Below are 55219 nucleotides of genomic sequence, written 5' to 3'. Positions count from 1 at the left end.
TGCGGTCCCGTTTTCTGTCCTCGGCGCGCTCGTGCCAGTCGTCGATGGCCGCCTCGACGTCGTCCTCGCGGGCGACGGCGAGTTCGTCGACCTCCTGCATGGCCACGTCGTCCGCGGGGCCGACCGGAATCTCGCTCTCGAAGAGGATCTCGTCGGCGATTTCGGAGAGCCCGCCGTCTTTGAGGACGACGCGGGGATCGAACCCCGCGAGCAGTTCGGCCGTCGAGCGGCCCGCGCCGCTGGCGTCGCGGATGTAGACCACGTCGCCGCCCGCGATGCCGTACTGCTCGTCGGCCTCGCGGATCGCGCCCTTTGTGAACTTCTCAACGACCTTGACCGGGACCAGCCCCTCCTTCTCCGCGGAGACATCGCTGAAATTCGAGTGGTCGAGCTTCCAGAGAGCCTTCATGCGCTCGACCTTCTGCTCGAGCCCTTCGACCTCGTCGCGGGCCTCGTCGCGCTCGCGTTCGAGTCGGTTCGCCTTCCGCTCGAGGCGGCTCACCTCGCGGTCCTTGCGGACCTGCGTGCGTTCCTCGCGCCGGGCGAGCGAGAGTTCGGACTCGAGTTCGTCGATCCGGTCGTCGCGGTCCTCGACGCGGCCCTCGAGCCGTTCGACGTGTGACTGGAGGCGTTCGACCTGTCGCTCGAGGTCCTTGATCCGTTTTTCTTCCTCAGTCAGTTCGCGGGGCTCGTGGTCGGTCGACTCCTCGTCGCCACCGGTATCGTCGTCGTTCAGGTCGGTGAGGACGGCCTCGACGCTCTCCTCGTCGGCGACGACGCGGGCGGTGACCTCGCCGCGGTCGATCCCCGGCGGGAGTTTGTCGGCGATTCGGGCGAACTGGTCCTCGTGGGCGTCGAGGGCGTACAGCGCGGCGGCCATCGCATCGCGCTGGTGGTCGTTCTCGTAGGGGTGCTCGCGCGTGCGATGTTGTTTCTCGTCGACCGGGAGGTCGGTGTCTGGGGCCCAGCCCGCGGCGTCGAAGCTCCGCCGGAACTTCTCGACGGTTTCGGGCATCGGCGTCACGTCGGCCGCGACGATGACGGGGCGGCCGCGCTCGACGATCCACTCGATTACCTCGGCAGTGTCGCTGGTGCGGGAACTCCAGACATCCAAGACCTCGCCCTCGAGGCCGACGATGGCGACGGCGGTCGTCGTCCCGGGGTCGATCCCGACGATGACGTGATCGCGGCGCTTGACCAGCGGCCGGAACTCGATGCCGTCGCGGCGCTGGCGCTCGATTTCGACGCGGACGTCGCCCGATCGATTCCGAGAGACGGGGATGTCGCTCGGCCGGCCGTGGACGGTGAAGACGGCGTTCGCGAAGCCGCCGTATGCCTCCCGAACATTGCGCTCGTACTCGAGGTTGTGCTCCTCGAGTTCGGACTCGACCTCGCGGGCCCGTTTCCGGACCGAGCCGTGGATGCGGCGGGTGTAGCGGTCCTCGCTCCAGCCGCCGCTGCCGGTCGAGCGCCCGCGTGCGACCTTGACTTCGGTCGTGTCGGTAAAGGCCGAGACCTCGTGGCCGACGTTGTGGGCGGCCAGTCGGGCGGCGGCCTCGGCCTCCTGCATCGGGTCCTTTCCGTAGGGGATGTTGTGTCGCTTCGCGACGCGGGAGAGCGGCTCTGGCTGTTCGGCACCGGTGACTTGGACGAGCATGGTCCCGGCGGGTAGCGAGCCGAGGAAGTGGATGAGCTGGTCCTTGTCGGCGGCCAGCTCGTACATGTTGTCCGTCGCGATGATCGCCGGCTCCTCGTCGTCGATCAGTCGCCTGAGCTTTCGGTGGCTGACGACATCCCGTGTGACGTCTTCCCCGTCGTAGACGGCCAGTGCGTACGATGGCGCATCGCCGCGTACGTCACCGCTTTGGATGTCGACGCCGAAGACGACTGCATCGAGCGCACTCGTTCGCGTACTCACAGGGGGCCATAGGAACGAGACGGCTATAAATCCGACGCGGGTTCGCACGCCGCTCGAATCGCGGACCGCCGGCGCTCGAGCGCGATCGCGATCGCAACGACGGTGACTCGTCGATCACCGCTCGTCGCCGTCCGGATACGGGATCTCGAGGTACTGCCCGTCTTGGGGGACGAACGCGTCGTCGGCATCGCCCGCGAAGACCTCGCGAGCCTGCCGTTCGTGGTCCTCGGTGTGCCCGGCGTAGCGCGAGGAGAGGTGCATCAGCGCGAGCCGGTCCGCGCCGGCTCGGTTCGCGATTTCGGCAGCCTGGCGGGCCGTCGAGTGGGCGGTGTCGGTCGCCCGGTTGGCCATGTCGTCGGCGAAGGTGGCGTCGTGGATCAGCAGGTCCGGTTCGTCGGCGGCATCGATCGTCGCCTCGGCGGGGCGGGTGTCGCCGGTATAGACGATCGACCGGCCCGGACGGGGGTCACCGACGACCTGTTCGGGGTCGACGACGGTGCCGTCCTCGAGTTCGACGGATTCGCCCTCGTGGAGCCTCGAGAACTTCGGTCCGACCGGCACGCCTAATTCCTCGGCGCGCTCGCGGTCGAATCGGCCCTTGCGGTCGTCCTCGACGAGCGCGTAGCCGACCGAGCGGGTGTCGTGGTCGGTTTCGAACGTGCGGACCTCGTACTCCTCGGCGCGGTAGGCGACGTCGCCGTCGCCGACCTCACTGATCCGCACCGGAAACGAGGGGCGGTTTCCGAGGGCGTTGACCAGCGATTTGAGCTGCTGGCGCGTGCCGTGGGGGGTGTGGATCGCCAGCGGCTCCTCGCGGTCGTTGAACGCCATCGTCTGGAGCAGCCCCGGAACCCCGAGGACGTGGTCGCCGTGGAGGTGCGTGACGAACAGGTGCGAGACGGAAAACCCGGTCCCGAATCGCATCATCTGACGCTGGGTTCCCTCGCCGGCGTCGAACAGCAACCCCTCGCCCTCGCGGGCGACGAAGACGCTGCTCGGATTCCGCTCGGTCGTCGGAATCGCCCCGGCCGTCCCCAGAAACGTCACGCGCAGTGCCATCGGTAGCCCTTCGGCGGGCCGCGACTAAACCGGCTTCGGATCGCTCGAGCCCGAATTCACGGTCCGGCACCGACCCCAGTCCGTGGGAATCGTCGCTGTCGGCGTCCGAGTCGGTCGTTGGGTTCGAGTTCCTGTCCGTTCGGTTCGACCGACGAACCGATTGTGTGAACTGTGGTACGTGGCGACTATTCACGCAAACCGTCCCGGAACGATCTACCGACCTGCGAACGGACTGTGCGTTTTACGTCGGTCGAGTCCCAACACGAGGACGACGACACCCCCAATGAGTTCGAGACTGACGTTCGGCACGCTCAAGCGGATCGTCGCCATCCTGATCGCGATCGCGGTCGTGCTCGTCGCCGGTATCGTCGTCGGGCAGGCCCCCGCCATCTTCGGCGTCGAGGAGGACCCCGAGGCGTCGATCACGTTCGCGGATCAGCAAGGCGACGGCACCAATGTCACGATTCGGGAGGTTTCGCTCTCGGACGGCGGCTACGTCGTGCTCACCGACGGCGGCGACGAACCGCTCGCGGTCTCCGATCGACTCGAGGCGGGGACCCACGAGAACGTCACCGTCGAGCGCGAGGACGATTCGACCCGGGAACTGGTCGGCCAACTCACGGCCACGGTCCACCGGGACACGTCCGACGACGAGGGCTACGCGTACGAGGCGACCGACGGCGAGGAAGACCAACCCTACCTCGAGAACGGGGTTCCGGTCAGCGACACCGCGACGGTGACGACGACCGAGGAGGACGCGCTCGGCGACTCGTTCCTCGTCGAATCGATCGACGCGCCCGCGACGGCGACGACCAACGAGACGATCCAGGTGAACGCGACGATCCGCAATCCGACCGAGTTCCAGACCCAGCAGTCGGTGACGGTCCGCATCGATGGGGCTGTCTTCGAACGACAGGTCCTGGAACTCGAGGGCGGCGAGTCCCGGACCGTGTCCTTCGAGGTGGACACGAGCGGCGCGCCGCCGGGCAACCGGACGATCGGCGTCTACACCGACGGCGACGGCGCGGTCTCGGCCATCGACCTCGAGTTCCACACTGATCCGAGCGTGTCCGTCGCCGACGCCTCCAACGAGAGCGTGACGGCCGCCGCGGCGATCCCCGAGCAGGGATTCGTCGCCGTCGAGCAAAACGGCACGACGGTCGGGACGAGCGCCGGACTCGAGCCGGGCGAACACGAGAACGTGACCGTCGCACTGTCCGACGACGCGTCGATCGCCGCCGACGACGAACTCACTGCCGCCCTCTACGCGGGCTCGCCGGGCGAGGCCGACGCCGCCTCGCCGATCGAGTTCGAGGGCGAGCCGGTCGAAACGACGTTCACGATCGCGAACGCGAGCGGGGACGCAGACGACTCGGCCGACGGTGGCGACGGCTCCGGTAACGAGTCGACCGGCGACTGATCGCTCGCCTCGAGCGATGCGTAATCGACCGATTCTTACCCGGCCCGCACCTATCGGCTGGCGATGGACGCGCCGCTGTGGACCGAGACCCACGCCCCGGAGCTGGCCGAGTTGCCACAGGACGACGCTCGCGAGTACTTGGAGCGAGCCGTCGAGGAGCCGATCAACCTCCTCCTGCAGGGACCGCCCGGGAGCGGGAAGACGGCCGCAGCGCGCGCACTGGCCCGCGAAGCCCACGCGGACCCGGACAACGACTTCGTCGAGATCAACGTCGCCGACTTCTTCGGCCGGACCAAGACCGAGATCAAGAACGACCCCCGGTTCGAGCACTTCCTCGTCGGGCGCTCGTCGCTGTCGAAACGGGACATGATCAACCACGTCCTCAAGGAGTCCGCGAGCTACGCCCCGGTCTCGGGCGGCTACACGACGATCCTGCTCGACAACGCCGAGGACGTCCGCGAGGACTTCCAGCAGGCCCTGCGCCGGATCATGGAGCAACACCACCGGACGACCCAGTTCATCGTCGCCACCCGCCAGCCCACCAAACTCATCCCGCCGATCCGCTCGCGGTGTTTCCCCGTCTCCTTCCCCTCGCCGAGCAGCGACGAGATCGTCGCCGTCCTCGAGCGCATCGTCGAGCGCGAGGGCGTCGACTACGACGCCGACGGCCTCGAGTTCGTCGCGGGCTACGCGAACGGGAACCTCCGGCAGGCGATCCTGGCGGCCCAGACGACCGTCGAGGACGAGGGCGAACTCACGATGAGCGCGGCCTACGAGACCATCGGCGAAGTCGGGCTGGACGACGAGATCGAGTCGATGTTAGACGACGCCGAGGCCGGCGAGTTCACCGACGCCCGCTCGACCCTTGACGACCTGCTCGTCGACGAGGGGTTAGACGGCAACGAGGTGCTCGAGGAGATCCTCCGGATCGCTCGCAAACGGTATCAGGGCGATCGGCTCGCCGAAATCCACCGGCTGGCGGCCGATATCGACGTCGAGATGCACGAGGGGACGAGCGACCGCGTTCACGTCTCGCACCTGCTGGCGGAACTGGGCCGAGACGCCTGACGGCCGTTTTCGCGACTCCCGGGACGGTGGCGGACGACCCACCGGCCAATCTCTCGCCGACACCGATCGTTATCCCTCTCCTCTGAGAACGCTCGGGTATGCCGACGCTTCTCGAGACCCACATCAAGAACCGGTTTCGCGTCCAGCCGAACCACGCGAACAACAACGACACGCTCCACGGCGGCAATCTGATGAAGTGGCTCGACGAGGTGAGCGCGATGTCGGCAATGCGCTTTGCCGGCGAGACCTGCGTCACCGCCCGCGTGAACGAACTCGACTTCGAGCGGCCGATCCAGATCGGCGATACGGCTCTCGTCGAGGCCTACGTCTACGATGCCGGCCGGACGAGCGTCCACGTCGCGTTGCGTGCGTGGCGCGAGGAACCCCGCAGCGGCGAGACCGAGAAGACCACCGAGTCAACGTTCACGTTCGTCGCGATCGACGAGAACGGTGAGAAGGTCCCGGTCCCCGACCTCTCGATCGAGAGCGAGGAGGGGGAGCGGCTTCGCGATCGCGTCCACGAGATCGAGGGCTGACCCTCCGAAATCTCGCGGTGGCGCACGCTGGGTCGCGGTGAGTCCGCGACGAACCGCGACGCAACATCGTGCGAGGGATGAACGAACGACCGACGGGAGTGAGTGAATCGGCTGGGGAGGGCGTGGCTTTCCTCGTGGCCGCGTACGCAGGACACCCGTCCCGTCGATATGCTCGTGCTCGATACGCGAGGTAGCTACGCCGTTCGCCGCTCGAGGACCATCACGTACCGCGTCAGCGAGCGGTGGACCCGGCGCTCGAACGTCGCCGCGACCTCCCAGCCCGCCGCCCGCGCTTCGCTGTGCCACGAGCGATCCGCGATCACGACCGCTCGCGGCGCGACCCGGTGGGCTTCGGCGAGCGCGCCCGAGACAAGGTCCTCAAGCCGGTGGGTCTCGATCTTCGACTGGCGGCCGTAGGGGGCGTCGAAGACGACGCCGTCGACCGCGTCGTCCGCCAGCGGTAGCTGGGTCGCGTCGCCGCGGCCGACGTGCCACGAGCCCCGCGAAACGCCGGTCGGCGAGGGCTCGTCGCGCTCGAGGAAGTGTCCCAGATTCTCCTGCGCTCCCGCGGCCATCTTCGCCTGCGCGTCGGTGCCGATTACGTCTGCCCCGACCAGCCCTGCCTCCACGAGCACGCCGCCGGTGCCACACATCGGGTCCAGAATCGCCGCGCCCGGCCGAGCGCCCGCGACGTTCGCGACGGCCCGCGCGAGCAGCGGATCCATGCTGCCGGGCTGGAAGAAGGGTTTGTCCGTCGGTGCTCGAGTCCCGAAGTCCCGGACGCTCTCGGCCGCGAGCCAGCCGAGCGCGCAGGCCGAAACGCGCTCGCCTGCGGACTCCTCGCCCTCCGCACGCTCCTCGTGCTCGAGCGCGTCCGTGCCCGAATCGGCCGCGAGCACGCCCTCCGAAAACGCGACCCGCAGGAGGTGGTCCGGATCGTCGAGGTCCACCGCGAACCCGCGGTCGACCAGCACCTGTCCCAGTTCGCGCTCCGCGCGCTCGGTGCTCACGCCGCTCGAGCCGTGGACGTCCGTCGCTCGCACCGCGACGGTTCCCTCCCGGTCGATCGAGGCGGCCTCGAGGACGGCGCGGGCACTCGCGAGGTCTGCGTCGCCGCGGCCGAGGAGGTCGCTCGCGCGCCGGGTGTAGGCGAGGCCGCGGACGCGCTCGGGGACGAGTCCGCCCGCGACGGCGAGCCCGGGTGCGATTCGACGGATACCGGTCGCAGCGCTGGCTGCCTCACAGGCCGCGAACGCGTCGTCTTCACCGCCGAACTCGAGCAGATACACGGTCGAATCATCGCTTCGGACCGGCCATGAGCCTACCGCTTTCCGCGAACCGCCGAGTATACACGATACCAAATATCACACCTACGACCCGCCTACCGCCCGGAAATCGGCCGTCCCGGAAATCGCAGGGATCGTATAAACCGGATATATCAGGTGGCGGTACTAACCTTTATAAACCTTAAATACGTCTTTTTAAGCGACTAATGACGGATCCGAAGGACACCATCAACATCGAAAACGTGGTGGCGTCGACCGGCATCGGACAGGAACTCGACCTCCAGAGCGTCGCCATGGACCTCGAGGGGGCCGACTACGACCCCGAGCAGTTCCCCGGTCTCGTCTACCGTACCCAGAATCCCAAATCCGCCGCCCTGATCTTCCGCTCCGGGAAGATCGTCTGTACCGGCGCGAAAAGCACCGACGACGTTCACGAGAGCCTGCGCATCGTCTTCGACAAGCTCCGTGAGCTCCAGATTCAGGTCAACGAGGACCCCGAGATCGTCGTCCAGAACATCGTCACGTCGGCCGATCTGGGCCGCAACCTCAACCTGAACGCGATCGCCATCGGGCTGGGCCTCGAGAACATCGAGTACGAGCCCGAGCAGTTCCCCGGCCTCGTCTATCGACTCGACGAGCCCGAAGTCGTCGCCCTGCTCTTCGGTTCCGGGAAGCTCGTCATCACCGGCGGGAAAAAGCCCAAAGACGCCGAACACGCGGTCGACAAGATCGTCTCCCGGCTCGAGGACCTCGGCCTGCTCGAGTAACGCCGCCCGTTTTCGGCCGCCGTCGACCGCCTCGAGCGGTGCCCACGCCACCGATTCGCTCACGGACACGTCCTCGCGCCAGACAGCAGGTCCGTCGTGTCCGCGAGACGCTTTTTCCGACCATTCCCCGATCACCCGTCGGTAGTGACTGCTTACCCGTTTGTCCAACGTATTTCTCGGTTCGATCGATCGCGCTCTCGCCGGTTGTCGCATACTCCACCGTCGCTTTCACCGGATTATCGATCGTTCAATCCCGCCCCAGCGGGGCTGACTCGCCTGAATCGATCCAGATTCGTCGAAACGACCGCTCGCGTTTATCCGGCAACCCGTTCCTGACTCTCACGTGCCCATGACGATCCACCCAGATCGAACGACGCCGGTTTCGGATCGGTTTCAGCTCGGGAACGACGCCGCGATCGGCCGCCGCCCGCTCGCACGCGACACGATCCGGGACATCGTCGACAGCGATCGCCGACGCGAAGTGGTTCGCTGCGTCCTCGCCGCCGACGATCCGATCGCGTTGCGAACGCTGGTCGGGCGACTCGCCGACGCCGAGCACGATCCCGCGGTCGGGACGACGATCCACCGACTGCGCCAGCGGATTCACACCTCGCTCTGTGAAACGCACATCCCGCTGCTCGAAGAACACGATATCGTCCGCTTCGATCGGGTGCGGAACCTCGTCGGCCCGGCGGCAAACTGCACCGCGTTCGAATCCCTCCTCGAGTTCGACTCGCTCGAGCGACCGATCGCCGCTCGACTCGAGTAACGCGAGCCGCGATTGCCCGCGACTACTCGACGAGGCGCTCGATCTCGGTCACTAAAATATCGCTCGCGCCGGCGCTTTTGACCTCGGTAATCGTCTCGAAGACGTCTTCCTCGTCGACGACGGCGTGGACCGCGACCTTCGCCTCGTCGGCTTCCTCGTCGGCGATATCCATGATCGTCGGCCCGCCCAGCCCCGGAATGACATCGCGGACGGCCTCGAGTCGATCCTGCGGCACGTTCATCATCAGGTAGCGCTTGCCCTCGGCCTGCTTGACGGAGGCGAGGGCGGTCCGGACCTCGCCGATCTTCGGCTCCTCGAGGACGTCCTCGCGACCGAACAGGCGCACCGAACTCGAGAGGACTTCGTCGACGACGGCCAGCCGGTTCATCTTCAGCGTGGTTCCGGTGCTCGTGATGTCGACGATGGCGTCGGCCATCTCGACGTGGGGAGTCAGCTCCGTCGCGCCCGAGACCTCGACGATGTCGGGGTCGACGCCGGTCTCGGCGAAGAAGTCCGCCGTGATGTTCGGGAACTCGGTCGCGACAGTCTTGCCCGCCAGATCCTCGACGCCGCCGATGTCGCCGTCTTCCGGAGCCGCGAGCACCAGCCGACAGCGCCCGAACTCGAGGTCGAGCAGTTCCGAGACGTTGTCGACGCGAGCCTCCTGGACCTGATCGAAGCCAGTGATCCCGAGGTCGGCCGCGCCGTCGGAGACGTACTCGGGGATATCGGCCGCGCGGGCGAACAGCACGGTTACGTCGGGGTCGACGGTGTCCGCGTAGAGTTTCCGGTCGGCCCCGTTCTCGAGATGGAGCCCCGCCCGCTCGAGGAGGTCGATCGTCGGCTCGTGCAGGCGGCCCTTGTTGGGAACGGCGATTCGCATATGCCGCTCCTTGGACGGCGGCGGGGAATTGTCTTTTCATCCGATCGATCGGCTCGAGCGCGGTCCGTCACGGTCCCTGCAGCCGCCGATACCCCTCGTAGAGCGCGGGCAGCCCCAGGGGGAGCGACAACACTCCGAACCCGACGAGGGCGGTCGGTGCGAGCCCGTGGCGTCGAACCGCGAGCGCCGTCGCTCCGAGCGCGAGCAGCGCCACGGCGTAGGCGGCGTTGCTCCAGAGCGGATCATAGGACGAACAGTACAGCCAACAGACCAGCGTGTACGACGGCGCGTTCCACGTCGCGGGCTCGAGCTTCGGCCAGAAGAACCGGCAGTAGGTTGTCCATCCGACCATCGCGAGCGCCGGGAGGCCGACGAGCCACAGGTCGGCTCCGCGCCGGACCCGCGAGCCCCACCGCCGGTAGCCGGCCAGAAACAGCGCCGGGAAACAGCCGACCCACAGCCAGATCCCGACCGTGTACGTGACCGGCCAGTGTTCGATGCGGGGCTGTTCGATCGGGAGCCGGAGCGACGGCGGCAGCGTCAGCCACGGAAACGACGGGTCGGGGACCGGGTTCGTCACGAGCGCCGCGAGACAGAGCCCCGTCCCGACGACGAGCCCGACGAGGCCGATCGCCGTATACCGCTCGAGCCACCGAGAGACCGCGGGTCGTTCGGGGCCGGTGACCGCCGTGCTAGTGCCGGACATCAGCCCCGTTTACGTGTCCCGATCGAGCGCGTTTCGTCGCTGTTCGTACTCCTCCTCGCTCAGCTCGCCGCGAGCGTACGCCAGCCGCAGTTCCTCGAGCGCCGGGTCGGTGTCGTCCGCACCGGCGATCGCCCGGTAGACGAGATAGCCGCCCCCGACGACGGCGGCGACGAACAGGAGCTGCAACAGGACGGCGACGAGCGGCAGCCAGCCGGGTGCCGTCTCGCCGCTCCACATCTCGTGGCCCCACATGCCGCCCATCATCGGGCCGGCTCCCATCGTTCCGAACCCCATGAACGCCATCGGTAGCACCACGAGGACGCCGATGGCGACGAGGACGATCGCGGCGAGTCGCGTGTCGCGTGTGTCGGTAGCCATGTGATCTCACCGGTGACGGCGCGGTCCGTCTCCAGCTAGGCGTACGGTCTCGTGACTCAATGCGGTTCTCCCTTGGAATCCAACGTTTGGCTACCGGCTCACTTCGACATTCACAGTTCTATCGCCGGCCAGTGGCGTGATCGGGCCGCGATTCGTCGCTGATATAGTGGGGTACCCACCGCCCGGTCGGGGCCCGACGCGAGACGGCCGTGACAGAACGGTGCCCATACGCCGATAAATGCCGCTTAACGCCCGCAACACCGGGTGCTGCGTGTCGCCGTACGGTCCGGTGTCGTCTACCGCCCCGCAGTTCGGTGGCCGCTTTCGATCCCGTCGTTCCGGATGGCGGACGCCATCGATTTCCCAAGGGAAATCGCAATAGGCGATTCCTCCGACGTACTACATATGGAACCGCCACTCGCCGAGGGCGTCCTCGAGTCGCTCCGGATCGGCGTCGGATTCCTCTGGACGGCGGCGTGGGCGATCGTCATGGGACTGACGATCACCAGCCTCGTACAGGTGTACGTCTCGAAAGAGCGGATGGCGCGCGTTCTCGGGGAAGACGACTTCTCGAGCCTCGCGACGGCGACGGCCTTTGGCGCGGCCAGCAGCGGCTGTAGCTTCGGTGCCGTCGCCATCGGGAAGGGACTGTTCGCAAAGGGCGCGCACGCGGTGAACGTCCTCGCGTTCATGTTCGCCTCGACGAACCTCATCGTCGAACTCGGACTGATGATCCTGCTCTTTCTGGGCTGGGAGTTCCTCGTCGCGGAACTGCTCGGTGGCCTCGTCCTCATCGCGGTCATGGCGGTCATCGTCCGGCTGACGCTCCCCGAACCGTTGTTCGACGAGGTCCGCGCGGAACTCGAGCGCGAGGATCGCGAGAGCGGCGGGATAACGGACCCGACCTGCGGGATGGAGGGGACGGACGAACACGCGATCGTGACCGACGGCGGCGAGACGCTGCGGTTCTGTTCCGAGGGCTGTCTCGAGACCTATCGGCAGCAGACAGCAAGCAGCGGCGAGTGGTCCGACGAACTCCGGTCGTGGGGCGGCTGGTACAAGGTTGCGAACCAGTACCGGAAGGAGTGGTCGATGATCTGGAAAGACGTCGTCGCGGGGTTTCTCATCGCGGGCTTCGTCATCGTGTTCGTCCCCCAGTCGGTCTGGAACGCGCTGTTCCTCGGAGGTGACGGCCTGCTCGTGACTGCTGAGAACGCGGTCATGGGTGTCGCGATCGCCGTCCTCAGCTTCGTCGGGAGCATGGGCAACGTTCCCTTCGCGGTCGCCCTCTGGGGCGGTGGGATCAGCTTCGCCGGCGTCATCGCGTTCGTCTACGCCGATCTCATCACGGTGCCGGTGTTGAACGTCTACCGGAAGTACTACGGCTGGAAAGTCATGCTGTACATCCTCGGCGTCTTCTTCGTGACGATGGCGTTTACCGGCTTTCTCATGGAACTGCTGTTCGACGCGCTCGGCATCGTCCCGAACCTGGCCGGCGGCGAGACGGCGACCGAGCAGCGGTACTTCGAACTGAACTACACCTTCTATCTCAACCTCGTCGCCTTCGCCGTCTCCGGGTTCCTCCTGTTCGTGTACCGTCGCGGGCTCGGTGCCCCCGGACAGTACCGCGACCCGGTCTGCGGGATGCGAACGGACGACGACGGCCCGAGCGCCGCACACGACGGCGAGACCTACTACTTCTGTTCGACCGCCTGCAAGCGGACGTTCGAGGACGCGCCGGCCGACTTCGCGGCGCACCCGCCGCGGGTTTCGGACGCCGAGTCGTCGCACGATCACCACTGACCGCCCTCAGTGGCCGAAAAAACGGGGTCCGGTCGGTACCGGACGGTTGGAAGCGACTATCGCAGTCCGGCCGCCCGCGACTCGAGATCGAGCTACGCGGACGCGTCGTAGCCCGCCTCGTCGACCGCGCTGACGAGCGTCTGCGGGTCCGCGTCCCCCTCGACGGTCGCCCGCTCGCTCTCCCGATCGGCATCAGCCGACTCGACGCCGTCGACGCCCTCGAGCGCCTCTTCGACGGTCTGTTCGCAGTGTTCACACGACATGCCTTCGACGGTGAGCGTCTGACTCATACAAGTGTATAGGGGCAGCTCTCCTTTGTGCCTTATCCCTTCCGGCGCTAACCTGCTGGCGAATATAGCTTCGAATTCCAAAGTCACTGCCGCCACGCTCTTTGGTGGCCGGGACGAACGAAGCGTATGCGCGACCTCGACGAAACCGACATGGCGATCCTGCGACTGCTGGGCGAGAACGCCCGGCGGCCGTTCAGCGAGATCGCCGCCGAAGTCGACCTCTCCGGTCCCGCGGTCTCGGACCGCGTCGCCCGCCTCGAGGACGCCGGGATCATCAACCGGTTCACCCTCGACGTCGACCAGTCACAGCTCCGAGCGGGGGTGCCGGTGTTCGTACAGGTGACCGCGCCCCCGGACGCGGTCGAGGACTGCCGGACGGCGGCCGCCGAGGCCGACGCCGTCGAGCACGTGTTTCTCACCGCCGACGGCGAAATCTGGTTCTACGCCCGCGCACAGGTCAACGGCGTCCGCGAGTGGCTCGCGGGACTGCTCCCCGACGCCGACGGCATCGACTACGACGTGACGCTGGTCGACGACGCCGAGTGGACGCCCTCGCTCGAGGGCACGCAGTTCGCGCTCACCTGCGCGGAGTGTGACAATACGGTCGACAGTGAGGGGGAATCGAGCCGGATCGACGGCGAGGTGTATCACTTCTGCTGTCAGTCCTGTCAGGGTCGGTTCGAGGACCGCTACGACCGGCTCGAGAAAGGGGTCTGACTTTCGATCCGAAGCTACGCACCGCGCTGGGCTTTGGATTCCGACCAGTAAAGGGGGTAAGGCGTGGTCCCCTAGAACCCAGTAATGAGTACCCGGACCGCACACCTGGACATCCGGGGCATGAGCTGTGCGAACTGTTCGCAGACAATCAGCGAGGCCCTGGAGTCCCGAGACGGCGTGGCGGAAGCGAACGCCAATTACGCGACCGACGACGGGAGTGTCGACTACGATCCCGAGACGATCTCGCTGGCCGAGATCTACGAGACGATCGACGAGGCCGGCTACGAGGCCGACCGCGCGAGCCGTTCGATCGGGATCACCGACATGAGCTGCGCGAACTGCGCCGAAACCAACGAGGCGGCCCTCGAGGACGTCCCCGGCGTCATCGACGCGGAGGTCAACTACGCCACCGACGAGGCGACCGTCGCGTACAACCCGGCAGACGTCTCGCTCGAGGCCCTCTACGCGGCCATCGAGGACGCCGGCTACACGCCCGTCCGCGACGAAGGCGGCGATGAGGAGTCGGATCAGGATCGGCGCGACGCCGCCCGCCAAGCTGAGATCCGCAAACAGCGCCGGCTGACGATCTTCGGCGCGGTGTTGTCGGCTCCGTTCCTGTTCTTCCTTGCCGACAAGTTCCTGCTTGGCGGGACCTATGTTCCCGAGACTGTCTTCGGCGTCTCCTTCGGCTGGGTCGAGTTCCTGCTCGCGACGCCGGTCTACGTCCTGCTGGGCCGGGAGTTCCTCGTCAACTCCTACACGGCGCTGGTACGCAATCGCACCGCCAACATGGATGTGTTGATCGCGCTTGGCTCGTCGACGGCGTATTTCTACAGCCTCGTGGTCTTACTGGGCCTGCTGGCGGGCAACCTCTACTTCGACACCGCCGCGATGATCCTCGTGTTCATCACGCTGGGCAACTACCTCGAGGCCCGCTCGAAGGGCCAGGCCAGCGACGCTCTGCGGAAACTCCTCGAGATGGAAGCCGAGACGGCGACGCTGGTCGACGAGGACGGCACCGAGCGAGAGGTCGAACTCGAGGATGTCGATGTCGGCGACCGGATGAAGGTTCGGCCCGGCGAGAAGGTGCCGACCGACGGCGTCGTCGTGGACGGCCAGTCGGCGGTCGACGAGTCGATGGTGACCGGCGAGTCAGTGCCCGTCGAGAAGGAAGAGGGCGACGAGGTGATCGGCTCGACGATCAACGAGAACGGCGTGCTGGTCGTCGAGGCGACCAAGGTTGGCTCGGACACGGCCCTGCAGGGGATCGTCCAGACCGTCAAGGAGGCCCAGTCTCGCCAGCCCGACATTCAGAACCTCGCGGACCGGATCTCGGCGTACTTCGTCCCCGCCGTCATCCTCAACGCGATCTTCTGGGGGCTGGTCTGGTTCCTGTTCCCGACGACGCTCGCCGGCGTCGTTGACGCCGTGCCGGTGCTGGACCTGGTCGGCGGCGGTCCGAACGCGCTCTCGACGTTCGAGTTCGCGGTCGTCGTCTTCGCCTCCGCGGTGCTGATCGCCTGCCCCTGCGCGCTCGGGCTGGCGACGCCCGCCGCGACGATGGTCGGCTCCACGCTTGGCGCACAGAACGGCGTCCTGTTCAAGGGCGGTGACATCTTAGAGCGCGCGCGAGACGTCGATACCGTCGTCTTCGACAAGACCGGGACGCTGACCACCGGCGAGATGACGCTGACCGACGTGGTCGCGCTCGAGGACGGCGGACCCGAACCCGACGGCGGCGAACCGGCGACAGACGGTGGTGCGGTGGCGACAAGGGAACGCCTCGAGGAGAGCGAGGTGCTCCGACTGGCCGCCAGCGCCGAGCGCAACAGCGAACACCCGCTCGCACAGGCCATCGTCGAGGGGGCCGAGGAACGCGGCCTCGAGCTAGCCGATCCCGAGGCGTTCGAGAACGTCCCCGGACAGGGCGTCCGGGCGACCCTCGAGGGCCGCGAGGTGCTGGTCGGCAACCGGCGGCTCCTCGAGGGCGAGGGCGTCGATCCCGCGCCCGTCGCCGACGAGATGGAACGGCTCGAAAGCGAGGGGAAGACGGCGATGCTGGTCGCGGTCGACGGCGCGGTCGCGGGCGTGGTCGCGGACGCCGACACGGTCAAGGAGAGTTCGGCCGACGCGGTCGGCGACCTGCGCGAGCGCGGGCTGGATGTCATGCTGATCACCGGCGACAACGAGCGGACGGCCCGCGCCGTCGCCGAGCGAGTGGGGATCGATCCCGACAACGTCCGTGCCGGCGTGCTGCCGGAGGACAAGGCCGACGCCGTCGAGGACATCCAGTCGACGGGCCGCAAGGCGATGATGGTCGGCGACGGGGTCAACGACGCGCCCGCGCTCGCCGTCGCCCACGTCGGCACCGCCATCGGCTCTGGGACGGACGTGGCCATCGAGGCCGCGGACGTGACCCTGATGCGGGACGATCCGCTCGACGTGGTGAAGGCGATTCGAATCTCGGAGGCCACGCTGGCGAAGATCAAGCAGAACCTCGTCTGGGCGCTGGGCTACAACACCGCGATGATCCCGCTGGCCTCGCTGGGCCTGCTCCAGCCCGTGCTCGCGGCCGGCGCGATGGCGCTGTCGTCGGTGTCGGTCCTCTCGAACAGCCTGCTGTTCCGCCGGTACACGCCGGATCGGGACTACGAACTGCTCGGCCGGCTCCGGCGCTGATCGGTCCTCGAGCGGCTGGAACCGGCCGAAACAGTGGCTCCCGCAGCAGTCTCAGGGCGTGCTCAGTCCCTCGAGGCGCTCGGCGAACAGGGCCTCGAGCAGGGCGGGCGTGACGAACGCCTCGACGAATGCGGCGACGACTAACAGGAGCCAGCCGGCAAGGACGAGGAGGGCGGTCCGGTAGAGGTAGGGTTTGGTAAAGACCGCGTCGCGGGTGCCCCGAATCCGCTGGCCGAACCGGTAGAGCAGCCGGAAGCCGATGCCGGCGGCAATGAAGAGGGCCGGGAGTTCGAAGACCCCGTGGGGGAGCAGGCCGACGAGGATGTAATCGAGTCCCACATTGTTCGCGACGGCAGCGCCGACGTTGCCGACGATGATCCCGTTGAACACCATCGCCCACGCGGTGAGGAGCCCGAGCGACAGCGCGCCGCCGATCGACAGGAAGTACGCCTGCGAGTTGTTCACCAGGAGGAATCGCGCTAACTCGAGTCCGCCGAACGCGTCGATGTCCTCGGGGAAGAGGCTCTCGCCGAGCAGGTCCGCGATGATCTCGAGCAGGTTGTAGCCGGCCGCCAAGAGGAGGACCCCGACGACGACGCCGAGCGCGAACAGGCCGGCCGCGAAGCCGACGTATCGGCGGTGTTCGTCCCACGCGTCGGCCAGCGCCGCTTGCGGCGGATAGCTGCCGAAAAAGCCGCCGCCCTCAGCGCGCTGCGATCGTTCGGTCATACCGACTCTTCCGCGACCGAAATGTTAAATCCGCCGACTAGTCTCCGTGCTCGTCGCGCCGGCGGCTGGCGGTAATCGTTCGAATCGACACAATAAGGCCGCCCGGCGAGAATCGTGTGGCAATGACGACGCTTTCGATCATCGACGGCCGGGTCCTGCGGCCCGACCTGACAGTGACGGCCGCGGACGTACTGATCGACCAGGAGAGCGGTACCATCCTCGAGATCGCCCCCGATCTCGCGGGCGAGGCGGACGAGACCCTCGACGCCGCGGACTCCCTCGTGACGCCGGGGTTCGTCAACGGCCACTGCCACGTCGCGATGGCGCTCCTTCGGGGGTACGCCGACGACAAACCCCTCGACGCGTGGCTGCAGGAGGACATCTGGCCCGCCGAGGCCGAACTGACGGGCGACGACATCCGCGTCGGTGCCGAACTGGGCCTGCTCGAGTTGATCAAATCCGGGACGACGGCCTTCGCGGACATGTACTTCGATGTCCCCGAAATCGCCGCTGCAGTCGAGCAGAGCGGTCTCCGCGCCCGCCTCGGCCACGGCGTCGTCACCGTCGTCAAGGACGACGAGGGTGCCCGCGAGGACGCCCGGACGAGCCTCGAGATCGCCCGCGAGTACGCCGGCGCGGCCGACGGCCGGATCTCGACGGCGTTCATGCCCCACTCGCTGACGACCGTCGGGAGCGAGTACCTCGAGGAGTTCGTCCCCGAGGCCCGGGACGCCGGCGTACCGATCCACTACCACGCGAACGAGACCGCGGACGAGGTCGCCCCGATCGTCGACGAACACGGGGTTCGACCGCTCGAGTACGCCGCCGACCGCGGGATGCTCGAGCCCGAGGACTTCGTCGCTCACGGGGTTCACGTCGACGAGACCGAGATCGATCTGCTCGCCGAGGCGGGCACCGGCGTGATCCACTGCCCGGCCTCGAACATGAAACTCGCCAGCGGGATGGCTCCGGTCGAGCGACTGCGCGAGGCCGGCGTCACCGTCGGTCTCGGAACCGACGGCGCGGCCTCGAACAACGACCTCTCGATGCTCGACGAGGCCCGCGACGCGGCCATGCTCGGCAAACTCGCGGCCGACGACGCCAGTGCGGTGCCCGCCGAGGCCGTCGTCGACATGCTCACCCGCGACAGCGCGGCCGCGATCGGCCTCGAGTCCGGCCGGCTCGAGGCGGGTGCGCCGGCCGATCTCGCCGTCATCGACCTCGAGAAGCCCCACCTGACGCCGCGTCACGACCTCGTGAGTCACCTCGCGTACGCGGCCGCGGCGGCCGACGTGCGCCACACCGTCTGCGACGGCCGGGTGCTCATGCGCGACCGCGACGTGCTCACCCTCGACGAAGCGGCGGTCCGGGAGCGAGCACTCGAGGCGGCCGACTCGCTGGTCGCCCGAGCCGAGTGATGAACGACTGTTGAACGCTCAAAAGCAGCAATAAACTGTATAAACAATTCTAACTCCTCGAAACTGATCGGCGAACTGACCGAACCGCCGACGGGGTTTATTCAGGGATCCGTGAATGTTCGACTCGAGATGAGACGAAAACAGCTGTTCGCACTCGTATTGACGGTCGCACTGTGTGCGTCCGTGTTCGCACCGCTGACCGCAGCGGCGAATACGGGGGCCGCTGACGCGGGCTCCGTCGATAGCGCCGATGTCAGTCCCTCGCTGATTCAGCAAAACGAGACGACTGACGACAACGAGACGGACGAGCTAGACGACAACGAAACGGCTGACGACAACGAATCGGCCGACAACGAGACCGATGACGACGACTCGGACGAGGAGTTGGCTGACAACGAGACCGACGACGACAACGAGTCGGACGAGGAGTTAGCCGACAACGAAACTGACGCGAACGAAACCGACGACCTCGACGGCAACGAGACCGCGGACAACGAGTCTGACAACGAGACCGCGACGAACTTCGGTGCGCTCGTCTCCGAGTACGCCGAGAGCCAGCAGAACGACTCCAACGAGTCGGTCGGCCTCTCGGTCGCGAGCTTCGTCGTCGCGAACAACCCGGGGAACGCGCCGAGCCACGCCGGCCCGCCGAGTCACGCCGGCCCGCCCGGCGACGCTGATGACGACGACGCTAACGAGACTGACGACGACAAGCGCGGCCCGCCCGAGCACGCCGGCCCGCCAAGCGACGCTGATGACGACGAAGACGAAGATAGCGATGAGCGAGGCCCGCCGAGCGATGCCGGGCCGTCGGCTGGTGATGACGCCGACGACGCTAACGAGACTGACGACAGCGATGACGAGGATGCGGACGTCGAGGACGCTGACGATGAGGACGATGAAGACGACGATGACGGGGACGACGGGGACGACGGCGGCAGCGGTGGCGGCCCGCCGAGCCACGCCGGTCCCAAGTAACGACCGCGACCACCCCCATCGACCAGGCACGTAGTGACCGCGGACCACCCACCATTCTCGCCGATCGTTTTTAGCCCGTAACCGGCGCGGTTTCGCGGCCGGAACCCAGCGCCCGCTCGAGTCGAGCGTCGGAGCGGTTCGGTACCGTTTTGGCCACGGTCCCACTCTATCGAGCCATGACCGACACCGAGTATCCCCCGATCAGCGAGCAACTCGACGATCTCGAGTCCGCTCGCGAGGAGGGCCGTCGAAAGATGGACTGGGCCGCCCAACACATGCCGATTCTCGAGCACGTCCGCGAGGAGTTCGTCGCCGACCAGCCCTTCGAGGGCGAGCGCATCGGCATGGCGATGCACGTCGAGGCGAAGACGGCGATGCTCGTCGAGACGCTCGCGGAGGGCGGTGCGGAGGTCGCGGTGACCGGCTGTAACCCGCTCTCGACCCACGACGACGTGTCGGCGGCGCTGGATACCCACGAGAACATCACCAGCTACGCCAAACGCGGCGTCGACGACGAGGAGTATTACGCCGCGATCGAGGCCGTTATCGCCCACGAGCCGACGATCACGGTCGACGACGGGATGGACCTCGTCGCCGCGATCCACGAGGACTACCCCGAACTGATCGACGGCATCGTCGGCGGGGCCGAGGAGACCACCACCGGGGTCCACCGCCTGCGCGCGATGGACGCCGACGGCGCGCTTGACTATCCTGTCTTCGCGGTCAACGACACGCCAATGAAGCGGCTCTTCGACAACGTTCACGGCACCGGCGAGTCCTCGCTGGCCTCCATCGCCATGACGACGAACCTCTCGTGGGCCGGCAAGAACGTCGTCGTTGCGGGCTACGGCTACTGCGGCAAGGGCGTCGCACAGAAGGCGTCGGGCCAGAACGCGAACGTCATCGTCACCGAGGTCGAGCCCCGGCGCGCGCTCGAGGCCCACATGGAGGGCTACGAGGTCATGCCGATGGCCGAGGCCGCGGAAGTCGGCGACGTGTTCCTGACGACGACTGGCAACCGCGATGTCATCGTCGAGGACCACTTCGAGGAGATGCAAGACGGCGTCTTACTCGCCAACGCGGGCCACTTCGACATCGAGATCGATCTCGAGGCCCTCGACGACCTCGCAGTCGACCGATACGAGGCCCGCGACGGCGTCGAAGCCTACGAGATGGCCGACGGCCGCAAACTCAACGTCATCGCCGAGGGCCGACTCGTCAACCTCGCCGCCCCCGTCTCGCTGGGCCACCCCGTCGAGGTCATGGACCAGAGCTTCGGGATTCAGGCCGTCTGCGTGCGGGAAATGCTCGAGAACGGCGACGCCTACGACGCGGGCGTCCACGACGTTCCCGACGACCTCGACAAGGAGATCGCCGAGATCAAACTCGAGGCCGAGGGCGTCGACTTCGACTCCCTGACCGACACGCAACACGAGTATATGGACAGCTGGGACCACGGGACGTAACTGCGAACCTCCCAGTCGAGCGTCTCGTACCGCTTTCAGCCGTTAGAACTCTTTAATTCCGTTCGAGCCGCCAGTTACTCCTCGAGCGCGTCGCGCTCGGACTCGTCGACGACGAACACCAGGCTCCCGTCTTCGAGGCCGCCGAGTCGAACGCGGGCCGCGAACGTGTCGCCCGACTGTCGTCGCCCGGTACAGGTCCCGGTCCACCGCCAGCCGTCCGTGATCGTCGGGAGCGCCACCGACTCGAGGTGTTCGACGGCCTCGGCGGTAAACAGCTCCCGCCACGGCGTGCCGGGGAGAGCGGCGTGATCGACGCCGAACTGCATCGCAAAGGAGCGACTCGCAAACTGGATCTCGTCGTCCGGGTCGACGATCCCGATCGCGTCGCCGGCGAACTCGAGGCTCGCGAGCGACCGCCGCGACAGCGCCGCAAGCCGGCGGCGCTCGAGCAGGTCGCGGACGCGGTCGGCGAGCCGTCCGGTCGCCTCGGACCGTTCGACGACGGCGGTCCAGCCGTCCGACCGGACCACGGCCGTGAGGTCGGCTGTCCGCTCGTCCGCGAGGACGACGACCGGCAGGTCAGCCGCGACGGTTCTGATCGTCTCGAGTCGGTCGTCGACGGCCTTAGCGTCGTCGCCGCCGTCGCCGTCGGGTTCAGTCCCCGTCGGTTGTGGCGTGATGATCGCGAAGTCGACGCCCTCGAGTCGATGCCGCACGTTCGCGACTGCGGCCGCCGTCTTCACGGTGAGGTCGATGTCGTCATCGAACGCGCGTTCGACGCGCTCGCGGTCGCGATCGGCGTCGACCAGCAGGAGGCGCAGTCGCGACCGGTCCTCCCGTTCGGTCGGTTCGGCCGTTTTCGGAGCGGTAATTAACATCGGGATCGACCTCGGTGGAAATCCGTTCGATCGTATCCTCGCGATTCGGAGCGACTCTGGGTGGTGGGCCGCGGCCGTCGCTCGCGACGCGTCTCCGTCGGACTCGAGTCGGCCGGTCGCCGGCTACCCGCTGTCATGGACTGTCCCGTCGACCGCGACGGTACCGTCGCTGTCGACCTCGACCACTGCGCCGTCGTACTCGAACTCGACGCGCACCCCGGCGTTCGAGTCGGGACCACAGAGCTGGTCGAGCGCTTCGGGATCGACGACGTTGTACAGCGGGTCGAGGTCGTGTGCGTCAGTGCCGGTCGCGTCCGCGAGGGCCTCGACGATCCGCAGACTGATAGAATCGCTGTGGTAGTCCAGTGTGGTTCCGTGCATCTCAGCTACACCGAGGCGACCGACCGGTATCCGCCTATCCGTTATACACGTAATTTCGTCGCGGATTCGACACTACGTGTATAGTGTCCCGGTAAAGCGCAGACCGGCGGGGACTTCGGTCGGCTGACGGCTCGGGTCGGAGTCGCTGCGGGCCGAGAGACGAGCCGGACGTTTCTGACTACTTCCCGACAATATATACTATGAGATTTATACCATTTTATGAGGAACGAACCACTCGTATCATTGTCTGTCGTTCCATAGGTCGGGCATGGACGGTACCGCGGTCCGGACCGGGACGCTCGCGGATGCTCCGCGGCGGCTGTTTGCGGCCCTCCTCGTTGTCATCGGCGTACTGCTCGCTGTCGGAACCGGAACGGCGATTCCCGACCTCGCGACGGTGGGGGTCGGAACCGTGCCGGGACCGGGCCTCTTTTTGCTGGGTCTCGCTGCCCGGAGTAGCTCCGATCGGACCGACGATATCGAACGGTTGACCGACGATCTACGGCGGTTCGTCTCGCGCATCGACGGTGACGAACCCGCCCCGTTCGCCGACGAGCCCGCGGCCGTCGCCGAGCCCGGTGACGGGACAGCCGATGACGAGCCGGTCGACTTCACGATCGATCGAGACGACGAAGTCGGCCAGCTTGCGTCGGTCGTCGACGAGCTGGCCGCGTCGGTCCGCGAGCGCGAGCGACGGCGCGCCGAAAGCGAGCGCAGTCGGCGACAATTATACCGCATCACGTCCGATCCGGACCTCCACGGCGAGACGAAAGTTCGCCGGCTGCTCGAGCTCGGTTGTGACCGGCTTGGTCTCGAGACGGGGCTCGTCTCGCGGATCGACGAGTCGACCGACCGGTACACCGTCGAGACGGCCGTCGGACACGACGCGGACCTCGAGGGTACCGAACTGGATCTGTCGGAGATTTACTGCCGCGACACTATCACATCGGACGACATCCTCGGGATCTACGACACCGCGGCGACGGAGCGGGCGGACCACCCGGCCGCCGCCGAACTCGGGATCAACTGCTACGTCGGCGGGAAGATCGTCGTCGAGGGCGAACTCTACGGCACGCTCTGTTTCCTGAGTCGCGAGCCGCGCGATGGCCCGTTCACGCCGGCCGAAACCTCGTTCGTCGACCTGATGGCTCGCTGGATCAGCCACTCCTTCGAACGGCGCGCGTCCGTTCGGACCATCCGGGAGCGAGAGCGACGCCTCGAGCGGGCGCAGGAGTTTACCGACGACGTGTTAGACGCGTTAGACGACGTGTTCTACATCCTCGATACGGACGGCGAGGTACAGCGTTGGAACGAGAGCCTCGCCGCGGTGACCGGGTACGCCGACGACGAGATCGCGGAGATGCAGGCCGTGGACTTCTTCGACGAAGCGGACCGGTCGCGGATCGCGACCGCTGTCGAGATCGCGTTCGAGACGGGCGATACCCGGACCGAAGCGGCGCTCCGAACGAAATCCGGCGAGCGGATTCCCTACGAGTTCGTCGCCGCGCCGCTCGAGGACCCGTCGGGTGAGACCGTCCTCGCGGGGATCGGCCGCGATATCAGCGCACGCCGGGAGAAACAACACCGCCTCGAGCGGACCACCCACCTGCTCGAACAGTCCCAGCAGCTGGCGGCCGTCGGCGCGTGGGAACTCGACGCGACCGACACGCCCCCCGACCTTCGATGGACCGACGAAGTCTACCGAATCCACGGCGTTTCGCCGGCTGACGACATCGATCTCGAGCGTGGACTCGAGTTCTACCATCCGGACGACCGGCCCCAGATCAGTCGGGCGATCGACCGGGCGCTCGCGGACGGCGAGGCGTACGATCTGGAACTCCGGATACGGAGTGACGACGGGGAGATCCGCTGGGTGCGGAGCATCGGGGAGCCGGTCCGAGCCGACGGCGAGGTGGTCTCGCTTCACGGGGCGGTCCAAGACATCACCGAGCGCAAGGAACGCGAACGGGAACTCGAGCGCGCCGAGGCGATCATTCAGGCGCTAGACGAACTGGTGTACACCCTCGACGCGGACGGGAACTTCCGTTTCCTGAACGACGCCACGGCCTCGGTCGCCGGCTACGACCCCGAGGACCTGCTCGGCGAGCACGTCTCGACGGTGCTGGCCGACGACGACCTCGAGATTGCACGAGAGCGCACCCGCGAGTTGCTTCGTGCCGGCGAACCGTCCCGGACGTTCGAGATGGCTCTCGAGACCGCCAGCGGCGACGTGATCGAGACGGAGAACCACATGGCGCTGTTGCCGATGGTCGACGGCGAATTCGGCGGGACGGCGGGCGTCCTCCGGGACATCACTGAGCGCAAGGAGCGCGAATACGACCTCGAGCGGACGACGGAACTGCTCGAGCAAGCCGAGCGGCTCGCGGGGATCGGCGGTTGGGAACTCGATGTCCGCGCCGACTCACAGGAGGTAACGCTCACCGACGGGCTGCGTCGGCTGTACGATCTCCCGCTGGACGAGGCGGTCGATGCCGAACTGGCCGCTTCGTTCCTGCATCCGGACGATCGGCCGGCCGTCCTCGACACTGTCGACGCGGCCCTCGAGGACGGCGAGAGTTACGAGATCGAACACCGCATGCTGACGACCGACGGGACCGAACGATGGGTCCGCTCAATTGGCGAACCCGTCCGAGCGGACGGGGACGACCCCAGCCCCACCGACGGCCAACCGGCGGCCGACGACGAGATCGTGGGCGTTCGCGGGACGATCCAGGACATCACCGAGCGCAAGGAACGCGAACTGGCCCTCGAGTCGCTCCACGGGGCTGCCCGCGAGCTGCTCGGGACCGATTCCGACCGGGAGGTCGCGGAACTGGTCGTCGCGACGGCGGCCGACATTCTCGAGCCCTCGAGCGTAGCCGTCTACGGCCTCGATTCCGACGTGAACCGACTCGAGCCGATCGCCGCCACCGACGAATTCGAACGGCTCTGTGACGGCGCGGCGTCGGTCCCCGTCGGCGACGGCGACTCCGTCCTCTGGACCGCCTACGTGACCGGCGCGGGGACGGTCGTGGACGATTCGGCTTCGTTCGACCGGTCGCGGGTCTTCGGCCCGGACGTCGAGAGTGGGATCGTCGTGCCGATCGGCGACCACGGCGTCTTCGCGGTCGCGTCGGGCGGCGACCCGATCGACGCCGATGCCCGGCAGTTGATCGAGACGCTCGTGGCCACCACCGAGGCCGCCTTCGACCGCCTCGAGAGCGAGGCCAGCCTCCGTGAGCGAGAAACCGAACTCGAGGAGCGAAATCGGCGGCTCAACCGCCAGATCGAGATCACGGAACTCATCAGGCGGATCGATCAGGTGCTCATCGGCGCGGACGGCCGCGAGGAGATCGAGCGGACCATCCCCGAGCGGCTGCTCGAGGCCGACGCCGTCTCCTTCGCGTGGATCGGGGCTCTCGACGCCAGCGGCACTCGCCTCGAGCCCCGCGCGTGGGCCGGCTCCGGGCAGTCGTACCTGGACGATGTCCCCCTCGAGTACGACGCGTCGGCCGAGCCGGCGGTCCGGACCGCTCGGAGCGAAACGCCGACGGTCGTCTCGAATGCCGTCGACGGACTGCAGGGCGAGGGCTGGCGGCGACAGGCGCTGGACCGCGGGTTCCAATCGGTCATCAGCGTCCCGCTCTCCGACGCGGAGTACACCTACGGCGTCCTCACGGTCTACGCCGACGAGCCGGGCGCGTTCGACGACCTTGAGCGGACGGTTCTGACGGAACTCGGGGAGGGGATCGCGAACGCGATCACCGCCGTCAAAACGCGGGAGGCGCTCCACGCCGAGACCCTGCTCGAACTCACGCTCCGGCTCGAGGGCTCGGACGACCTCCTCTCGCGGCTCGCGACGGCGACGGGAGCACACGTCGAGTACGAGGGGCTCGGTGCCCACTCCGCCGACGAGACGTTGCTGTTCTTCGAGACCAGCGGCGTCCCGGCCGAGGACGTGCGGGCAGCCCTCGACGATCTGGTCTCGGTTACATCGTCCCGACTGATCAGCGAGGCAAACGGCGACTGTCGCTTCGAGGCGACCGTCGCGGGCGACGTCCTCGCCGCGGGGCTGGTCCGCCGCGGCGGCAGTCCGCGCTCGATGCGCGCCGACGGCGACCGGCTGGAGCTTACCGTCGACGTGCCGACGGGCACCGATGTCCGCGAGTTCGTCGACATGCTCCGGGAGCAGTACGCGACCGTCGAGCTGCTGGCTCGTCGCCACGTCGAACGCTCTATGGGAACCCGAAGCGAACTCGTCACCTCCCTGTTCGACGTGCTGACCGATCGGCAACTCGAGGTGTTGCGGACGGCCTACTTCGCCGGCTTCTTCGAGTGGCCCCGCGAGAGCACCGGCGAGGAGATCGCCGAGATGCTCGGGGTGACCCAGCCGACGGTCAACCGCCACCTGCGGATCGGCCAGCAGCGGCTGTTAGCGCAGTTGTTCGACGACGAGTCGGCGGTCCCGGCGGACTGAGCGGCCGATTGTCCGGCCACGCCGGCTCGAGTCCGAGAGAGGAACGCCCAAGGGTCCGGTGGTCGTAGTCCCGCCCATGGAAACAGCCGATCGGCAGCGTCAGGACGGGCCGCTCCGCTCGATACTCGTCGCCGCCGCGCTCGCGATCGTCGGACTTGGCTCTCAACAGGTGACGACGATCCCCGCGTTCGTGCTGGACCCGCGGTTGATCACCGCGCCGACGCAGGCGTCGATCGGCAGCCGCGCGCTGGTGTTGATCCTCGGGTTCGTCGGGTTCGCCCTCGTCGGCGGCCTCTACCTCGCCGTCACCGACCGCGGTTGGTCGTACGTCGACCTCCGGACGCCGACGCGCCGGGACTGGGGCTACGTCCTCGCCGGCATCCTCGGCGGCCTCGCCTTTTACGTCCTCATCAGCCTGCTCGTGCAGTTGCTCTCGCTGCCGACCGCGGACAACTCGGTCACGACCTATATCGGCGACGACCAGACGATGGTGTTGGTTATGATCGTCATCGTCTTCTTCTTCAACGCGCCGACCGAGGAGTTCCTCTACCGGAACATCGTCCAGAAACGCCTCTACGACGCCTTCTCTCGCCCGCAGGCGGTCGTCATCGCCAGCGCCATCTTCGGGCTGATTCACTTCCCGGTCTACGCCGTCCTCTCCGAGTCGCTGCTCGCGACCGCCGTTCCGGTCGCGGTCGTCTTCGGCGGCGCGCTGATCTTCGGCTACCTCTACGCGAAAACGGACAACCTCTTCGTTCCGATCGCCGCCCACGCCGCCTACAACGCCGTCCAGTTCGGGCTGCTCTACATCGCCCTCGAGTACGACCTCGAGACCGGGGAGCCGACGACCTCGCTGCTGGTCGACCTCGTGGCGGCCGTGGCGCTGTAGGATTCGGTCGCCGCGATCTCCGCGATCTCCGCGATCTCCGCCGTCGCCGCCGTCGCCGCGCCGTCCGGTCCTTTATTATCGACCGGCGGTGAGGAAGTGGTATGTCTCAGGCGAAGGGCGACCGCCGCGAGCGGGAACTCGTCAACGAACTCGACGGGGCCGGCTTCGCGGTGATGCGTGCGCCCGCCAGCGGCTCCGCGACCGAACGGGAACTCCCCGACGTACTCGCCGGCGACGGCGAGCAGTTCTACGCGATCGAGGCGAAGTCGAGTTCCGGCGATCCGATCTACCTCACCGGCGAGGAAGTCGAGGCGCTGACCTTCTTCGCCCGGAACTTCGGCGCGAAACCGCGGATCGGCGTCCGTTTCGACCGCGAGGACTGGTACTTCTTCCACCCCGGCGACCTCCACGTCACCGACGGCGGGAACTACCGCGTCAAAAAGGAGACGGCCCTCGCCGACGGGACCGACTTTCCCGAGTTCACCGGCCAGTCCGAGAAGGTCACGCTCGAGGAAGTCGGCGACGCCGGCGACGACGGTCCGGATGAGGACACCCTGCGCGTGCTCAATGCCGTCCAGCAGGGCGTCATGGACGTCGACGAGGCCGCCGAACTGCTCGAGTAAGCGGCCCTCGGACGAGTCCGCCGATGCCGTTAGCTATCTGTCGAACCCCGGGAATCTGACCCATCGGGTGGCGGTGCTCGAGTTCCTCGAGCACGAGCGCCGCCGATCGGTCGTCGACTCGGAAAATCGAAGCCGAGACTCCGTCTACGCCGCCGTCTCGAGGCGGGTCCGCGGGAAGGTGTAGACCTTCAGCGACGATGGGACGACGCCGTTTCGGGCCACGGTGGCGTGGGGATAGACCGCGCCGACGACGGGCACGTCGGGGTCGTAGCCCTCGTTGGTCCCGTACTCGGCGACGGTGCAGTCGGCCGCGCCGATTTCGACGGCGTCGGCTCGCAGGTCCGAGACGTCGACGACGGTGAGCCGGTCGCCCGTCTCGCGGTCGATAACGGTGTCGCCGGGGAAGATCGCGTGCTCGTCGCAGTAGAACGGCTCGCTCTCGTCCTCCGCGACGAACGTCGTTTCGCCGCAGTCGTGGCAGGTGACCGAGATCTCGCCCGGTGGCGGGGTGCGGCCTTCCGTGATCTCGATCGCGACCCGGCGGACGTGTTTACAGCGGGCCTCGCGGAAGACGTGATCCGGACAGGTACACCTGCTCGCCTCGAGATCGACGAGGTAGGTGTGGTCGCTCGCGGATTCGACCTCGTAGAGGCCGTCGCCCAGCGGCAACACCGACATCGGTTCGGTGCGCGCCCGGCGCGAGCGCTCGGTGAGATGGTCGGGAGACGGTACGTGAAGCGGCGCTTTCGGTGACGCTATTGTTTTCATAGGTGCGTCGAGAGGGGATTCGCTGGTCGGCTGGCTATTCGACGTTAGTAGGGTCTCGAGGGCAATAACGGGCGCGCCTGCATACCTAAGTGTGGTCTTTATGTGGGTATTCCCCGCCTCGATCGGATCCGAGTCGATGCCGTCTGACCCCCTTCGAAGCGCTTTTCACCGGGCCGACGAAACCGATAAGTCAATGGTCGAACGCGAACAGCTCGTCGAAATCGCCGTGTCCGTGGGCTCGGTCGTCCTGATGATCGCGGCCATGGTCTACGTCGGCTCCGCCTACGGAACCGAAACCAGCACGCTCTCGCCGGAGGGCGGCCAGATGCTCGTCGGGGTTATCATCGGCTTCATCCTCCTGATGACCGTGGTCGGCATCGCGCTGGCCTACACGGTGAACGATCCCGAGGACGGCCTCGAGTCGAACGACGATGACGACGTCGACGCACAAGGCACGTTCTGAGACCGTCGGTACGTTTTTCTAATTGGACGGTTGACATTCGGTATGGTGCGTTCCGACGAGACGCCGACTCGACGCTATCGGCCCCGACTCGGCCGCGTCGCCGCTGTCGTCACGGTCGCGTTGCTCGGTTCGTCGCTGTTCATGCGGTCGACAGCGGTCGTCGACCCGGCCACCGCTATCGCCGGTGTGCTCGTCCTGTCGGGACTCGCAATCGGTCTCGAGTGGCGACGATCCGCGACGGACGATCCGTCGTCCGCTGGCGAGTCCGAGGACGAGGATCGCTCGAACGTCTGGGACGCGATTCCGTCGTGGCAGTACGGGGGCCGTCACGTCGAGTCCGGCGGTATCACCCGCGGCGAACAGGAACGGGCGCTACAGGACATTCAACGACAGGCCGAGGAACTGTCGGACGAACCGCCGGAAAACTAACCGATCGACGGTTTCGATCGAGCGTGGACCGACCACGGGGTCAGTCGCCGCTCGCTGACTGGCCGTCCTCCTCCGCTTCTCGCCAGTCCTCGAGTTCCTCGTCGTCGGCGTCGTCGATCCGCTGCTCGTAGTAGGCCATCGGGTGTGGAATCCGTTCGCAGAGGTCGTCTTTGTTCACGCAGTCGCCGTAGGACTGCATCGTCGCACACGAGGGAGCCGAGTACTCCGTCGGCGAGCTATCACCGCGGATGTGGTCGGTCTGATAGCGGGTCATCTCCTCGCCGAACGACGAGTTGACGCGGTAGAGGTCGACGACTTGGTCGGTGGTCATCCCGATGCTCGTCAGGAACGCGGTGATCGCGAACCGGGAGTGGTGTGGCAGGTGCTCGCCTTTCTGAATCTGGTCGAGCAGGGCCTTCATACACGGCGGGAACAGGTCCGGCACGACGGTATCGATGTCCTGTGTCAACTCGAGGTCGGCCAGGACCTCACGGATCTCGGCGGTCTCGTCCTCGAGTGCGGACCCGATCGCCTCGGGTACCTCGAAGGGAAGCCCGTCGTCGATGCGACCTCGGATGGCCTCTCGGAGGAGCGTGAGCAGTTCGTCCTCGTCGACGGGGATCTCGCCGGCCTCGAGTGGTTGATTCACGAGTCGCCACTCGTCGTCCCAGAGGTCTTCGGCCAGCGGCAGGTAGGTGCCGACATCGATTCGGTACTCGCCGTCGGCCGCTCGGACCGCCGCTTGCAGGTCGAACTCCGCGAGCAGTTCCTCGAGCTCCAATCCCGTGGACTCGACGCTTTTCAGTTCGGTCGTATCGGCCATGTCAGCGGTAAACCGCTCGTAGGCCGTCGCGGCCTCGGCTCGAGCGTACTTGCGAACGAGCACGCGCTCGTCGACCATCGAGACCAGGACCCGCGCGACGGGGTAGGAAAGCAGTTCGATGCGGGCATCGCGGTGTGGCTCTCCGATCTCGCCCGCCTCGATCGCGGTACTAACGCGTTGTCGTGCGCGGTCGACGACCGCCCGATCCTGCTCGACGACGGTCGCCAGATCGACCGCCTCCGTCGCGACGGACTCGCGGGCCGCCTCGAGAAACGGGTATCGGGCGTGAAGTCGCTGCATCGGTAAAACGATATTACTCCGATGGGATAAACGCGCTGATTAGCACAATCATCTCTTATGAGGCCCCCCGCCCTTTCGGCGGACGAGTGTCACGTCCGTCAACTGTGAATAGTCGGCGACGCCGCGGGTCATAAAGCCAGTACCGGCAGGTGATGGCCGCACCCGAGATCGGTCGATACTGTTGGTTCCCGTTTCGATGATCGATTTCAAGGGTGTCCGACACGTCGTCTCGAGTATGCCACAGGCGACGAGAGACGGCGTGTCGATCTACTACGAGTACGACCGGAGCGAGGGACAGCGGCGCGCACCGGTGGTGTTCGTCCAGGGGCTCGGATTCGGTCGGTGGATGTGGCGCTGGCAGCGCGAGGCCGTCGCCAGCGAGTACGACGTTATCGCCCCCGATAACCGGGGCACTGGACGGTCGGATACCGGTCTCCCGCCGCTGGTATCGCGGCTCCCGGCCAAACTACGCGCCCCCGTGCTCCTCAAACTGGCCGGTTACTCGATCGGCGGGTTGGCCGCCGACCTCGAGGCCGTCCTCGACGACGTGGGAATCTACGACGCCCACATCGTCGGCGCGAGCATGGGCGGAATGATCGCCCAGCGCTACGCGATCGAGTACTCCCGGGCGAAGTCGCTGACCCTCTGCTGTACCTCCCACGGCGGTCCCGACGCGGCACCGGTGCCCGACGAGACGCAAGCACACATGTTCGACACGCCCGACGGGGCGAGCGAGCGGGAGACGCTCCGCCACCGAATGCGGCCCGCGTTCAACGAGCGGTTCACCAACCGGAACCCCCACCTGATGGATCGGATCCTCGAGTGGCGACTCGAGCAGGACGCCGACGACCCCGCTCGCGAGGCCCAGGCCGCCGCCGTCCTGAACTTCGATGTCAGCGACCGTCTCGATGCAGTCCGCGTGCCGACGCTGATCCTCCACGGGACCGACGACCGGGTCGTCCCCGTCGAGAACGCGCGACTGCTCGCAGAGAAAATCTCGGACAGCCGTCTCGAACTCGTCGAGGGCGGCTCGCACCTCTTCTTCATCGAGAACGCTGATGACGTGAACGACCAGCTGCTCGCGTTTCTGGACGAACAGGAGACCGAACGCCGCGCCGGCCGCGCCGGCGGGACCCTCGAGTAAGGGGATCGAGCGCGGGCTCCTCAACTGGCCGTCGCGGTGGCGTCTCGAATCCGGATCTCGCCGTCCGTTCGGACGCCGATATCGAACGTCTCGTAGGTGAACCACACCTGGTGGGTCCCCGCGTCGCCGACCCGCTGGGCGTGTTCGACGAGGGAGTCGAGCGCGTCTGGATCGACGACCTCGTACAGCGGCGGGAGGTCGGCCGGCTCCGTCTCTCGAAGTGCGGCGACCGCGGTGACGACGGCCTCGCTCGGCCGGTCGCTGGCGGGGTCGAACGTCGTGACGCGGCTGTCGTCCCGTGGCTCCGACTCGTCCGTGGAATCGTTCGCGGAGGGCATATGTCAGTCGAGAACGAGTGTCCGGGTAGCTGCTCCCCTTTCTATATCGAATTTTTAAGTGATCCGACGAACGGAACCACGTTGAATCGCGCTCACACCGACGGCGTCGATACTGGGTGCTTGGACCGAGAAACCGCGAAAACTGCGACGGCGTTACTCGCTCTGGATGCGCGGCGCGAGCATGTAGGTGACCTGTCCCTGCCCCTCCGCGAAGCCGAAGTAGATCTTGACGGGGAACTCCTCGCCGAGGTCGAGCGTGACCTCAGTATCCGAGGGGATCGCCTTGTTCATGTCCTTGAGATAGTCCAGCGAGAACAGCGAGTGAGCGGGGCCGACCTGCAGGTCGATCAGGTCCTCCTGTGTCAGCTCGAGGTGGACATCGTCGGTGTCGCCCGCCGCGTCGACGTAGAAGTACTCTTCAGTCTCGTCGACGCCGAGCGCGATGTGGTCGGAGACCATATCGGCAGCGGTCACCGAGCGGTTGACGTCTTTGCCCTCGAGGACGACCTCTCCGGGGAGATCGAGATCCGGAATGTCCGGCTCCTGTCGGATCGAATCGGGGTCGATGAGCGCGAGCGTGTACTCGAGTCCGTCGATCTGGATCTGGAGTTTCCGGGTCTCCTCGTCGAGTTCGAGCTGGATGAGCTGGCCGGATTCGGCCATGCCAGCGATGTCTTCGAGCCGCGAGAGGTCGACACCGATCAGCCCGCCGTCGGCTTCGTACGATTCGAACGCAGCCGCATCGAGCGAGAGGTCGACCATCCCGACGTTCGCGGGGTCGACGGCCCGGATTTCCAGACCGTCCTCCTCGAGGTGGATCTTGCACTCGTCGACCAGCACGCTGATCGAATCCAGCGCGCTGGTGAGCGTTTCGGCGCTCACGATGGCCTTGAACATATAGGTCGGGGTACGGACGGTCGACATAAAAAGCCACCCTTTACGCGCGGGCGGGACCGCGATCGGCGGTGCGGACGGGTCGGTTTGGACGCCACCGAGGACGGGCCTTCGACGTCCTCGAGCGGGCGTCACGAACCGAACTGTTGGCCCGGTAGTCGAAGCCTGACGGACCAGTCCGCTGCTCGATGGCGGCCCGATAATTCATCCGGAAGCCGCTCGATCACGGGACCGGGTCGCCCTCGTACTCTCCCGCCTCGGCGCTTTGATGGGAGAACCGATGAGTCGCGACACCTATCCGTCTCGACCGGCTAGTCGCGATAACTGACTGACTCGCTGATGGCAGGCAAAGACCACTACTACAACAAAGCGAAACAGGAGGGGTATCGCTCGCGAGCGGCCTACAAGCTCAAACAGCTCGACCAACTCGAGGACGTCATCGACCGCGGCGACACGGTCGTCGACCTCGGTGCGGCACCGGGCGGCTGGCTCGAGGTCGCGGCCGAGGAGGTCGGCCCGGAGGGGAACGTCATCGGCGTCGACTTCCAGCGCATCAAGGAGTTCGACGACCACGACAACGTCGAGACGCTCCGCGGAGACATGACCGAGGAGAAAACACGCGATCGGGTCATCGACGCCGCCGGCGGCCCGGTCGACGTCGTGATTTCGGACATGGCACCCAACATGTCCGGCGAGTACTCGCTCGATCAGGCCCGCTCGCTGCACCTCGCACGACAGGCCTTCGAGACCGCGATCGAACTCCTCGACAACGACGGGGACTTCGTCGTGAAGGTCTTCGAGGGGCCGGACGTCGACGACTTCCGAGCGGACGTCGAAGAGGAGTTCCAATACGTTCGTGCGACCTCGCCGAAGGCCAGCCGCGACGAGTCCTCCGAGGTCTACTTCATCGGCAAGGGTCGGCTCACCGCCTCGGTGCGGCCGGGCGACGAACTCGAGGTCGAGATCGAGGCCGTCGGCAACGAAGGCGACGGGATGGCGAGCGTCGACGGCTACCGGCTGTTCGTCCCCGACACCGTGGAAGGCGAAACCGTCACCGTCCGCGTCGGAGACGTCAAGCCGAACTTCGGGTTTGCACAGCGGATCGACCGGGACTGATCGACTGAGCGGGCCGACCGCTGCTATTCCTGGTCCTCGAGGCGATCGTGGCGTTTGTCGATCTCGTCTAAGATATCCAGGTTCTTGCGGATCGAGGAACGGATCGCGTCGCTGCGGTTGACGAACTTGCCGTCCTCACCGACGTGGTCGTCTAGATCGTCGAGGAGTTCCTGCGGGATTTCGACGCTGATCTTGGGCATCAGTCTGGGTAGTCGTTCGCACGTCGCCGACTTAAGAGGGGTGATCGCACGGGTTCGATCGGGATTCCGTTTCGGGACGGCGCTCGACTCGGACGCGACACCGTTTGCCTGAACGGTGTCTCACTCGTCCCATTACCACATCGTTACTGACCCTGTCTCACTGCCCGAGCGTGATGACGGCATCCGTCGCTTGACGGCCGGTCCGCAACTCCGCTAGCAGTTCGAGAACGGGCACCAGTTCGTCGAACCGTGCCCCTTTCGTGACGACGCGGTCGTCTCGGTTCCACTCGATGAAGCGCTCGTCGGCGAGCGCCGGGATGTGAACGAGGTGCAGTTTGATGCGTTCCTTGTCGCCCGCGTTGCACTCTCGAGCGGTGGACAGATACTCGCGGAGGAACCCCCGGTTCGCTTCGGCGATTTCCTGCGACCCGTCGGTCAACTCCGGGACGTCGTATCGTCCGGATTCCAGTACTTCGACCAACACTTCGCGTCGCTGACCGTCGGCCAACGCCTCGAACACCTCGTCGGTGTGCGTCAGTGAGTGTTCTCCACGTCCCGGTGGCCGAGTCATTCACGGATATCGTGAGGCATGATCAGTGCCCGCAGGTCCGCGTCCAGTCCGCCGGTCGCGGCCCGGACCTGGCCGGTCTCAATGTCGTACGATAGCAGTCCGAAATCCTCCAGTTTCGGGAGGTGGATGTGATGGAGTGCGGTGCGGATGCGTCGCCGTTCGTCGTCCGGTACCGCTCCGTTCCGAAGCGCTTTGGCGACCAGCTCCGTGAGCGCACTGACCGCGATCGCGTTTTCATCGGACCGGTCCAGCGATCGAAGCACGGCCCGACGGTGTTCACTGGCGACTGCCGAGAGGACGCTATCGGACGGGATCGACGCCCGCTGTTTGGCTGTACTGTCCGTCATACGGACACTCCACTGACGACTCGTCTCCGATCCTGTTTACGACTCATAGTCACTGATTACTTCGCGAGTCCCGTGTGGATTCGCCTTGATGTACGAGGGAACGAGACGCGTCAGGCCGCTGACTCGGAGTGGACGAGCGTGTGCGAAACGAGCGACGCGATCGCACGACGGAGCCGTTCCGTCACGGCCTGATCCGAAATCCCGAGTTCGCCCGCGAGGTCCTTGGTCGTACAGCCTCTCGGGATGTCGTAGTATCCCATCTCTACGGCGAGCATGATCGCTTCGCGCTGGAGTTCGGTCAACCCGTACCACGGACCCGCGTCGGGTTTCGTCGGGTTGTACACGCGCCGCACCTCCAGTGAGATCTGTGCGTCCTCACAGCGTGTCCTGAACTCACTGAGCGCGCCGTGATCGGGAAATCGCAACTCGTACTCCCACGTCTCGGGCGTTCCGACGGCGCTCAAGAGCTGTCCCCCGCTCTCGCTGATCCCTTCGAAGAGGTGATCGTGGTTCGCGTCCCAGTCGAGGGTGACGAGCGTCCTGTCGTCGAACACGTCTACCTCCACCGCGCTGGTGACGGCCGGGTGGCGTTGGACGGACTCGAGAAACGTGTCTCGCGTCGAATTGTGGATCCAGAAGAGCGGAGCGGTCGACCCACCGATCGGAACGAGGTTCTCGAGTTCGATAGACGTGATCCCTTCGACGTCGAGAATCCGCCCGAGTTCGAAATCCGCGGACGGAATCCGGAATTCTGCAATCACGCTCATTACTTGCTCTCGGTCCCTTGGTAGGCTATATTCTGATAAAACGGGCCGGCATGGTCTACCATGTCCGCGCGAACGCGGGCGAGTGTCACGTTCTCGCACATTCACACGGCATAACGTGTGCGGGCGTCACCGTCGGTGCTTGATACACCACCCACGCGGGTTATCGGTCTCCGCGGCGAACCGGTGGTATGGCGACCGTAATGGAGTTTACGAGTCCGGCGGACGAGTTTCCACTGGGGACGGTCTTCGAAAACCTCCCCGAGGTAACGATCAGGATGGAACGACTCCTCCCGCAGGAGGACCTGATAATCCCGTATTTCTGGGTCCGCGGCGCGGCCGCCGAGGACATCGAAGCGGCGTTCGAAGCCCACGCCGGACTGGCGACTATCGAACTCATCGACAGCGTCAACGAGGAGTATCTCATGCGTGCAGAGTGGGTACCGGAGTATTTCGGCATCCTGAGCGCCCTCGCCGAAACCAACGTCTCCGTGCTCTCCGGAGTCGGGACGAAAGACGGGTGGGACTTCGAAGTCCGCGGCGAGAACCGCGAGGCGATCAGCGAGTTCCGTACCGAATGCCAAACGAACGGTATCCCCATCGAAATCACCGCAGTCCACCGGTTGCTCCCCATACAGGGCGACGACTACGAACTGACTGACACCCAGCGAGAAGCGCTGGTGTTGGCCTACGAACAGGGCTATTTCGATTCACCACGTGAGGCCTCGCTCGAGGATATCGCCGCGGAAATCGGAATTACACAGCAGTCGCTTTCGTCTCGCCTCAGGCGCGGTCACCGACGACTCATCGGTGGGACGCTTATCAATCAGTAACTCGGACGGGGATCCGCCGGTTTGTATTAAACCCACTGTATAATCAGTGGACTCGTTAACCCGACGGAGGCCGCTAGAAGAACGTAGATACTTATGACTGCCAGCTTAGCAAGTACCGAGTTAGAATCGCTGGAGTTCGACCGGGAGTCGGGCACGTATCGCGCCCAGTACGATCGGGACGCGACCGCTGCGAGCATGGCGGTCGTCGCCGCAGTGTCGGACGTTCTGGGCGTCGATCCGATCGAACTGGACCCACTCTACAACACGGTCGATACCGATGCTCTCAACGAACTGGTCCAACGTCGAGACACGTCGCACGGATCGGTCGACGTCTCGTTTACGCTCGAGGGGTACGAAATAACCGTATTCAGTAACGAGGTGGTGACTGTTTCCCCATCGGCTTCCGGCCGAGCGGACGGCGAGACCCTCGGGATCACACGGCAATGACTCCCGACAAAATATCGCCCTCGTCCGAAGCGGAGGTACGTGCCGAACTGAAAGCGCTCCTTCGTCGTGCCTACGACAGCGATCTCGAGATCGAAGGCGGGTGGGACTGTCGGAACGGGACCGAGTACCCGGATTGGGACGTGATCATCACCGAAGTACGAAAGAACGAGGAGCCGGAGAGCCCGTCGACAAACGAGTGAGAGTGCACGTGTCGCGTGTGAAATAGGATCTCTGCGCGGCGATTGAGTAGAACGCAGTAATCAGTGTAACAGACATTTTCTATCGCGGTAATGAGGGATTGTCACGCCCTGCCCAGCCGATTTCTCCGCCGACTGCGCGATCGATGAACAACCGGTGTCGGTGCGTGCGGGGACCACCGTCACTCCGTCGTGGTCGCTCCGGTATCTTCGGCGTCCGGCGGGGCCGCCGAGCCGCCGCCACCGCCGAACAGCCGGCCGCCGGCGGTGAGGACGTAGAGGACCGCGAGGCCGAGCAGGTAGGTGAGCGAGATTGGGATCGCGAACATGAGCATCATGAGGATCCCCTTCGGGCTGAAGAAGGCGGCGACGACGAAGATGCCGACGACCAGCGGCCGCCAGCGCTCGAGCATCGAGCGGTAGCTGACGATGCCGCCGACGTGGAACAGCGCCATGGTGACGATGATGTTCAGCAGGAAGCCGATGCCGACGGTCGTGAAGATCACGAGCCAGAAGAAGCTCTTGATCCGGTAGGAGATGACCATCCCGTTGCTGAGCGCGTCCGAGACCAGATACGAGATGATCGTTGGCGCGACCCAGAAGAACCCGAGGTACGTCCCGACGGCGAAGCCGGCCAGGAGGCCGCCGCCCCAGACGACGAACGTGCGACGGTCACCGTAGACCAGGCCGCGCTCCTTGGCGGGCGGCCAGGCGTAGAACAGGATCACGGGCAACGTGGCGACGAGCCCGGCCAGGGCGCTTACCTTCGCCTCGAAGATGAGCACCTCGACCGGGTGCAAGGCGACGACGATGTCCATCGCTTCGACGAGCTCGGCGAGGCTCAACGTGGACGGATCGACGCCCTCGGAGACGACCTCCTCGAGTACGTGCCGGGGGACCCGATCGAGGAAGAGCCTGAGGACGTTGCCGAGACCGCCCGAGTAGAGCCAGAAGAAGCTGCCGCCCATGACGACCATGAAGAGCCCGACGATGCGGAACACCTTCGAGGTGAGACTGTTGAAGATGAAGGCGATGTCGTAGGCGTAGCCGCCGATGTCGTCTTCGTCGGTCTCCTCTTCGGTGAACGGGTCGAGCATGCCGGCCGCGGTGCTCGCGAAGAGACTCTCGTCGTCTCCGTCCGCACTGGCCCCGCCCGTCGCGGCCGCGTCTCCCGAGTTGGCCGACTCGCTCTCGCCGCCGGCCTCCTGGATCGTATCGAAGCGATCGAGGATCGCCTCGGCCTTCGCCCGGTTGTCGTCGTACATGGCCTGCCGGGAGTATTCTAAGGCCTGGTCCTCGCTCATCGTTTGGAAGACCTGCGTCGACACGTCCTCGATGTCCTCGACCGCGAGCGTCTCGAAGTCGACATCCTCGTGGGAGTCTGCCCGTCGGATATCGTCCGGTCGCGGATAGACGGGCTGTTGGAGCACGTGGATCGTGTAGCCGAGCAGGACGACGAACCCGACGGCGGCAGCGATGACCAGGCCGACCGCGATCTCACCGAGGAGGCCGTGTTCGATCGCCATGGTCTCGAGCCCGCCCGTCCCGCTGGGTCGCAGCCACGACGGGAACGTGGGGTAGACCGATTCGCGGAGGTAGCCGAAGCCGCCCTGAGTGACGGCGACGGTGATCGCGGCGGCGACGGCGGCGAGCGCGCCGCCGAACTGGAGGAGGCGACGCTTGACGTGGGCGGTCCCCGTTCCGGCGGAGTTCGCCGCGCCGCGCCGGCGGATGTTCGTGACCACCTTGGCCAGTCCGAGGCTGAAGACGTAGAGGATGACCATCGGCATCGCCCACATGACCTGCGTGAACGGGTCCGGCGGCGAGAACAGGGCTCCGAAGACGACGATGCCGACGACGGCGTGTCGCCACTTGTCTCGAAACGTCTCGTAGGGGATGATCTCGGTGTAGGACAGCACGCCCATCAACAGCGGCAGTTGGGCGGCGAGTCCGAACGACAGCGTCAGCAACGCCATGAACTCGGTGAACTCGGTGATCCCGTAACTGGGTTTGACGCCGGCGCTGACGGCGTTGCCCGCGAGGAATCCGAAGGCGTACGGGAAGAAGATGCTGTAGGCGTAGACGACACCCGCCACGAACAACGAGAGCGCCATCACGACGAACCCGGCGAGATATCCCTTCGAAATCGGGACCACGCTGGTGTAGCCGCGGCGGCGAAGCGCTTTCCGAGAGAAAAAGAGCAAGGCCGGAATCGCGACGATGATCCCCGCTATCATGCCGATCTTGGCCTGTAGCAGGATCACCTCGAACGGCGTCCGAGTAATGATATCGGTCGAGCCGGCGATTTCCTCGTTCATCTGGCCCTTCGCGGTCGCCTCGAGGAAATCCCAGATGACCACACGCAGCGCATAGAAAGAGCCGACGAAGCCAAGCAGGAAGACGATGAACACCTTCTGGAGGTGTTGCTGGGCACCTGAGAGTAGTGCGCCGAGCGTCTCCCGGCCGGAGTTGATGGCCTTGGCAGTGTCCTCGTCGACGGCAGAACTCATTGGGTAGACGGTAACTGACATCCAGTTATCAACCTTTCGAGTGGGTATGCGGTTCGAGGACCGAGCGAGCGGCCTTCTCACTCTCGAGGGGTGTTCGTAAGAAAAAGGCCTATAACCGGTGCCCTATCACTATCTCGTAGATGTCGGACGAGCCGGCGGACGATCGCGACGTGGAGGGCACTCGAGAGTCGGGGGGGAGTCCTGACGAGCGACAGCCAGCCGACGCGTCCGGTGCCGGTTCCGATACCGATTCCAACGCCGAGCCCGCCGCAGACGACGGATCGGCCGATTACGACGAGTCGGACGGACCCAGCCTCGAGACGGACGGCGAGGGCGTCGTCGGCGACCGGCACAACCCCGAGCCGACCTATCCCGACCGCGACGACGATATCGGGGGCATCTCAACGCCGCCGGACGACGAGGAGATGCCCCTCGCCGACCACATCGAGGAGATGGTCCTCCGGCTCGCGGTCGTCCTGCTGTTCGGTGCCGGCGGGACGGCCATCGGCCTGCTGTGGGCCTCTCAAGCCATCGAATTCGTCTGGTTCAACGTCTTCCCCTACGAGGTCAGCGAGGTCCCGCCGCCACACGTCTATCACCCGCTCGAGTTGTGGCTCACACGGATCAAGATCTCGTCGCTACTCGGGATCATGTTCGCCCTGCCGGTGTTAGTCTACGAGTGTTACCTGTTCATGCGGCCGGGGCTGTATCCCAACGAGCGCAAGTACTACCTCGCGGCCGTTCCGACGAGCGTCGTGTTAGCGGCGGGCGGGATGCTGTTTTCCTACATCCTCGTCCTCCCGATCCTCTTCGAGTACTTCACCTACTACGCCGAGGGGAGCGCGGAGATCGCGTACGCACTCGGCGAGACGTTCAACCTGATTATCACGCTGACGGGCTTTCTCGCGGTCGTCTTCCAGATTCCGCTGTTCATGATGCTGGCGATCATGATGGGCGTGACGACCCGCCGCTGGCTGGCCCAGAAGCGGCTCTACTTCTGGGCGGCCTTCGCGGGACTGTCCTTTATGTTCACCATCGACCCGACGATGATGGCCCCCATCCTCGTCGCCGTCACGATGATCCTGCTGTTCGAGGGGACGCTGTTCGTCCTCAAGTGGGTCGGGCGGGAGTAGGTCGACTCGAGTCGGGTTTCGGTTTCTCGTGCGATGATCTCGGTATCGATCCGTTAGCGGAGTCGCGTATTCGTGGACATTCGTTCGACAGACTGCCGACGAACCCGTCATATAATAGCCTTATATTGTATGCATCCGTTCGCATATTGCGGACTCCGGTCCGTCCTCGAGTGAAAATACAGAGTTCGTAAACGATCACCGTTTAGTAGGTGCATATGTTCTCCTACTCTGTGAACATTTGAATGGTATTACGCCAATCTCGCTTCGATGGGTGTGATTGTAAATCACACATCCCCATTCGCGTCGACGCGGCGGGGTGGGACCCGTGACCGAACTCGTCCCGACCACGTGTATGCGGTGTGCGGTCGGCTGCGGTCACGTCCAGCAGGCCCCCGAACGGGGGTACGGCCTCGAGACCGTCCGCGGCGATGCCGCGCATCCGGTCAATCAGGGACTGGCGTGCCAGCGCGGCGTCAGCGAGACGGCCGATCCGGACGGCGAGTGGCTGACCCGCCCCCTCGAGCGAAAAGACGGGGAGCTCGTCCCGACGACGTGGGAGTCGGCCCTCCAGCGCGCGGCGGGCGGACTCGGGAACGCACTCGAGTCCGGTAGCGACAGCGTCGCCGTCTTGGGGAGCGGCCAGCAGACCAACGAGGCCGCCTACGCGCTCGGGAAACTCGCCCGCGGCGGGTTCGGCACGCGGTACTACGACGCCAACACGACGCTGTGTATGGCCTCGGCCGTCACCGCGTACTACGACGCCTTCGGCAGCGACGCGCCGCCGCCGACCTACGACGACATCCCTGAGGCCGAGAGCCACGTCGTCTGGGGCGCGAACCCGGCGGCCGCCCATCCCGTCATGTTCCGGTGGATTCGCCAGTCCGCCGACGAAGACGACTCCGAACTGATCGTCGTCGATCCCGTCCACAGCGAGACCGCCGAGGTCGCCGACCACCACGTCCCGCTCGAGCCGGGCGGTGATCTCGCGCTCGCTCGAGCCGTCCTCGCCCGGGTCGTCGAGACGGACCGCGTCGACGAGGAATTCGTCGCCGAGGCGACTGTCGGCTTCGAGGAACTCCGCACGGAACTACCGGATGCGGCCGAGGCCGCCGAGATGGCGGGCGTCTCGATGGACGACGTCGACCGCCTCGCCGACGCGCTCGCGGACCGCACCCTCTGTTACTGGGGGATGGGAATCAACCAGAGCGTCAACGGGACCGCGGCCGCGGGCGCGCTGATCGACCTCTGTCTCGCGACCGGGAACCTCCGACCGGGCTCGGGGCCGTTCTCGCTGACCGGCCAGGCCAACTCGATGGGGACCCGCATCTGCTCCTCGAAGGGGTCGTGGCCCGGCCAGCGCCCCTTCGCCGATCCGGACCACCGCCGCGAGGTCGCCGAGACGTGGGACGTGCCGGTCTCGCGGTTCCCCGACGATCCGGGCCCGGGACCGGTCGGCATCGTCGACGCGATCGGCGACGACATCGACGCGGTCTACGCGGTCGCGACCAACCCCGTTGCGGGCATGCCCGACGCGACCCGCGTCCGCGAGAAACTCGAGGACTCGTTCCTCGTCGTCCAGGACGCCTTCCGCAGCGAGACGGTCGAGTACGCCGACGTCGTCCTGCCCGCGGCGACGTGGGGTGAGTCCGAGGGAACGACGACCAACATGGAACGGACCATCTCCCGTGTTCGAGCCGCGACGGACACGCCCGGCGGCGTTCGAACCGATCTCACCCTGATCGGCCAGCTCGCCGATCGACTCGTTCCCGACCTGTTCGACGACCGGCCGGAGCCCGAATCGGTCTTCGACGAGTTCGCCGGGCTGACCGCTGGCACGCCGGCCGACTGCTCGGGGATCAGCTACGACCGCCTCGAGGCCGAACGCGCGATCCGCTGGCCGGCACCGGAGCCGGACGTGTCGGCGGGCTACCGCTACTACGAGGGCAGCGAGAGCGACGCGAGCGACGCCACCGAGGACTCGTGGTCGTTCCCGACCCAGTCGGGTCGCGCGCGGTTCTCGACGGGCGAGGCCCGCCCGCTTCCCGAGCCGACCGACGAGTCCTACCCGTTCACGCTGACGACCGCGCGCCGCCCGGACGCCTACAACACCGGGGTCCGGACCCGCGAGGACGAGCCGCCGACGGCCCGGGTCAGCCCGGCGACGGCCGCCGCCTTCGCGGACGAACTCGAGACCTCGGCGGACGAGCGCGACGACGGCGACGACGAGCGGTTCGCTCGCGTCGTCTCTCGGCGGGCGTCGGTCACGGTCAGTATCGAGACCGACGAGGCGATCCCCGACGGAGTCGTCTGGCTGCCGATCCACCACCCCGACGTGAACGACCTCACGCTGCCCGACGTCGACCCGCGCTCGAACGAGCCGAACTTCAAGCAGTGTGCGGTTCGCCTCGAGTCGCTCCGGGAGCGGGACGGGAGATCGATCGCCGAAGCGAGCGCCTGACAGTTCATGACGGCGAGATCGGACTCCGAGCCTGTCGACGACGACGCACTCGAGATTCGGGGAACCGCCCGACGGGGCGTCGCGTCCGCGACGCTCGGGTTCTTCGTCGGCTTCGCCGGCGTCGTCCTCTACGGCCCCGTCGCGACCGAACTCGAGGGAGCGATGGGACTGTCCGGCCTCGCGCTCGGACTGCTGGTCGCCGCGCCGCAACTGACCGGTTCGTTGCTCCGGATTCCCTTCGGTGCGTGGGTCGAAGACGTCGGCGCGGCGAAGCCGTTTCTCGTCTTGCTCGGCTGTGCAGTCGTCGGCATGGCCGGCCTGTCGACGATTCTCGTCACGCTCGGAACCGACGGGTTGACCATGGCTCACTACCCGCTCGTGTTCCTGTTCGGCTCGCTGTCGGGCTGTGGAATCGCGACGTTTTCGGTCGGGGCAGCCCAGACGTCGTACTGGTCCCCGGAGGATCGACAGGGGACGATGCTCGCGGTGTACGCGGGGCTTGGCAACAGTTCGCCGGGGATCTTCACGCTCGTCGTCCCCGTCGCGCTCGCCGCGCTCGGCCTGACCGGCGCGTATCTGGCGTGGTTCGGCTTCCTCGTCTGCGGGACGCTCGTCTACGCGGTCGTCGCCGTCGACGCGCCGTTCTTCCAACTCCGGAAACAGGGCCTCGGGGCCGACGCCGCGAAACAGCGGGCCGAAACGCGAGGACAGGAACTGTTCCCCAGCGGCGACGCGATGGCCTCGATCCGCGAGGCGGCGAGCATCTGGCGGACGTGGGTCCTCGTCGCGCTGTTTTTCACCTCCTTTGGCGGCTTTCTCGCGCTGACGACGTGGTTCCCGTCCTACTGGGCGGCCGTTCACGACCTATCCGTCCAACGCGCCGGGGCCCTCACGGCGATCGCGTTCACCCTGCTCGCGGCGCTCGTTCGCATCCCGGGCGGCGTCGTCAGCGACCGACTCGGCGGCGAACGGACCGCGATCGCGAGCTTCGTCGTTGTCGGCGTCGCCGCGGCCGTGCTGATTACAGCACGAACCGTCCCGCTCGCGATCGGCGGGACGGTCCTGCTCGGAATCGGCATCGGCGTCGCCAACGCGGCGGTGTTCGGGCTCGTCCCGAAGTACGTCCCGGAGGCCGTCGGCGGCGCGTCCGGGCTGGTCGGCGGCCTCGGCGCGTTCGGCGGCTTCGTCATCCCGCCAGTCCTCGGTCTCTTCGTCGATCTGCAGGGGCCCGCCGGCTACGCCAACGGCTACGTCGTGTTCCTCGTGCTCGCGGTCGTCTCGATCGGCCTCTCCGGCGGACTCTACCGCACTCGAGTGGAGCCAACCCCGGAGACGGCGGTCCCGACCGACGATTGAGGCTGTCCGATTTTCCCCGCGTCTCTGCCCGTTTGTCGAGTTCGAAATCGGTCACACTCTCATCCGACGCGTCATATCGGCTGGATCGCGTCGCTCGCCGACCGGTCTGTGCGCTGCAAGCGAGATCGCTGTCCGATTGTGCTCGTACCGGACGGTTGGCCACACGGATCGCGTGTGTAATCGCCCATTCTCTACCCCCGTCAGCCGTGATATACGTCCTAATATAGTCCATATGTCATTGGAGATACCACGTCCGGTCCTGAAACCGCTACGAAAAACCAGTTATGTAAACGGTTACTGTTATATGTTTTAGGAACATGCTACTGAAACGTGAATTACGACATGTTTGGCGAGGAACTCTGCGTATTCGGGGTCGATCGTTCGGTCGAGGTGGTCTACGATGGCGCATAAGAAAGAGGAGCTCAAGGAGGGCTGTTACGGCGACGAGGTCCGCGACCACATCCTCGAGTTCGCGGACAACGGCGGCTACGAGGCGATTCCGGAGGACGAACACGAGAAGTGGTTCACTCGGTTCAAGTTCTGGGGGCTGTTCCACCAGCGCTCCGGACAGGAATCGTACTTCATGATGCGGCTGACCAACGCCAGCGGCATCTTAGAGCCCGACCAACTGCGAACGATCGGCGAAGTCGCCCGCGAGTACGCGAAAGGGCCCGTCGAAAACCCCGAGTTCGGGAACGGCTGGATCGACCTGACCACCCGTCAATCGGTCCAGCTCCACTGGCTCAAACTCGAGGACGTCCCCGAAATCTGGGACAAACTTGAGTCCGCCGGCGTCCACTCGCGCTCCGCGGGCGGTGACACGATGCGCAACATCTCGGGCTGTCCGCTCCACGGCAAGGCCGAGGAGTTCGTCGAAGCCGGCCCCCTGCTCGAGCGCTTCGAGGAGGACCTGCGCAAGGACGACGCGCTTGCGAACATGCCCCGGAAGTTCAACATCAGCGCGTCGGGCTGTACGGTCGGCTGCGCACAGGACTCGATCAACGACATCGGGTTCGAGCCGGCGACCAAGGAGATCGGCGGCGAGGCGGTCCGCGGGTTCAACGTCCGGATCGGCGGCGGCCTCGGCGGTCGCCAGCCCCGCGCCGCGACGCCGCTCGATGTCTTCGTTCGCCCCGAGAACGCCTACGAGGTCGGCCGCGGCTTCGTCGAACTCTACCACGACTACGGCAACCGCCAGAACCGTTCGAAGAACCGCGCCCGGTTCTTCGCCGAGGACTGGGGCATGGAGAAAATCCGCGAGACCCTGCAGGACGAGTACGTCGACTTCGAGATGCACACCGAAGGCGAGGACTTCCGCGAGGAGTACACCTACAACGCCGGTCGCCCCGTCGAAGCGGGTCAACACGACCACGTCGGCGTCGGCGATCAGAAGGACGGTCAAAACTACGTCGGCCTGAGCGTTCCCGTCGGCCGCCTGCCGGCCGAAGACGCCATCGAACTCGCCGATCTGGCAGACGAGTACGGCTCGGGCGAGATCCGCTTGACCCGCCGCCAGAACCCCGTCATCGTCGACGTGGCCGACGAGGACCTCGAGGAACTGCTCGCGGAACCGATCCTCGAGGAGTACCCCGCCGAGCCCAGCCCCTTCGAGCGCGGGGCGATGGCTTGTACGGGTACCGAGTTCTGTTCGATCGCGCTGACCGAGACGAAAGGGCGGATGGCCCGCATGCTGCGCTGGTTCAACAAGAACGTCGAACTGCCCGACGATGTCGGTAAGATCAAGATGCACTACTCCGGGTGCACCGCGGACTGCGGCCAGGCGATGACCGCCGACATCGGCCTGCAGGGCATGCGCGCTCGGAAGAACGGCGAGATGGTCGAGGCCTTCGACATCGGCGTCGGCGGCGGCGTCGGCGAGGACCCTTCCTTCATCGATTGGGTCCAACAGCGCGTGCCCGCCGACGAAGCGCCGGGCGCGATCCGCAACCTGCTCGAGGCCTACGCGGCCCACCGTTCGGAGGGACAAACGTTCCGCGAGTGGGTCGAAGCGACGGCCGAAGAACAGCTCGTCGAGTTCTGTGAACCCGAGGAGACGGATTTCGAGGCACCGTACATGGCCGACGCCAAGCAGTCGTGGTACCCCTTCGCGGAGAGCGAGTCCGCGGCGGCCGCCACCGGCGAGGAGTCTGCGGCACCCTCTGACGACTGACGCGGGTTCGGCCCGCCCCGAGGCGAGACGACTTGATTTCTCGAGCACGTATTTATCAACACGCGGACCGTACGGTCCCGTATGCCCGAAGACGTACTCTTCAAATCCGAGAGCGACCGGGACCGAGCGGAAATCGCATCGCTGCTCCGCCGCGTCGCGGACAACTTAGACGCCGGCGAGGCGATCACGCTCACGGCCGGCTCCGAGTCCGTGACCCTCGAGCCGCCGGCTCGGCCGACCTTCGAGGTCAAAGCCGAACGCGAGGGGCCGGCCGACGGCCCCGGCGAATTGAGCGTCGAGTTCGAACTCGAGTGGGACGAGACCGATGAGGGCGGGGAGAGCGACGGCGCGCTAGAAATCGAATGAGGGCGCTGTCGGGCCGTCGTCCCGAGGCGTCTACTCGGCACGCGACCAGTTCAGGCCGCCGCTAGCGGTGCTTGCGCGTCCGATCGTACGCGTAGTCCAGCGCGTCCTCGAGCGAGCCGGGGCCGTCGTAGCTGGCCGAGAACAGGTCCATGAACTCGCGGGCGGTCCGCTCGCACCGTTCGAACGTGAGGACGGTTCTGACCTGAATCGTTTCCGAGAGGTCGAGCCCCGGGTAGCTCGTCGCCGTCAGCGCGTAGCCGGGGTGGTCCTCGTCGTCGAGCGAGGCGGGCGCGACCTTCAGCCGCAGATCACCTGATTCGTGGAGGTACGTCCGATACTGCATTTCCCGGTCGGTGTCGGCCGGGGTGTAGGTCCGACACTCTTCCGTGTTCCACTCGAGCGGCACGTCGGCTTCCATCGATCACTGATACCAACCCGAGTGCTACGTTCGTACCGCAACGAGCAATATTATCGACCGATAGTCCAGAGACTTCACCATTGGTAGGTTCTCTGCCCGAATGGTGGTTATGTTCTGAATATATGTCTCCTGGTAGCCAGCATACTCGGATGAACGTTGAATTTATTCTCGTCCTGGCGGTCGGTTCCTGCCGGGTTCGAGCCCGAACGCCGCGTTCGTCCGCCGTCCCGTAGTCGTCGATCAGTCGTCGCTCGAGGACTCCGTCGCGAAGACGTCCTCGACGACCGGCTCCTCGTCTTCGGTTTCGGGGCTCACGCTGCCCGTTCGGTAGCCGTGGAGATCCAGCGTGACGTGATCGAAGCCCAGGGTCGAGAGTTCGGCGCGGACCGTTTCGACGAACTCGAGTTCCAGCGCGCGCTCGAGTTCGTCGGGCGCGACCTCGATGCGGGCGAGGCCGTCGTGGTCGCGCACCCGGAACTGCTCGAAGCCCCACTGGCGGAGCAGCGCTTCGGCCCGCTCGATCCGCGTGAGTCGGTCTTCGGTGACCTCGAGTCCGGTCGGGATCCGCGAGGAGAGACAGGCCATCGAGGGCTTCTCGGCGACCGAGAGGTCATAGTGGTCGGCGATCGCCCGCACTTCGTCCTTCGTGATGTCGTGGGCCAGCAGCGGCGAGTGCACGTCGAGTTCCTCGACCGCCTGCAGCCCGGGCCGGTGACCTGCGCCCGGATCGTCGGCGTTCGTCCCGTCACAAACGGTTCCGACGCCGAGATCGCGGGCGGTCTCGAGCATCTCGCCGAGTCGCATCGTTCGGCAGTGATAGCAGCGATCGTCGTCGTTCTCGACGAACTCCTCGCTCTCGAGTTCGGAGAAGGAGACGATCTCGTGGCGGATGCCGATCTCGCTCGCGACGCGGCGGGCGTCCTCGAGTTCGGCCTCGGGCAGGGTCTCGCTTTTCGCGGTACAGGCGACCGCGTCCTCGCCGAGCGCGTCGTAGGCGAGTGCGGCCACGGCGCTCGAGTCGACCCCGCCGGAGAAGGCGACGACGACCCCGTCGCGAGCCGCGAGATCCTCGCGGGCGGCCTCGAGTTTCGCCTCGACCGTTGTCATGGCACGTCGTTCGAACCGGACGGGCAAAAGGACGTTGCGTCGGTCGGGCAGGTGTTTCGACGGCTCGCGCGGCGGGGGCGATCTCAGCCGTCGAGGTCGACGACTCGCCCCTCCGCGGCGCTCTCCGACAGCGCGTCGAGGACTCGCATGTTCGCGATCGCTTCGTCGCCGTCCGTCCGCGGCCTTTGGCCGGCGGCGACGCAGTCGGCGAAGTGCTCGATCTCGCGGCGGAACTGGTCGACCGGCGCGAACGTCTCGACGCCGTGACGCCCGTCGATCCGGTACTCGAGGGACAACTCGCCATCGGGGATGTCGAACGCGTCCTGGACCTCGACCCAGCCGTTGGTCGCCTCGATGCGGTAGCGCTGGACGCCTTCGGTGTCGAAGCCCGACGAGATCCGGCCGGTCACGCCGTCTGCGTACTCGAGGACGCCGGTCAGTTCCGTGTCGACGCCGGCGTCGCGGGTGTCGGCCGCCGTCGCGTACGCTCGCTCCGGCTCGCCGAGGACCTGGCGAACCACCGAGACGGCGTAACAGCCGACATCCATCAGGCTCCCGCCGGCCAGTTCGGGCGAGAGGCGGATGTCCCTGGGCCGGTCGAGCCGGTACTTGAACGTCGCCGTCACCGAGCGCACGTCCTCGAGTTCGTCGCGGGCCAGCGCGAACGCGCGTTCGGTCCGCGGGTGGTACTGGTACATGAACGCCTCCATCAGGGTCACGCCCTGTTCCGCGCAGTAGTCGACGACCTCACGCGCCTGCTCGGCGTCGACCGCGAGCGGCTTCTCACAGAGAACGTCGAGCCCGGCGTCGGCCCCGCGTTTCGTCCACTCCGCGTGGAGCGAGTTCGGCAGCGGGACGTAGAGCGCGTCGATGTCGGCGTTCGCGATGAGGTCGCCGTAGTCGCCGTAGGTCTCCTCGATTCCGTACTCCGCTGCGACGGCGCGCGCGTCGGCCTCGTCGCGGGACGCGATGGCCGTTACGTCGTGGTCGCTGGCCGCGATTCCCGGCAGGAACGCCTTCTGTGCGATGCCCGCCGCGCTGAGAATGCCGAAATCCATACCAGCGTGTTTCGCGAACTGGTATAAATATTCAGGCAGTCGCCTACGACCGGTGACGGTTTCCGTCAATCGACCCGTCGGCCGCGAGGCGGGGAGCAGTACACAGCGCGCCGGACGGTTAAGGAGCCGTCCGTGGTAGGTGCGTCATCCCGACTACTATGGCTGTATCAGACCAACTCCAACGGCTGCGCTCGATCGCCGACACCGAGGGACAGCCGAGCGAAGCCGACGACCACCAGCGCGAAGAACACGTCGCCGACGCGGTGGCCCGCGGGATTCAGGGCGGATTCGTCGCGACGCTGATCATGACCGCCTTCCGGCTGCCGCTCTTGCGATCACTGCCGCCGTCGGCGAATTTCTGGTCGCAGTACGTCGCCGGCGGCGACCCCGACGACCACCCCGTCGCCGGCCTCGCCCTGCACCTCGTCTACGGGATCAGTTCGGGCGTGATCTTCGGGGTACTGTTCTCCCTGTACGACGCCGGCCGGGAGATCGAACCCGAACAGCGCGGGCTCGTCTGGGGCTCGATCTACGGGATGGTCCTGTCGGCCTTCGGCGCGCAGTTCATGCTGCAAGCACTGCTCGACATCCGCCTCGATGCGGACGAACTCGCGCTCTTTCACGCCGGTCACCTCGTCTACGGGCTCTCGCTCGGTGCGTGGATCGGCTCCCGGACCGAGGGCGTCGAGGACCCCGAACGGGAGTACGAGTACGACGACGGCAACTAACCGTCCTCGCGTAACTGCTTGACGTCTTCCTCGAGCCGGCTCGCATACTCGAGTCGCAGCTCGCGGGCGTCGGCGTTCGTCACGTACTGTCGCCCGTCGATCCGCGTTGCGATCGGGTGGTAGTCGCCCACGGGAAAGCCCATCCGCTCGAGGTAGCCCGCGACGGCCGCTGACTCGAGACCGTCGCGGATCGCCGACTCGGTGAGGTCACAGACGGTTTCGAACGCAGGGAGGGCGATTTCCTCGCTCGTAACGTGGCCGGGGCGGGCGGTCGGTTCGTCCTCGATCCCGGTGAGCACGCCGTCGGTCCCTCGCCGTCGGCCGTCGCCCGCACCGGCACCGTCGATCCGAACGGTGGTGTGGTCGAGCCGTTCCATGACCGTCTCGAGGTCGGCGGCCAGTCGGAGTAGCTGGCTCGGCAGGGCGGTGTCGGGCGAGCGCCACTCAACGGCTGACATCGACCCGCGCAGCCGCACGGGCGTCCAGATCGAGTCGTCGGGTGAGACGCGTTTTTCGATCGTGTCAGGGTCGACGCCCGCCTCGAGAGCTGCGTCCTTGAACGCCTCGGAGCGGTGCTCGAGCCGGCGGTGCCACTCGTCGACGGTCTCGACGTAGCGCCAGCGGTGGCCGCGTTTCGGGCCGGACTCGTCGCTTCGGTCCCGGCAACAGTAGGCGCGGGCTCCGTTGGCGATCCGCTCGCCGCCCTGGTACGGCGACGAGTTGACCAGCGCAAGCGCCGGGTCGAGGGCGATGAGCGCGTTGAGTTGGTCGGCCACGTTTCGCTGTTCGAAGCGGATCCGCGTGCCGGCACAGTTCGTCGCGCGGTCGGCGTTCCCGCCGAGGTGCCGCCGGATGCCAGCCTGTTCGTCGGGATGACGGGCGATCTCGCCGTCGTTGATCGGCGTGCCCAGCGGGACGAGGCGCTTGTCCAGTTCCGCCGCCCGCGAGCGGACGGCCTCGAGTGCGTCGCCGAGCGCGGTTCGGAGCGCCGGTGCCGACTCGCAGGGCGGCGTCTGCACCGCGACCAGTGGCTCGGCACGTTCCCGCTCGGGTCGTTGCGAGGCGTCCGTCAGCGGCCCCGGTTCGGCGAGGTTGCCGTCGCTATCGATGACCCAGTACTCGACTTCGATGCTCGTTTTCATTGTCGGGCGATTTCCGTCGGGCGGCCAGTCAGGCGATGCGGGCAGTCGATCTCGCTTCCACAGAAGACGCGATTCGGGTCGGTCGGCCGGCTCGAGTTCCGTCTCTCGATGTCTCGACGGTGGACGCGTTTTTCCGAAGCGGCCGTGCCTGCAGCCGCCTGCCGTATTTCTCCCGTTGCGGTCCCAACGGCGCGTGAACTGGGTACGGGAGCGGGCACTCTCCAGCCGTGAAACGGAGCCGCTCGATCCAGCAGGGACGTGTTTATCCCGTAACAAATTTGCCGGGGCGATCCGTATCGAGAGAACATGGGTCCCGTGAACCGTCTCTACGACCGCAGCGATACGTGGTTGCGGGGACTCTCTCAACGGTCGTACGCGGCCTTCTTGGGGGCGGCGACTGGTCTCGGCGTTCTCGTGATCGGGCTCGTGACGGGCGAACTCCTCCTCGTTCGGGCGCTCACGATGGCTCTCGTCATGTTCGGCTTGGAGTCTGCGTTCGGCCTCTGGCAGACGACCGACGAGTGAGTCGCCGACCCGTGCCGCGGGTTTTGCGGGGGGCTTCTGCATACCGCCCCGCTCCTCGTTACTGCTCCGTATGACCCGTTTCCAGCGAGTCGACGATCGATAGCTCCATCTCGAGGGCCTCGAGTTTCCCAAGCGTCGCGCGTTCTTCCTCGAGAGTCTCCTCGAGCGGCTCGACGATGTCGTCCGCGTAGGCGAGCCGTCCGGCGAGCGCGAGCAGCCCCTCGTAGGACCGGATCTCGAGGCGTTCCGCCGCGAGGCCGATCTCGAGATCGACGTACGTCGGCGGCGACTCGCCGTCGGCTCCATCGAAACGAGTCCGGCGCGATTCGGCGAGACCGTCGGCCGTTTGCGACCGGGTCGCTCGCGGCTGCCGGCCGAGTTCCTCGAAGACGCGCTCGAGGCGCTCGACGTGTCGCTCGGTCTCATCGCGGTGGGTTTCGAACCGTGACGCGAGGTCGTCGGTTGCGGCGTCGGCCGCCATCTCGGCGAGCAGTTCGACGTGGGCGCGTTCGACGTAGTATGCGCGCTGTAGCTGGTATCCGAACTCGTCCTCGAGGGTTTCGATATTCATGGGCTGATCGGCGCGGTCATCGTCGATCGAGTGACTCGCGGTCGGCGTCGTCGACCGGGCTTGCCGCGAGCAGCGTCTCGACGGCGTCGCTGTTCGACAGCGACTCGAGATCGGCCCGCATCGCCCGCTCGTCGTCGTAGTTCGGGCGGAGCGCGTTGACGACCGCGTCGCCCTCCTCGCCCTCGAGCGCGCTCGCGAGCGCCATCGCCGTCTCGTAGGCCGTACACTCGAGGGCCTCGAGTTTCAGCGCGGTCTCGAGGTAGTACAGCGGTCGGAGTTCGTCGTTCAGGACGAGGTTGTTGTACGCCTCCTTGTCGGCGATCAGGCCGTCGAACGCCGGGGCGGGCCGCGTGTCGGGTTCCTCGCCGAGCGCGTCGAACGCCCGCTCGATCCGCTCGCAGTGGTGTTGGGTCTCGTAACAGTGATCGTCGACCGCCTCCCACAGCCGGTCCCGACACTCCGTCGCGCGGCCGCTATCCACTGTGTCGACCGAGACGTCGCCCGCCAGCGTCTCGAGTTCGCCACAGAGCTCCCGTTCGACGTAGTACAGTCGTTCCAACTCGGTCGTGAGCGCCTCCTGTGGTGTGGTCCGTGTGGTGCTCATGTCGTGTCTCTCAGTCGCGACGCGGCCGTTCAGAACGACTGCTGGTTGCGCACGTGCTCGGCGGCGTTGTGCGGGCTATCGCCCCGGTCGCTGTACCGCGGCCGACCAACGGCGTCCCGTCCGACGCCGTTGCGGATCGCTAACTCGAGTTCGTCCCGCGTTCCGTAGGTCTCGTGGCCCGATGTCTCGAGGATCGTCTCGAGGGAATCCGACCGACGCGGGTACGTGATCTCGACGTCGTCGAACTCCGCGAGCACCTCGTCGGTGGTCGTCGGGAACGTCGTCTCGCCGAACAGATCGCTGATAGCGCCGAGTTCCAGCGACCGACCGTCGGCCGCGCTCTCGTCAGTGTGGCTCATCGGGTACTCCTATCCCAATGGGCGGGAAAGTACCATAGCCTGCAGGCGACGACAGCGCGATGTGATCGGCCTATCGGCTGCGCTACCGGTCTGTTTCGACGTTTTCGTGACTTGGGGTCAATGCTCGAGTGAGGTCGCCGAACGGGTTGCCGGCAGGCCAAGCCATAGGCGGGTTCGCACGAACGATCGCACGTGAACTATCGACGACTCGGTTCGATCGGCAGCGACGTCTCCGAGGTCGGCCTCGGGACGTGGAACATCGGCGGCGACTGGGGCGACGTCGACGACGAGACCGGCCGCGACGTCGTCCGCGCCGCGATCGACGCGGACATCGACTTCATTGACACCGCAGACGTTTACGGCGACGGCCGCAGCGAGCGCCACATCGGCCACGTCCTCGACGAGCGCGAGGCCCACGATGACGTGTTCGTCGCGACGAAGGCCGGCCGCCGACTCGATCCCCACGAGGCCGACCGCTACGACTACGATCACCTCTCCCCGTTCGTCGACCGGAGCCGCGAGAATCTCGGCGAGGAGACGCTCGATCTCCTCCAGTTACACTGTCCGCCGACCGAGGCCTACTACCAGCCGTCGACGTTCGAGGCCCTCGAGCGACTGAAAGCCGAGGAGAAGATCGCACACGCCGGCGTGAGCGTCGAAAAGGTCGAGGAAGCCCTGAAGGCAATCGAGTACGATGTCGTTGAGACGGTCCAGATCATCTTCAACCCGTTCCGCCAGCGCCCGAACGAACTGTTCTTCGAGCAGGCGAAGCGGAACGACATCGGCGTGATCGTCCGGGTGCCGTACGCTTCGGGGCTGCTGACCGGCGCGCTCGAGCGCGACCAGGAGTTCGCCGAGGACGACCACCGCAACTTCAACCGCGAGGGCGAGGCCTTCGACGTCGGCGAGACCTTCGCCGGCGTCCCCTACGAGACGGGCCACGACGCCGTCGACGCGCTCGA

The 55219-nt window shown here is 66.3% G+C and carries 55 protein-coding genes (1 of these 55 cut by a window edge); 29 read left to right on the top strand and 26 right to left on the bottom strand.

The annotated features are described in order from the left end of the window. Nucleotides 1-1918 carry the 5' portion of a DUF460 domain-containing protein gene (locus tag C489_RS13870; RefSeq protein ID WP_006431931.1) on the bottom strand. The gene continues 59 nt to the left of window position 1, outside the view, so 1918 of the gene's 1977 nt are visible here — the first part of the coding sequence; its start codon is at nt 1916-1918; its stop codon lies off the left edge, out of view. 114 nt (nt 1919-2032) lie between these two features. Further along, the gene (rnz, locus tag C489_RS13865; RefSeq protein ID WP_006431930.1) at nt 2033-2977 is read right to left on the bottom strand and encodes a ribonuclease Z; all 945 of its coding nucleotides are present in this window, start codon (nt 2975-2977) and stop codon (nt 2033-2035) included. Between the two features lie 283 nt (nt 2978-3260). Here rnz and C489_RS13860 point away from each other — a divergent pair, with 283 nt between their 5' ends. The 3 genes from C489_RS13860 to C489_RS13850 all read left to right on the top strand — a co-directional run bounded on the left by C489_RS13860 (nt 3261) and on the right by C489_RS13850 (nt 6001). Next, nucleotides 3261-4397, top strand: a complete 1137-nt coding sequence (locus C489_RS13860) for a DUF7282 domain-containing protein (protein WP_006431929.1) — start codon at nt 3261-3263, stop codon at nt 4395-4397. A gap of 63 nt (nt 4398-4460) precedes the next feature. Next, nucleotides 4461-5465, top strand: a complete 1005-nt coding sequence (locus C489_RS13855) for an AAA family ATPase (RefSeq protein WP_006431928.1) — start codon at nt 4461-4463, stop codon at nt 5463-5465. Nucleotides 5466-5563: 98 nt separating this feature from the next. Further along, a complete protein-coding gene (locus C489_RS13850; RefSeq protein WP_006431927.1) occupies nt 5564-6001 on the top strand; it encodes an acyl-CoA thioesterase in 438 nt (145 codons plus the stop codon). Between the two features lie 194 nt (nt 6002-6195). On the opposite strand, the gene C489_RS13845 is transcribed toward C489_RS13850, so the two are convergent. Next, nucleotides 6196-7290: a methyltransferase domain-containing protein gene (locus C489_RS13845; protein ID WP_006431926.1), complete on the bottom strand. Its 1095-nt coding sequence runs from the start codon at nt 7288-7290 to the stop codon at nt 6196-6198. A gap of 203 nt (nt 7291-7493) precedes the next feature. Here C489_RS13845 and C489_RS13840 point away from each other — a divergent pair, with 203 nt between their 5' ends. Beyond that, nucleotides 7494-8054: a TATA-box-binding protein gene (locus C489_RS13840; protein WP_005554970.1), complete on the top strand. Its 561-nt coding sequence runs from the start codon at nt 7494-7496 to the stop codon at nt 8052-8054. A 349-nt stretch (nt 8055-8403) separates the two neighbouring features. Then, a complete protein-coding gene (locus C489_RS13835) occupies nt 8404-8823 on the top strand; it encodes a DUF7344 domain-containing protein (protein ID WP_006431925.1) in 420 nt (139 codons plus the stop codon). A 22-nt stretch (nt 8824-8845) separates the two neighbouring features. Here the strand turns inward: C489_RS13835 and hisG are convergent, their stop codons facing one another. The 3 genes from hisG to C489_RS13820 form a co-directional block, all read right to left on the bottom strand. Further along, the gene (hisG, locus tag C489_RS13830; protein ID WP_006431924.1) at nt 8846-9706 is read right to left on the bottom strand and encodes an ATP phosphoribosyltransferase; all 861 of its coding nucleotides are present in this window, start codon (nt 9704-9706) and stop codon (nt 8846-8848) included. Nucleotides 9707-9773: 67 nt separating this feature from the next. After that, complete coding sequence (locus C489_RS13825; protein ID WP_006431923.1) at nt 9774-10412, bottom strand: hypothetical protein; 639 nt, start codon at nt 10410-10412, stop codon at nt 9774-9776. 9 nt (nt 10413-10421) lie between these two features. Next, nucleotides 10422-10790: an SHOCT domain-containing protein gene (locus tag C489_RS13820; protein ID WP_006431922.1), complete on the bottom strand. Its 369-nt coding sequence runs from the start codon at nt 10788-10790 to the stop codon at nt 10422-10424. A 405-nt stretch (nt 10791-11195) separates the two neighbouring features. Here C489_RS13820 and C489_RS13815 point away from each other — a divergent pair, with 405 nt between their 5' ends. Next, the gene (locus C489_RS13815; RefSeq protein WP_006431921.1) at nt 11196-12593 is read left to right on the top strand and encodes a permease; all 1398 of its coding nucleotides are present in this window, start codon (nt 11196-11198) and stop codon (nt 12591-12593) included. 92 nt (nt 12594-12685) lie between these two features. Here the strand turns inward: C489_RS13815 and C489_RS13810 are convergent, their stop codons facing one another. Next, nucleotides 12686-12883 (bottom strand): CopZ family metallochaperone, encoded by a 198-nt coding sequence (locus C489_RS13810; RefSeq protein ID WP_006431920.1) that lies wholly within the window; start codon nt 12881-12883, stop codon nt 12686-12688. A gap of 126 nt (nt 12884-13009) precedes the next feature. On the opposite strand from C489_RS13810, the gene C489_RS13805 reads away from it, so the two are divergent. Together C489_RS13805 and C489_RS13800 are read left to right on the top strand one after the other, a co-directional pair. Then, nucleotides 13010-13600 (top strand): AsnC family transcriptional regulator, encoded by a 591-nt coding sequence (locus tag C489_RS13805; RefSeq protein ID WP_006431919.1) that lies wholly within the window; start codon nt 13010-13012, stop codon nt 13598-13600. Between the two features lie 84 nt (nt 13601-13684). Next, entirely contained in the window at nt 13685-16279 is a 2595-nt protein-coding gene (locus tag C489_RS13800; RefSeq protein WP_006431918.1) for a heavy metal translocating P-type ATPase, read from the top strand. 51 nt (nt 16280-16330) lie between these two features. On the opposite strand, the gene C489_RS13795 is transcribed toward C489_RS13800, so the two are convergent. Beyond that, the gene (locus C489_RS13795; protein ID WP_006431917.1) at nt 16331-17008 is read right to left on the bottom strand and encodes a stage II sporulation protein M; all 678 of its coding nucleotides are present in this window, start codon (nt 17006-17008) and stop codon (nt 16331-16333) included. 122 nt (nt 17009-17130) lie between these two features. Here C489_RS13795 and C489_RS13790 point away from each other — a divergent pair, with 122 nt between their 5' ends. From C489_RS13790 to C489_RS13780, 3 genes are all read left to right on the top strand, one after another. Then, nucleotides 17131-18426 (top strand): amidohydrolase, encoded by a 1296-nt coding sequence (locus tag C489_RS13790; protein WP_006431916.1) that lies wholly within the window; start codon nt 17131-17133, stop codon nt 18424-18426. A 129-nt stretch (nt 18427-18555) separates the two neighbouring features. Next, nucleotides 18556-19404 carry a hypothetical protein gene (locus C489_RS13785; protein ID WP_006431915.1) on the top strand — a complete coding sequence of 283 codons (849 nt, stop codon included), beginning with the start codon at nt 18556-18558 and terminating at the stop codon, nt 19402-19404. Between the two features lie 176 nt (nt 19405-19580). Beyond that, on the top strand, nt 19581-20870 hold the full coding sequence (locus C489_RS13780; protein WP_006431914.1) for an adenosylhomocysteinase: 1290 nt from the start codon (nt 19581-19583) through the stop codon (nt 20868-20870). A gap of 74 nt (nt 20871-20944) precedes the next feature. Here C489_RS13780 and C489_RS13775 read toward each other — a convergent pair whose 3' ends face one another. After that, complete coding sequence (locus C489_RS13775) at nt 20945-21748, bottom strand: PAS domain S-box protein (protein WP_006431913.1); 804 nt, start codon at nt 21746-21748, stop codon at nt 20945-20947. A 123-nt stretch (nt 21749-21871) separates the two neighbouring features. Then, complete coding sequence (locus C489_RS13770) at nt 21872-22129, bottom strand: HalOD1 output domain-containing protein (RefSeq protein WP_006431912.1); 258 nt, start codon at nt 22127-22129, stop codon at nt 21872-21874. A gap of 268 nt (nt 22130-22397) precedes the next feature. Between C489_RS13770 and C489_RS13765 the strand changes: the two genes are divergently transcribed. From C489_RS13765 to hjc, 3 genes are all read left to right on the top strand, one after another. After that, entirely contained in the window at nt 22398-26606 is a 4209-nt protein-coding gene (locus tag C489_RS13765; protein ID WP_006431911.1) for a PAS domain S-box protein, read from the top strand. Nucleotides 26607-26682: 76 nt separating this feature from the next. After that, on the top strand, nt 26683-27495 hold the full coding sequence (locus tag C489_RS13760) for a CPBP family intramembrane glutamic endopeptidase (protein ID WP_006431909.1): 813 nt from the start codon (nt 26683-26685) through the stop codon (nt 27493-27495). Between the two features lie 101 nt (nt 27496-27596). Continuing rightward, a complete protein-coding gene (gene hjc / locus C489_RS13755; RefSeq protein WP_006431907.1) occupies nt 27597-28118 on the top strand; it encodes a Holliday junction resolvase Hjc in 522 nt (173 codons plus the stop codon). Between the two features lie 144 nt (nt 28119-28262). Here the strand turns inward: hjc and C489_RS13750 are convergent, their stop codons facing one another. Further along, nucleotides 28263-28886, bottom strand: coding sequence for an SWIM zinc finger family protein (locus tag C489_RS13750; protein WP_083902820.1), 624 nt, complete (start codon nt 28884-28886; stop codon nt 28263-28265). A 193-nt stretch (nt 28887-29079) separates the two neighbouring features. Here C489_RS13750 and C489_RS13745 point away from each other — a divergent pair, with 193 nt between their 5' ends. Both C489_RS13745 and C489_RS13740 read left to right on the top strand, forming a co-directional pair. After that, nucleotides 29080-29349, top strand: coding sequence for a DUF7472 family protein (locus C489_RS13745; protein WP_006431905.1), 270 nt, complete (start codon nt 29080-29082; stop codon nt 29347-29349). Nucleotides 29350-29391: 42 nt separating this feature from the next. Next, on the top strand, nt 29392-29778 hold the full coding sequence (locus C489_RS13740) for a hypothetical protein (RefSeq protein WP_006431904.1): 387 nt from the start codon (nt 29392-29394) through the stop codon (nt 29776-29778). A gap of 40 nt (nt 29779-29818) precedes the next feature. On the opposite strand, the gene priL is transcribed toward C489_RS13740, so the two are convergent. Continuing rightward, nucleotides 29819-30901 carry a DNA primase regulatory subunit PriL gene (gene priL, locus C489_RS13735; protein WP_006431903.1) on the bottom strand — a complete coding sequence of 361 codons (1083 nt, stop codon included), beginning with the start codon at nt 30899-30901 and terminating at the stop codon, nt 29819-29821. Between the two features lie 235 nt (nt 30902-31136). On the opposite strand from priL, the gene C489_RS13730 reads away from it, so the two are divergent. Beyond that, on the top strand, nt 31137-32045 hold the full coding sequence (locus C489_RS13730) for an alpha/beta fold hydrolase (RefSeq protein WP_049890879.1): 909 nt from the start codon (nt 31137-31139) through the stop codon (nt 32043-32045). 20 nt (nt 32046-32065) lie between these two features. Here the strand turns inward: C489_RS13730 and C489_RS13725 are convergent, their stop codons facing one another. Both C489_RS13725 and C489_RS13720 read right to left on the bottom strand, forming a co-directional pair. Then, a complete protein-coding gene (locus C489_RS13725) occupies nt 32066-32383 on the bottom strand; it encodes a HalOD1 output domain-containing protein (RefSeq protein WP_006431901.1) in 318 nt (105 codons plus the stop codon). Nucleotides 32384-32536: 153 nt separating this feature from the next. Then, nucleotides 32537-33280, bottom strand: coding sequence for a DNA polymerase sliding clamp (locus tag C489_RS13720; protein WP_006431900.1), 744 nt, complete (start codon nt 33278-33280; stop codon nt 32537-32539). Between the two features lie 336 nt (nt 33281-33616). Between C489_RS13720 and C489_RS13715 the strand changes: the two genes are divergently transcribed. Beyond that, entirely contained in the window at nt 33617-34393 is a 777-nt protein-coding gene (locus tag C489_RS13715) for a 23S rRNA (uridine(2552)-2'-O)-methyltransferase (RefSeq protein WP_006431899.1), read from the top strand. A 23-nt stretch (nt 34394-34416) separates the two neighbouring features. On the opposite strand, the gene C489_RS13710 is transcribed toward C489_RS13715, so the two are convergent. From C489_RS13710 to C489_RS13695, 4 genes are all read right to left on the bottom strand, one after another. After that, complete coding sequence (locus tag C489_RS13710; RefSeq protein WP_006431898.1) at nt 34417-34593, bottom strand: ribbon-helix-helix domain-containing protein; 177 nt, start codon at nt 34591-34593, stop codon at nt 34417-34419. Nucleotides 34594-34750: 157 nt separating this feature from the next. Further along, on the bottom strand, nt 34751-35164 hold the full coding sequence (locus C489_RS13705) for a DUF7344 domain-containing protein (protein ID WP_006431897.1): 414 nt from the start codon (nt 35162-35164) through the stop codon (nt 34751-34753). Then, nucleotides 35161-35511 (bottom strand): DUF7344 domain-containing protein, encoded by a 351-nt coding sequence (locus tag C489_RS13700; RefSeq protein WP_006431896.1) that lies wholly within the window; start codon nt 35509-35511, stop codon nt 35161-35163. Before C489_RS13700 ends, C489_RS13705 begins: the two co-directional genes overlap by 4 nt. 110 nt (nt 35512-35621) lie before the next feature. Next, entirely contained in the window at nt 35622-36278 is a 657-nt protein-coding gene (locus tag C489_RS13695) for a helix-turn-helix domain-containing protein (protein WP_006431895.1), read from the bottom strand. 188 nt (nt 36279-36466) lie between these two features. Between C489_RS13695 and C489_RS13690 the strand changes: the two genes are divergently transcribed. The 3 genes from C489_RS13690 (at nt 36467) to C489_RS13680 (ending at nt 37755) form a co-directional block, all read left to right on the top strand. Next, the gene (locus tag C489_RS13690) at nt 36467-37108 is read left to right on the top strand and encodes a helix-turn-helix domain-containing protein (protein ID WP_006431894.1); all 642 of its coding nucleotides are present in this window, start codon (nt 36467-36469) and stop codon (nt 37106-37108) included. A 93-nt stretch (nt 37109-37201) separates the two neighbouring features. After that, the gene (locus C489_RS13685) at nt 37202-37555 is read left to right on the top strand and encodes a HalOD1 output domain-containing protein (RefSeq protein ID WP_006431893.1); all 354 of its coding nucleotides are present in this window, start codon (nt 37202-37204) and stop codon (nt 37553-37555) included. Then, on the top strand, nt 37552-37755 hold the full coding sequence (locus tag C489_RS13680; protein ID WP_006431892.1) for a hypothetical protein: 204 nt from the start codon (nt 37552-37554) through the stop codon (nt 37753-37755). The genes C489_RS13685 and C489_RS13680 overlap by 4 nt, the downstream gene beginning before the upstream one ends. A 179-nt stretch (nt 37756-37934) precedes the next feature. Here C489_RS13680 and C489_RS13675 read toward each other — a convergent pair whose 3' ends face one another. Beyond that, a complete protein-coding gene (locus C489_RS13675) occupies nt 37935-40262 on the bottom strand; it encodes a twin-arginine translocase subunit TatC (protein ID WP_006431891.1) in 2328 nt (775 codons plus the stop codon). A gap of 140 nt (nt 40263-40402) precedes the next feature. Here C489_RS13675 and C489_RS13670 point away from each other — a divergent pair, with 140 nt between their 5' ends. The 5 genes from C489_RS13670 to C489_RS13650 all read left to right on the top strand — a co-directional run bounded on the left by C489_RS13670 (nt 40403) and on the right by C489_RS13650 (nt 47745). Then, nucleotides 40403-41395 (top strand): twin-arginine translocase subunit TatC, encoded by a 993-nt coding sequence (locus tag C489_RS13670; protein ID WP_006431890.1) that lies wholly within the window; start codon nt 40403-40405, stop codon nt 41393-41395. A gap of 352 nt (nt 41396-41747) precedes the next feature. Beyond that, a complete protein-coding gene (nasA, locus tag C489_RS13665; RefSeq protein WP_049890878.1) occupies nt 41748-43853 on the top strand; it encodes an assimilatory nitrate reductase NasA in 2106 nt (701 codons plus the stop codon). Between the two features lie 6 nt (nt 43854-43859). Beyond that, a complete protein-coding gene (locus C489_RS13660) occupies nt 43860-45209 on the top strand; it encodes an MFS transporter (protein ID WP_006431888.1) in 1350 nt (449 codons plus the stop codon). Between the two features lie 400 nt (nt 45210-45609). Continuing rightward, entirely contained in the window at nt 45610-47379 is a 1770-nt protein-coding gene (locus C489_RS13655; protein WP_006431887.1) for a nitrite/sulfite reductase, read from the top strand. 81 nt (nt 47380-47460) lie between these two features. Further along, nucleotides 47461-47745 (top strand): amphi-Trp domain-containing protein, encoded by a 285-nt coding sequence (locus C489_RS13650; protein WP_006431886.1) that lies wholly within the window; start codon nt 47461-47463, stop codon nt 47743-47745. A 61-nt stretch (nt 47746-47806) separates the two neighbouring features. On the opposite strand, the gene C489_RS13645 is transcribed toward C489_RS13650, so the two are convergent. The 3 genes from C489_RS13645 to C489_RS13635 all read right to left on the bottom strand — a co-directional run bounded on the left by C489_RS13645 (nt 47807) and on the right by C489_RS13635 (nt 50328). After that, the gene (locus C489_RS13645) at nt 47807-48163 is read right to left on the bottom strand and encodes a hypothetical protein (RefSeq protein ID WP_006431885.1); all 357 of its coding nucleotides are present in this window, start codon (nt 48161-48163) and stop codon (nt 47807-47809) included. A gap of 240 nt (nt 48164-48403) precedes the next feature. Further along, the gene (larE, locus tag C489_RS13640) at nt 48404-49270 is read right to left on the bottom strand and encodes an ATP-dependent sacrificial sulfur transferase LarE (protein WP_006431884.1); all 867 of its coding nucleotides are present in this window, start codon (nt 49268-49270) and stop codon (nt 48404-48406) included. Nucleotides 49271-49353: 83 nt separating this feature from the next. Beyond that, nucleotides 49354-50328, bottom strand: a complete 975-nt coding sequence (locus tag C489_RS13635) for a Gfo/Idh/MocA family protein (protein ID WP_006431883.1) — start codon at nt 50326-50328, stop codon at nt 49354-49356. A gap of 158 nt (nt 50329-50486) precedes the next feature. Here C489_RS13635 and C489_RS13630 point away from each other — a divergent pair, with 158 nt between their 5' ends. Beyond that, nucleotides 50487-51056 carry a DUF6789 family protein gene (locus tag C489_RS13630; protein WP_006431882.1) on the top strand — a complete coding sequence of 190 codons (570 nt, stop codon included), beginning with the start codon at nt 50487-50489 and terminating at the stop codon, nt 51054-51056. On the opposite strand, the gene C489_RS13625 is transcribed toward C489_RS13630, so the two are convergent. After that, nucleotides 51053-52198 (bottom strand): hypothetical protein, encoded by a 1146-nt coding sequence (locus C489_RS13625; RefSeq protein ID WP_006431881.1) that lies wholly within the window; start codon nt 52196-52198, stop codon nt 51053-51055. The two genes, C489_RS13630 and C489_RS13625, sit on opposite strands and share 4 nt — an antisense overlap. Before the next feature lie 306 nt (nt 52199-52504). Here C489_RS13625 and C489_RS13620 point away from each other — a divergent pair, with 306 nt between their 5' ends. Beyond that, nucleotides 52505-52723 carry a hypothetical protein gene (locus C489_RS13620; RefSeq protein ID WP_006431880.1) on the top strand — a complete coding sequence of 73 codons (219 nt, stop codon included), beginning with the start codon at nt 52505-52507 and terminating at the stop codon, nt 52721-52723. Between the two features lie 58 nt (nt 52724-52781). Here the strand turns inward: C489_RS13620 and C489_RS13615 are convergent, their stop codons facing one another. The 3 genes from C489_RS13615 to C489_RS13605 are packed head-to-tail and all read right to left on the bottom strand — an operon-like array spanning nt 52782 to nt 54257. Continuing rightward, the gene (locus tag C489_RS13615) at nt 52782-53294 is read right to left on the bottom strand and encodes a YciE/YciF ferroxidase family protein (protein ID WP_006431879.1); all 513 of its coding nucleotides are present in this window, start codon (nt 53292-53294) and stop codon (nt 52782-52784) included. 16 nt (nt 53295-53310) lie between these two features. Next, nucleotides 53311-53898, bottom strand: coding sequence for a YciE/YciF ferroxidase family protein (locus C489_RS13610; RefSeq protein WP_006431878.1), 588 nt, complete (start codon nt 53896-53898; stop codon nt 53311-53313). A gap of 29 nt (nt 53899-53927) precedes the next feature. Continuing rightward, the gene (locus tag C489_RS13605) at nt 53928-54257 is read right to left on the bottom strand and encodes a DUF5789 family protein (protein WP_006431877.1); all 330 of its coding nucleotides are present in this window, start codon (nt 54255-54257) and stop codon (nt 53928-53930) included. A 192-nt stretch (nt 54258-54449) separates the two neighbouring features. On the opposite strand from C489_RS13605, the gene C489_RS13600 reads away from it, so the two are divergent. Continuing rightward, a partial coding sequence (locus tag C489_RS13600; RefSeq protein WP_006431876.1) for an aldo/keto reductase occupies nt 54450-55219 on the top strand: 770 nt, incomplete at its 3' end.

Source organism: Natrinema versiforme JCM 10478, from assembly GCF_000337195.1.
Lineage (GTDB): Archaea > Halobacteriota > Halobacteria > Halobacteriales > Natrialbaceae > Natrinema > Natrinema versiforme.
The sequence above is the reverse complement of the archived record's forward strand: the minus strand, read 5'-3'. Positions and strand labels throughout refer to the sequence as shown.

What these genes read in the sequence shown, in the direction of transcription:
- C489_RS13825 (WP_006431923.1), bottom strand. Translation starts at nt 10,412, where the DNA reads ATGTCCGGCACTAGCACGGCGGTCACCGGCCCCGAACGACCCGCGGTC.
- C489_RS13840 (WP_005554970.1), top strand. Translation starts at nt 7,494, where the DNA reads ATGACGGATCCGAAGGACACCATCAACATCGAAAACGTGGTGGCGTCG.
- C489_RS13720 (WP_006431900.1), bottom strand. Translation starts at nt 33,280, where the DNA reads ATGTTCAAGGCCATCGTGAGCGCCGAAACGCTCACCAGCGCGCTGGAT.
- C489_RS13605 (WP_006431877.1), bottom strand. Translation starts at nt 54,257, where the DNA reads ATGAGCCACACTGACGAGAGCGCGGCCGACGGTCGGTCGCTGGAACTC.
- C489_RS13660 (WP_006431888.1), top strand. Translation starts at nt 43,860, where the DNA reads ATGACGGCGAGATCGGACTCCGAGCCTGTCGACGACGACGCACTCGAG.
- C489_RS13615 (WP_006431879.1), bottom strand. Translation starts at nt 53,294, where the DNA reads ATGAATATCGAAACCCTCGAGGACGAGTTCGGATACCAGCTACAGCGC.
- C489_RS13725 (WP_006431901.1), bottom strand. Translation starts at nt 32,383, where the DNA reads ATGCCCTCCGCGAACGATTCCACGGACGAGTCGGAGCCACGGGACGAC.
- C489_RS13860 (WP_006431929.1), top strand. Translation starts at nt 3,261, where the DNA reads ATGAGTTCGAGACTGACGTTCGGCACGCTCAAGCGGATCGTCGCCATC.
- rnz (WP_006431930.1), bottom strand. Translation starts at nt 2,977, where the DNA reads ATGGCACTGCGCGTGACGTTTCTGGGGACGGCCGGGGCGATTCCGACG.
- C489_RS13645 (WP_006431885.1), bottom strand. Translation starts at nt 48,163, where the DNA reads ATGGAAGCCGACGTGCCGCTCGAGTGGAACACGGAAGAGTGTCGGACC.
- C489_RS13630 (WP_006431882.1), top strand. Translation starts at nt 50,487, where the DNA reads ATGGCTGTATCAGACCAACTCCAACGGCTGCGCTCGATCGCCGACACC.
- C489_RS13765 (WP_006431911.1), top strand. Translation starts at nt 22,398, where the DNA reads ATGGACGGTACCGCGGTCCGGACCGGGACGCTCGCGGATGCTCCGCGG.
- C489_RS13690 (WP_006431894.1), top strand. Translation starts at nt 36,467, where the DNA reads ATGGCGACCGTAATGGAGTTTACGAGTCCGGCGGACGAGTTTCCACTG.
- C489_RS13625 (WP_006431881.1), bottom strand. Translation starts at nt 52,198, where the DNA reads ATGAAAACGAGCATCGAAGTCGAGTACTGGGTCATCGATAGCGACGGC.
- C489_RS13800 (WP_006431918.1), top strand. Translation starts at nt 13,685, where the DNA reads ATGAGTACCCGGACCGCACACCTGGACATCCGGGGCATGAGCTGTGCG.
- C489_RS13835 (WP_006431925.1), top strand. Translation starts at nt 8,404, where the DNA reads ATGACGATCCACCCAGATCGAACGACGCCGGTTTCGGATCGGTTTCAG.
- C489_RS13815 (WP_006431921.1), top strand. Translation starts at nt 11,196, where the DNA reads ATGGAACCGCCACTCGCCGAGGGCGTCCTCGAGTCGCTCCGGATCGGC.
- C489_RS13855 (WP_006431928.1), top strand. Translation starts at nt 4,461, where the DNA reads ATGGACGCGCCGCTGTGGACCGAGACCCACGCCCCGGAGCTGGCCGAG.
- C489_RS13635 (WP_006431883.1), bottom strand. Translation starts at nt 50,328, where the DNA reads ATGGATTTCGGCATTCTCAGCGCGGCGGGCATCGCACAGAAGGCGTTC.
- C489_RS13610 (WP_006431878.1), bottom strand. Translation starts at nt 53,898, where the DNA reads ATGAGCACCACACGGACCACACCACAGGAGGCGCTCACGACCGAGTTG.
- C489_RS13795 (WP_006431917.1), bottom strand. Translation starts at nt 17,008, where the DNA reads ATGACCGAACGATCGCAGCGCGCTGAGGGCGGCGGCTTTTTCGGCAGC.
- C489_RS13750 (WP_083902820.1), bottom strand. Translation starts at nt 28,886, where the DNA reads ATGAAAACAATAGCGTCACCGAAAGCGCCGCTTCACGTACCGTCTCCC.
- C489_RS13650 (WP_006431886.1), top strand. Translation starts at nt 47,461, where the DNA reads ATGCCCGAAGACGTACTCTTCAAATCCGAGAGCGACCGGGACCGAGCG.
- larE (WP_006431884.1), bottom strand. Translation starts at nt 49,270, where the DNA reads ATGACAACGGTCGAGGCGAAACTCGAGGCCGCCCGCGAGGATCTCGCG.
- C489_RS13805 (WP_006431919.1), top strand. Translation starts at nt 13,010, where the DNA reads ATGCGCGACCTCGACGAAACCGACATGGCGATCCTGCGACTGCTGGGC.
- C489_RS13810 (WP_006431920.1), bottom strand. Translation starts at nt 12,883, where the DNA reads ATGAGTCAGACGCTCACCGTCGAAGGCATGTCGTGTGAACACTGCGAA.
- C489_RS13670 (WP_006431890.1), top strand. Translation starts at nt 40,403, where the DNA reads ATGTCGGACGAGCCGGCGGACGATCGCGACGTGGAGGGCACTCGAGAG.
- C489_RS13820 (WP_006431922.1), bottom strand. Translation starts at nt 10,790, where the DNA reads ATGGCTACCGACACACGCGACACGCGACTCGCCGCGATCGTCCTCGTC.
- priL (WP_006431903.1), bottom strand. Translation starts at nt 30,901, where the DNA reads ATGCAGCGACTTCACGCCCGATACCCGTTTCTCGAGGCGGCCCGCGAG.
- C489_RS13655 (WP_006431887.1), top strand. Translation starts at nt 45,610, where the DNA reads ATGGCGCATAAGAAAGAGGAGCTCAAGGAGGGCTGTTACGGCGACGAG.
- C489_RS13760 (WP_006431909.1), top strand. Translation starts at nt 26,683, where the DNA reads ATGGAAACAGCCGATCGGCAGCGTCAGGACGGGCCGCTCCGCTCGATA.
- C489_RS13775 (WP_006431913.1), bottom strand. Translation starts at nt 21,748, where the DNA reads ATGTTAATTACCGCTCCGAAAACGGCCGAACCGACCGAACGGGAGGAC.
- C489_RS13740 (WP_006431904.1), top strand. Translation starts at nt 29,392, where the DNA reads ATGGTGCGTTCCGACGAGACGCCGACTCGACGCTATCGGCCCCGACTC.
- C489_RS13780 (WP_006431914.1), top strand. Translation starts at nt 19,581, where the DNA reads ATGACCGACACCGAGTATCCCCCGATCAGCGAGCAACTCGACGATCTC.
- C489_RS13850 (WP_006431927.1), top strand. Translation starts at nt 5,564, where the DNA reads ATGCCGACGCTTCTCGAGACCCACATCAAGAACCGGTTTCGCGTCCAG.
- C489_RS13785 (WP_006431915.1), top strand. Translation starts at nt 18,556, where the DNA reads ATGAGACGAAAACAGCTGTTCGCACTCGTATTGACGGTCGCACTGTGT.
- C489_RS13790 (WP_006431916.1), top strand. Translation starts at nt 17,131, where the DNA reads ATGACGACGCTTTCGATCATCGACGGCCGGGTCCTGCGGCCCGACCTG.
- C489_RS13705 (WP_006431897.1), bottom strand. Translation starts at nt 35,164, where the DNA reads ATGACTCGGCCACCGGGACGTGGAGAACACTCACTGACGCACACCGAC.
- C489_RS13620 (WP_006431880.1), top strand. Translation starts at nt 52,505, where the DNA reads ATGGGTCCCGTGAACCGTCTCTACGACCGCAGCGATACGTGGTTGCGG.
- C489_RS13700 (WP_006431896.1), bottom strand. Translation starts at nt 35,511, where the DNA reads ATGACGGACAGTACAGCCAAACAGCGGGCGTCGATCCCGTCCGATAGC.
- nasA (WP_049890878.1), top strand. Translation starts at nt 41,748, where the DNA reads ATGCGGTGTGCGGTCGGCTGCGGTCACGTCCAGCAGGCCCCCGAACGG.
- hjc (WP_006431907.1), top strand. Translation starts at nt 27,597, where the DNA reads ATGTCTCAGGCGAAGGGCGACCGCCGCGAGCGGGAACTCGTCAACGAA.
- hisG (WP_006431924.1), bottom strand. Translation starts at nt 9,706, where the DNA reads ATGCGAATCGCCGTTCCCAACAAGGGCCGCCTGCACGAGCCGACGATC.
- C489_RS13745 (WP_006431905.1), top strand. Translation starts at nt 29,080, where the DNA reads ATGGTCGAACGCGAACAGCTCGTCGAAATCGCCGTGTCCGTGGGCTCG.
- C489_RS13675 (WP_006431891.1), bottom strand. Translation starts at nt 40,262, where the DNA reads ATGAGTTCTGCCGTCGACGAGGACACTGCCAAGGCCATCAACTCCGGC.
- C489_RS13730 (WP_049890879.1), top strand. Translation starts at nt 31,137, where the DNA reads ATGCCACAGGCGACGAGAGACGGCGTGTCGATCTACTACGAGTACGAC.
- C489_RS13695 (WP_006431895.1), bottom strand. Translation starts at nt 36,278, where the DNA reads ATGAGCGTGATTGCAGAATTCCGGATTCCGTCCGCGGATTTCGAACTC.
- C489_RS13770 (WP_006431912.1), bottom strand. Translation starts at nt 22,129, where the DNA reads ATGCACGGAACCACACTGGACTACCACAGCGATTCTATCAGTCTGCGG.
- C489_RS13715 (WP_006431899.1), top strand. Translation starts at nt 33,617, where the DNA reads ATGGCAGGCAAAGACCACTACTACAACAAAGCGAAACAGGAGGGGTAT.
- C489_RS13680 (WP_006431892.1), top strand. Translation starts at nt 37,552, where the DNA reads ATGACTCCCGACAAAATATCGCCCTCGTCCGAAGCGGAGGTACGTGCC.
- C489_RS13710 (WP_006431898.1), bottom strand. Translation starts at nt 34,593, where the DNA reads ATGCCCAAGATCAGCGTCGAAATCCCGCAGGAACTCCTCGACGATCTA.
- C489_RS13685 (WP_006431893.1), top strand. Translation starts at nt 37,202, where the DNA reads ATGACTGCCAGCTTAGCAAGTACCGAGTTAGAATCGCTGGAGTTCGAC.